This is a genomic window from Acidobacteriota bacterium, assembly GCA_030697165.1.
In the GTDB taxonomy this organism is placed as follows: Bacteria; Acidobacteriota; Vicinamibacteria; order Vicinamibacterales; family UBA2999; genus 12-FULL-67-14b.
On sequence record JAUYQQ010000023.1, the window covers coordinates 1 to 57,671 of the forward strand.

43 protein-coding genes (1 of these 43 running past the window's edge) are annotated in these 57,671 nt (G+C 66.2%); 18 read left to right on the forward strand and 25 right to left on the reverse strand.

Features of this window, described 5'->3' with window-relative positions; genetic code table 11:
- The first annotated feature begins 162 nt into the window (after window positions 1-162).
- On the forward strand, window positions 163-585 hold the full coding sequence (locus tag Q8T13_22200) for a GxxExxY protein (protein ID MDP3720483.1): 423 nt from the start codon (window positions 163-165) through the stop codon (window positions 583-585).
- 171 nt (window positions 586-756) lie between these two features.
- On the opposite strand, the gene Q8T13_22205 is transcribed toward Q8T13_22200, so the two are convergent.
- The 3 genes from Q8T13_22205 to Q8T13_22215 form a co-directional block, all read right to left on the reverse strand.
- A complete protein-coding gene (locus Q8T13_22205; GenBank protein ID MDP3720484.1) occupies window positions 757-2,010 on the reverse strand; it encodes a PQQ-binding-like beta-propeller repeat protein in 1,254 nt (417 codons plus the stop codon).
- Window positions 2,007-3,260: a serine hydrolase domain-containing protein gene (locus Q8T13_22210; protein ID MDP3720485.1), complete on the reverse strand. Its 1,254-nt coding sequence runs from the start codon at window positions 3,258-3,260 to the stop codon at window positions 2,007-2,009. The genes Q8T13_22205 and Q8T13_22210 overlap by 4 nt, the downstream gene beginning before the upstream one ends.
- A gap of 66 nt (window positions 3,261-3,326) precedes the next feature.
- The gene (locus Q8T13_22215) at window positions 3,327-4,346 is read right to left on the reverse strand and encodes a peptidyl-alpha-hydroxyglycine alpha-amidating lyase family protein (protein ID MDP3720486.1); all 1,020 of its coding nucleotides are present in this window, start codon (window positions 4,344-4,346) and stop codon (window positions 3,327-3,329) included.
- Between the two features lie 32 nt (window positions 4,347-4,378).
- Here Q8T13_22215 and Q8T13_22220 point away from each other — a divergent pair, with 32 nt between their 5' ends.
- Window positions 4,379-5,173 (forward strand): GNAT family N-acetyltransferase, encoded by a 795-nt coding sequence (locus tag Q8T13_22220; GenBank protein ID MDP3720487.1) that lies wholly within the window; start codon window positions 4,379-4,381, stop codon window positions 5,171-5,173.
- Here the strand turns inward: Q8T13_22220 and Q8T13_22225 are convergent.
- From Q8T13_22225 to Q8T13_22235, 3 genes are all read right to left on the reverse strand, one after another.
- Window positions 5,153-5,740 (reverse strand): Uma2 family endonuclease, encoded by a 588-nt coding sequence (locus Q8T13_22225; GenBank protein ID MDP3720488.1) that lies wholly within the window; start codon window positions 5,738-5,740, stop codon window positions 5,153-5,155. The genes Q8T13_22220 and Q8T13_22225 overlap by 21 nt on opposite strands.
- A gap of 170 nt (window positions 5,741-5,910) precedes the next feature.
- A complete protein-coding gene (locus Q8T13_22230) occupies window positions 5,911-7,209 on the reverse strand; it encodes a DEAD/DEAH box helicase (protein ID MDP3720489.1) in 1,299 nt (432 codons plus the stop codon).
- Window positions 7,210-7,493: 284 nt separating this feature from the next.
- Window positions 7,494-9,488: an alkyl sulfatase dimerization domain-containing protein gene (locus Q8T13_22235; protein MDP3720490.1), complete on the reverse strand. Its 1,995-nt coding sequence runs from the start codon at window positions 9,486-9,488 to the stop codon at window positions 7,494-7,496.
- 173 nt (window positions 9,489-9,661) lie between these two features.
- On the opposite strand from Q8T13_22235, the gene Q8T13_22240 reads away from it, so the two are divergent.
- Window positions 9,662-10,039: a four helix bundle protein gene (locus Q8T13_22240; GenBank protein ID MDP3720491.1), complete on the forward strand. Its 378-nt coding sequence runs from the start codon at window positions 9,662-9,664 to the stop codon at window positions 10,037-10,039.
- 84 nt (window positions 10,040-10,123) lie between these two features.
- Here Q8T13_22240 and Q8T13_22245 read toward each other — a convergent pair whose 3' ends face one another.
- Window positions 10,124-10,624 (reverse strand): nuclear transport factor 2 family protein, encoded by a 501-nt coding sequence (locus Q8T13_22245; protein ID MDP3720492.1) that lies wholly within the window; start codon window positions 10,622-10,624, stop codon window positions 10,124-10,126.
- 10 nt (window positions 10,625-10,634) lie between these two features.
- Window positions 10,635-13,940: a PDZ domain-containing protein gene (locus Q8T13_22250; GenBank protein ID MDP3720493.1), complete on the reverse strand. Its 3,306-nt coding sequence runs from the start codon at window positions 13,938-13,940 to the stop codon at window positions 10,635-10,637.
- Between the two features lie 88 nt (window positions 13,941-14,028).
- Here Q8T13_22250 and Q8T13_22255 point away from each other — a divergent pair, with 88 nt between their 5' ends.
- Window positions 14,029-16,950: a TonB-dependent receptor gene (locus Q8T13_22255; GenBank protein ID MDP3720494.1), complete on the forward strand. Its 2,922-nt coding sequence runs from the start codon at window positions 14,029-14,031 to the stop codon at window positions 16,948-16,950.
- Between the two features lie 4 nt (window positions 16,951-16,954).
- Here the strand turns inward: Q8T13_22255 and Q8T13_22260 are convergent, their stop codons facing one another.
- Window positions 16,955-19,669, reverse strand: a complete 2,715-nt coding sequence (locus Q8T13_22260; protein MDP3720495.1) for a protein kinase — start codon at window positions 19,667-19,669, stop codon at window positions 16,955-16,957.
- 51 nt (window positions 19,670-19,720) lie between these two features.
- On the opposite strand from Q8T13_22260, the gene Q8T13_22265 reads away from it, so the two are divergent.
- Genes Q8T13_22265 through Q8T13_22275 form a run of 3 tightly spaced genes read left to right on the forward strand, consistent with a single transcriptional unit; the run spans window position 19,721 to window position 22,721 of the window.
- The gene (locus Q8T13_22265) at window positions 19,721-20,809 is read left to right on the forward strand and encodes an MBL fold metallo-hydrolase (protein ID MDP3720496.1); all 1,089 of its coding nucleotides are present in this window, start codon (window positions 19,721-19,723) and stop codon (window positions 20,807-20,809) included.
- Window positions 20,809-22,092: a hypothetical protein gene (locus Q8T13_22270; GenBank protein MDP3720497.1), complete on the forward strand. Its 1,284-nt coding sequence runs from the start codon at window positions 20,809-20,811 to the stop codon at window positions 22,090-22,092. The genes Q8T13_22265 and Q8T13_22270 overlap by 1 nt, the downstream gene beginning before the upstream one ends.
- 8 nt (window positions 22,093-22,100) lie before the next feature.
- Window positions 22,101-22,721: a hypothetical protein gene (locus Q8T13_22275; GenBank protein MDP3720498.1), complete on the forward strand. Its 621-nt coding sequence runs from the start codon at window positions 22,101-22,103 to the stop codon at window positions 22,719-22,721.
- Between the two features lie 49 nt (window positions 22,722-22,770).
- Here Q8T13_22275 and Q8T13_22280 read toward each other — a convergent pair whose 3' ends face one another.
- Window positions 22,771-23,217 (reverse strand): hypothetical protein, encoded by a 447-nt coding sequence (locus tag Q8T13_22280; GenBank protein ID MDP3720499.1) that lies wholly within the window; start codon window positions 23,215-23,217, stop codon window positions 22,771-22,773.
- 20 nt (window positions 23,218-23,237) lie between these two features.
- Complete coding sequence (locus Q8T13_22285) at window positions 23,238-23,672, reverse strand: hypothetical protein (GenBank protein MDP3720500.1); 435 nt, start codon at window positions 23,670-23,672, stop codon at window positions 23,238-23,240.
- 113 nt (window positions 23,673-23,785) lie between these two features.
- Between Q8T13_22285 and Q8T13_22290 the strand changes: the two genes are divergently transcribed.
- On the forward strand, window positions 23,786-25,996 hold the full coding sequence (locus tag Q8T13_22290; protein MDP3720501.1) for a protein kinase: 2,211 nt from the start codon (window positions 23,786-23,788) through the stop codon (window positions 25,994-25,996).
- A 9-nt stretch (window positions 25,997-26,005) separates the two neighbouring features.
- Here Q8T13_22290 and Q8T13_22295 read toward each other — a convergent pair whose 3' ends face one another.
- Window positions 26,006-27,154, reverse strand: a complete 1,149-nt coding sequence (locus Q8T13_22295; protein ID MDP3720502.1) for a beta-eliminating lyase-related protein — start codon at window positions 27,152-27,154, stop codon at window positions 26,006-26,008.
- A 20-nt stretch (window positions 27,155-27,174) separates the two neighbouring features.
- On the opposite strand from Q8T13_22295, the gene Q8T13_22300 reads away from it, so the two are divergent.
- The 4 genes from Q8T13_22300 to Q8T13_22315 all read left to right on the forward strand — a co-directional run bounded on the left by Q8T13_22300 (window position 27,175) and on the right by Q8T13_22315 (window position 34,967).
- The gene (locus Q8T13_22300) at window positions 27,175-28,398 is read left to right on the forward strand and encodes a YkgJ family cysteine cluster protein (protein MDP3720503.1); all 1,224 of its coding nucleotides are present in this window, start codon (window positions 27,175-27,177) and stop codon (window positions 28,396-28,398) included.
- Between the two features lie 320 nt (window positions 28,399-28,718).
- Window positions 28,719-30,353, forward strand: coding sequence for an NAD(P)-binding protein (locus tag Q8T13_22305; protein ID MDP3720504.1), 1,635 nt, complete (start codon window positions 28,719-28,721; stop codon window positions 30,351-30,353).
- A gap of 8 nt (window positions 30,354-30,361) precedes the next feature.
- Entirely contained in the window at window positions 30,362-33,952 is a 3,591-nt protein-coding gene (gene nifJ / locus Q8T13_22310) for a pyruvate:ferredoxin (flavodoxin) oxidoreductase (GenBank protein MDP3720505.1), read from the forward strand.
- A 4-nt stretch (window positions 33,953-33,956) separates the two neighbouring features.
- A complete protein-coding gene (locus Q8T13_22315) occupies window positions 33,957-34,967 on the forward strand; it encodes a dihydroorotate dehydrogenase-like protein (GenBank protein MDP3720506.1) in 1,011 nt (336 codons plus the stop codon).
- On the opposite strand, the gene Q8T13_22320 is transcribed toward Q8T13_22315, so the two are convergent.
- Genes Q8T13_22320 through Q8T13_22330 form a run of 3 tightly spaced genes read right to left on the reverse strand, consistent with a single transcriptional unit; the run spans window position 34,968 to window position 38,214 of the window.
- Window positions 34,968-35,696: a GDSL-type esterase/lipase family protein gene (locus Q8T13_22320; protein MDP3720507.1), complete on the reverse strand. Its 729-nt coding sequence runs from the start codon at window positions 35,694-35,696 to the stop codon at window positions 34,968-34,970.
- A 2-nt stretch (window positions 35,697-35,698) separates the two neighbouring features.
- Entirely contained in the window at window positions 35,699-37,216 is a 1,518-nt protein-coding gene (ahcY, locus tag Q8T13_22325; protein ID MDP3720508.1) for an adenosylhomocysteinase, read from the reverse strand.
- 53 nt (window positions 37,217-37,269) lie between these two features.
- Window positions 37,270-38,214 carry a metalloregulator ArsR/SmtB family transcription factor gene (locus tag Q8T13_22330; GenBank protein ID MDP3720509.1) on the reverse strand — a complete coding sequence of 315 codons (945 nt, stop codon included), beginning with the start codon at window positions 38,212-38,214 and terminating at the stop codon, window positions 37,270-37,272.
- Between the two features lie 76 nt (window positions 38,215-38,290).
- On the opposite strand from Q8T13_22330, the gene Q8T13_22335 reads away from it, so the two are divergent.
- From Q8T13_22335 to Q8T13_22350, 4 genes are all read left to right on the forward strand, one after another.
- Window positions 38,291-39,601 (forward strand): PQQ-binding-like beta-propeller repeat protein, encoded by a 1,311-nt coding sequence (locus Q8T13_22335; GenBank protein MDP3720510.1) that lies wholly within the window; start codon window positions 38,291-38,293, stop codon window positions 39,599-39,601.
- Between the two features lie 134 nt (window positions 39,602-39,735).
- A complete protein-coding gene (locus tag Q8T13_22340; protein MDP3720511.1) occupies window positions 39,736-40,350 on the forward strand; it encodes a transposase in 615 nt (204 codons plus the stop codon).
- A 111-nt stretch (window positions 40,351-40,461) separates the two neighbouring features.
- Window positions 40,462-40,821, forward strand: a complete 360-nt coding sequence (locus Q8T13_22345) for a PadR family transcriptional regulator (protein ID MDP3720512.1) — start codon at window positions 40,462-40,464, stop codon at window positions 40,819-40,821.
- The gene (locus Q8T13_22350) at window positions 40,818-43,544 is read left to right on the forward strand and encodes an ABC transporter permease (protein ID MDP3720513.1); all 2,727 of its coding nucleotides are present in this window, start codon (window positions 40,818-40,820) and stop codon (window positions 43,542-43,544) included. Before Q8T13_22345 ends, Q8T13_22350 begins: the two co-directional genes overlap by 4 nt.
- Here Q8T13_22350 and pepF read toward each other — a convergent pair.
- The 4 genes from pepF to Q8T13_22370 form a co-directional block, all read right to left on the reverse strand.
- Complete coding sequence (pepF, locus tag Q8T13_22355; GenBank protein ID MDP3720514.1) at window positions 43,541-45,379, reverse strand: oligoendopeptidase F; 1,839 nt, start codon at window positions 45,377-45,379, stop codon at window positions 43,541-43,543. The two genes, Q8T13_22350 and pepF, sit on opposite strands and share 4 nt — an antisense overlap.
- 7 nt (window positions 45,380-45,386) lie before the next feature.
- Window positions 45,387-46,769, reverse strand: coding sequence for a threonine synthase (gene thrC, locus Q8T13_22360; GenBank protein ID MDP3720515.1), 1,383 nt, complete (start codon window positions 46,767-46,769; stop codon window positions 45,387-45,389).
- On the reverse strand, window positions 46,766-47,692 hold the full coding sequence (locus tag Q8T13_22365; protein ID MDP3720516.1) for a homoserine kinase: 927 nt from the start codon (window positions 47,690-47,692) through the stop codon (window positions 46,766-46,768). Before Q8T13_22365 ends, thrC begins: the two co-directional genes overlap by 4 nt.
- A gap of 67 nt (window positions 47,693-47,759) precedes the next feature.
- A complete protein-coding gene (locus Q8T13_22370; GenBank protein ID MDP3720517.1) occupies window positions 47,760-48,137 on the reverse strand; it encodes a hotdog domain-containing protein in 378 nt (125 codons plus the stop codon).
- A 107-nt stretch (window positions 48,138-48,244) separates the two neighbouring features.
- Between Q8T13_22370 and speA the strand changes: the two genes are divergently transcribed.
- The gene (gene speA, locus Q8T13_22375) at window positions 48,245-50,212 is read left to right on the forward strand and encodes a biosynthetic arginine decarboxylase (protein ID MDP3720518.1); all 1,968 of its coding nucleotides are present in this window, start codon (window positions 48,245-48,247) and stop codon (window positions 50,210-50,212) included.
- 42 nt (window positions 50,213-50,254) lie between these two features.
- On the opposite strand, the gene Q8T13_22380 is transcribed toward speA, so the two are convergent.
- The 6 genes from Q8T13_22380 to Q8T13_22405 all read right to left on the reverse strand — a co-directional run bounded on the left by Q8T13_22380 (window position 50,255) and on the right by Q8T13_22405 (window position 57,249).
- Complete coding sequence (locus Q8T13_22380; protein ID MDP3720519.1) at window positions 50,255-52,771, reverse strand: Npt1/Npt2 family nucleotide transporter; 2,517 nt, start codon at window positions 52,769-52,771, stop codon at window positions 50,255-50,257.
- A 176-nt stretch (window positions 52,772-52,947) separates the two neighbouring features.
- Window positions 52,948-53,571, reverse strand: a complete 624-nt coding sequence (locus tag Q8T13_22385) for a YeeE/YedE thiosulfate transporter family protein (protein ID MDP3720520.1) — start codon at window positions 53,569-53,571, stop codon at window positions 52,948-52,950.
- Window positions 53,572-53,580: 9 nt separating this feature from the next.
- Window positions 53,581-54,177, reverse strand: a complete 597-nt coding sequence (locus Q8T13_22390; protein ID MDP3720521.1) for a YeeE/YedE thiosulfate transporter family protein — start codon at window positions 54,175-54,177, stop codon at window positions 53,581-53,583.
- A gap of 22 nt (window positions 54,178-54,199) precedes the next feature.
- Complete coding sequence (locus Q8T13_22395; GenBank protein ID MDP3720522.1) at window positions 54,200-55,588, reverse strand: MBL fold metallo-hydrolase; 1,389 nt, start codon at window positions 55,586-55,588, stop codon at window positions 54,200-54,202.
- A gap of 122 nt (window positions 55,589-55,710) precedes the next feature.
- Complete coding sequence (locus Q8T13_22400) at window positions 55,711-56,571, reverse strand: peptidoglycan DD-metalloendopeptidase family protein (protein MDP3720523.1); 861 nt, start codon at window positions 56,569-56,571, stop codon at window positions 55,711-55,713.
- 81 nt (window positions 56,572-56,652) lie between these two features.
- On the reverse strand, window positions 56,653-57,249 hold the full coding sequence (locus tag Q8T13_22405) for a GNAT family protein (protein MDP3720524.1): 597 nt from the start codon (window positions 57,247-57,249) through the stop codon (window positions 56,653-56,655).
- 56 nt (window positions 57,250-57,305) lie between these two features.
- On the opposite strand from Q8T13_22405, the gene Q8T13_22410 reads away from it, so the two are divergent.
- Window positions 57,306-57,671 carry the 5' portion of an ATP-binding protein gene (locus Q8T13_22410; GenBank protein ID MDP3720525.1) on the forward strand. It continues 1,131 nt past the right edge of the window, so 366 of the gene's 1,497 nt are visible here — the first part of the coding sequence; it begins with the start codon at window positions 57,306-57,308; its stop codon lies beyond the right edge, outside the window.

Consider the following 57,671-nt stretch of genomic DNA (forward strand, 5'->3'; position numbering starts at 1 on the left):
CGGTCACCATCTCGCCTTCGACCACCGGTACCTCCGCACTCGGAGATACCAGAACTCCTTGCTCCTGCTCCATTCGAACCCTCCTCCTGGAGGGGGTCAGAATTAGTGTCGCAAGGGGGTCAATATCACTGTCGCTCTACAGGGACATCCAATCGTGCGTCGGTGGCACGCCGATTGGATGTTGTGGGTGGCATGAACACTCCACAACCCGGATACGACGAGCGAACATTCGCAATCATTGGTGCGGCGATGGAGGTCCACCGGGTCCTGCGCAGGGGGTTTCTCGAAGCGATCTACTACGAAGCCTTAGGCCTTGAGTTCACGCGCAGGAAGATTCCCTATGTGACCCAGGTGCCTTGCTCGGTCGAGTACAAAGGGCAACGACTCCACGGCTTCTACAAGCTGGACTTCGTTTGTTTCGGCAGCGTGATCGTGGAAGTCAAGGCCAGTTCAGCCACGGCGCCAGCCGATTACGCGCAGGTCCTGAACTATCTGGCACTCAGCGGCCACCAGATCGCGTTGTTGCTTAACTTCGGACGTCCATCTCTGGAGTACCGCCGCTTCGCGCTGAGCGAGGAGGCCTGAATCGGCGTCTATCGCATGCGGGATTTGCGGCTGGCGTGATCGGCAAATCTGCGGCTGCCGTAGTCGGTAATCTGTGGCTATCGTGATGGACAAATCTGCGGCTGCCGTGATCGGTAATCTGCGGCTGTGGTGATCTTAAATCTGCGGCTGTTGCCACCCGCATCGCCGGCTCTAGTCGATCGTCCACAGCGTCAGCGCCGTCAGCGCCTTCACGAACAGCCGGTTACCAGAAATCGACGGCGCGGCCCAGGTCGCCGAGTCTGACAGTTGATACCGGCCCAGCGGCGTGAACGCCTTCGGATTGCTCCCATCCGCCACCACCAACTCGCCATCGTCTTTCAGCGCGAACAGGATGTTGCCGGCGCGGGCGATCGCCGCGTTCTCGGCGGTGCGGGGCTCGCCCTTCCACAGCACCTCGCCGGTCTTCGCATCGAGATACATGAACATCCCGCCGCTCTTGCCTGACAGCGCGAAGTACGCATCGCCGACGATGACCGCGTTGCTGAACCGGCTGTACTGCTCGTCGTTTTTCCAGGCGTTGTCGGTGCCCCACTTGCCATCGCGCTTGTTCACCCGGATGGCGGTGATCCCGCTCTCGAAGGCCGTGACGATGATGGTGTCGTGGTAGACGAGTGGCGTGATGGCCTGCACGTCGCGGGCGGAGTGAAATGGGCGGCTCCACAGCAGCTCGCCCGTCGCGGCCGACACTCCCACCAGCATGTTTTCGGTAAAGGTGATCACCTGCCGGGTCCCCGCCAACTCCACGACGATGGGCGAGCCGTAAGCGGGACCATCGCCGGTCCACTCCCAGTTCACCGCGCCGGTGGCCGGGTTGAACGAGGTCAGGGCGCCCTTGCCGTATCCGCCGACGTGCACGATCACCTGGCCGTTCTCGAACAATGGCGATTGCGAGGTGCTGTAGGTCGGCGCCGCCGGCGGTGCCGGCTTGTGCCACAGCCGTCGCCCGGTCTCGGCCGCGAACGCCGACAGGATGCCGCTGATGCCGAGCGTGAAGATGCGGCCCTCCACGAACAGCGGTGTCGACTTGGGACCCTGTCCATGGTCGATGGCCAGGCGATTCGGCGTGTACGGCGCCGGGTATCCCGTGGCCCACAGTTCCTCGCCGGTGGCCGCGTCGAAAGCGGCGAGCACCTCGTTGTCGCCGCGGCGGCTGAACATGAAGATGCGATTGCCCACCAGGAGCGGTGTCGCATGGCCGGTGCCGACCTCGGCCGTCCATCGGCGCGTCAGTTGCTCCGGCCACTTCGCGGGCGCCACGAAGTGCGGGACGACCCCGTCTCGTTTGGGACCGCGCCACTGCGTCCAGTCGCCGGACCGCACCTGCGCCTCCGCCACGGCCGCCGCGGTCAGCAGAATGGCGGCGATGACTCCTCTCAGCACCTTTGGCACCTTTGGCACTTTCATTTCTTGGGATCCACCAGTGCCTCGTATACCAGTCGGCGTGAGAGCGGTCGCACCTGAGGCGAGCCGCCAGTGGGTGTGCTACCGGCCAGGTTCTGCATCATGCCCACCGCGATCAGATCGTTGACCGGATCGATCCAGAACCACGTACCGAATGCACCACCCCAGTAGAACGAGTTCTTGCCTTCCGGGGTGTTCGCCTTGGCCGGATCCAGGATGATCGCGAAGTCGAGGCCGAAGCCGATGCCCCCAACGTTGACATTCGGGCCATAGAGATCGACCGTCACGCCGTCGGCCAGCACGTTGGTCCGCATCAACTCGACGGTGGACGCCTTCAGCAGGCGTTTGCCGTTGCCCTGGCCGCCGTCGAGCAGCATCTGCGCAAATCTCCGATAGTCGTCCGTCGTCGACAGCAACCCCCCACTGCCGGATAGAAACACCGGCTTCGAGGTGGGATCACCCTGTGTCGGCGCGGTCATGATTCGTTTGTCCGGACCGTAGGTGAATATCTTCGTCACCCGATCCGCCTTGGAGGGCTCGACCCAGAACCCGGTGTCCTTCATGCCGAGCGGCTCGAAGAGCTTCGTCCGCAGGAACACGTCCAGTGGCTGGCCCGACAGCTTCTCGACGAGGTAGCCCTGGATGTCGACGCTCGGACCGTAACGCCAATCGGTGCCGGGCTGCGCGGCAAGCGGCAGCTTGGCCAGCTTGTCGATCATGGCCTGCAGCGGTTGACTGCGATCGCTAATCGGGCGCTTGCTGTATCCGCCACTCACGTCGAAGCCCGCTGTGTGGCTCATCAACTGGCGCATCGTCATCGGCGTCGCTTGCGCGACCTCACCGGCTGGGGTGGCCACCTTCAGGTTGGCAAACTCGGGAATGTGCTTCGCGACCGGGTCCTCGAGCGACCACTTGCCTTCTTCCCACAGCATCATCATGGCGACGCCGGCGATGGGCTTGGTCATCGAGGCAATTCGGAAGATGGTGTCCTTGGTGACAGGCTTCTTCGTTTCCAGATCCTGCACACCATACGCGTCGAACTGGACCACCTTGCCGTGACGGGCCACCAGCGTGGTGACACCGGCGAGCTTGCCCTCGTCCACCAGAGCACGCATGGCCTGCTGGTAGGCCTTCAGCCCGTTGGCCGAGAAGCCAACCGACTCGGGGGACGTCAATGGATCGTCCGCGCGCAGTCCTACGAGGCCGGCCACCGCGACCGCCGCCACCGCCAGAACTGCCTGTCGAGTAATCACGCGCATAGGACCTCCCAGGTCGCGCCGAGCATAACCGATGTCCGGCACCCCGTTACGGGGCGCTACCTACTTCTTTACGTGCCGTTCCAGCATGCGTCGCCGGACGACCCCGCCGTAGACGTGGCCGGCGGCATCGACACCGACGCCTTCGGCGCCCGCGTGATCCGCTGCGGTCGACTCCTGATCTTCGATGAACGCTGTGACCTGGCCATCGCGCGCGCTGCCGATGCGGATGCCCTTCTTGACGCCGGGCAGTTCGCGCGCGCCGGTGTCGGTGCCCCACGACTCGGAATCGGCGACATAGATGGTGTCGTCGCTCGTGATCACGATCCCGCTCGGCCGGCCGAACTGCCGCCACTCGTCCAGCACCTGTCCGTCCTGGTTGTAGATGACAATGCGGTTGTTCTCGCGATCGCCGACGAACAAGCGACCTCGGGAGTCCATGGCAATGGTGTGGGGTTCGCTCAGTTCGCCACGGCCCTGCCCCTTGCGCCCCCACTGCTTGATGAACTTGCCGTCCCTGGTGAAGTGCATCACGCGGTTGTTCTTGCCGTTGCGATGGCTGTCAGTGATGAAGAGATCGCCGTTCGGCGCCACCACTACGTCGGTCGGCTGGTCGAACAGGTCTGGGCCCGAGCCGCTGACGCCGGCCTTGCCGAGCGTCATCAGGATCTTCCCGTCGGGACTGAACTTTATGGCTTGATGGCCCTTGCCGGGCGCGCTGCCGGCGTCGGTCATCCACAAGTTGCCCTCGCGATCGACGGTGCCGCCGTGCGGAAAGATCAGTTGCCCCTGGCCGAAGCTGGCCAGCAGCTTGCCGGCGGCGTTGTACTTGAGGATGGGCGCCTCGGTTCGTCCCGCGCACGAGTTTTCGAAACACCGGTGGACGACGTAGATCGTGCCATCGGGCGCGGGTTCGATCGCGGTCACCGCGGCCCATTTCACGCCAGGCGGCAACTCACCCCACGTACGAGTGGTGGTGTAGGGCTGCGGCAGATCGTTGCGCGGCTGGCCGCCCTGCTGTGCAAGGAGTGGCGCCGAGAGCAACGCCGCAGTGGCGAAGGCAAGCATTCGAAGTGGCTGCATGATGGCTCCTTTATACTGGAAGCGCCTTCCCGATGCCGTTGCTCACTGACAAGACAGCGATCCGCGCGATTCTGCGCCGCGACCCGGTCTGGGGGGTCTACGCCCTGGGCGATTTGGCGCCGCGGATGTTTCCGAAGACACAGTGGTTTTCTCCGGGGTTTTCTCCGGGATTCGGGCCGGACCTCGCGCTCGTGCTGCACGACTTCGACACCAGCATTCTCTTCGCCATCGGCACGGGCGCCGTGCGCGAGGCCCTCGGCCATGTGCGGTGGCCAGTCCATCTGCAGGTGCAGCAGGACGCTCTGGACGAGGTGGCGCGATACGCCGTGATCGAGAGCCAGTGCCACATGTGGCGCATGGGGTGGAATGGTCCGCCTGAAGGCGGACGCCACATTGACCAGGGACAAAACCGGACCGCAACGTCCGCGCGACGTCTCGGTGCGGCTGATGTGCCCGCGTTACTGAAGCTGTATGCGGATGGCGAGGCGACCGGAGAGTCGCCCGACTTCTTCTATCCGTCGATGGTGACCGATGGTGTGTTCTTCGGTGTCTACGACGGCGGCGTGCTGGTCGCGGCCGCCGGCACGCACCTGTTTGCTCCTGAAGAACACGCTGTGGCAATTGGCAACATCTATACGATGCGCGATCGCCGCGGCCGTGGACTGGGCGCCACGGTCACTCGCGCCGTGCTCGACGAGGTGAAGGATGGCGGCACCGTCGGCCTGAATGTCCGGGCCGGCAACCACGCAGCCCTCCACCTCTACGAATCGCTGGGCTTCGTCCGCCACTGCCTGTTTGTCGAGGGGCTAGCCACGGTCCGGAAGTAACGGAGCAAACAGCTTCGCGAGCGGCAGTTCGAACCCGGGCAGCAACGGCGTCGCCAGCACCGACCCATCGACGGCTTTCAAGGACCCAAGCGGCACCAGGCGGCTGGCGGCGTCACGGCGATAAATCGCCACGTCTTCGGCCTTAGAATCCACCACCCAGTACTCACGAACGCCGCCACGCTCGAACAGCGCTCGCTTGATGCCCAGGTCGCGCTTGCGCGTGCCGGGCGAGAGAATCTCGACGACCAGGGCCGGCGCACCTTGCACGTTGGCGTGGGTCAGGATCTCAAGCTGATCCGCAGCGATGAACAGCAGGTCAGGCTCGACGACATCCCACCGGGAGAAAATGACGTCGAACGGCGCATAGAACACGTGACCGGCTTCGGGATGCGCTTCAAGATAGATCCCGATGGCCAGGTGCAGCCGGCCCGACAACTGCTGGTGCCGCGTGGCCGGAGACGGGGTCACGTAGTGCACCCCATCGATGAGCTCGTGCCGCAGCCCATCGTCCGGGAACCGAACGAAGTCGTCGTACGTAAGTCGCGTCTCGCGCTCGGTTGTGGGCATCGCCTTTTCCCCGTCCACGATCGGATATTACACCCGGCCATGCGGATCGATCCTGCGAAGGGTGTGCCGTACGAAAACACGCCCGAATCGTCAGATTGACGATCCGGGCGTTAAAGAAACTGCCGCGACATTCGCGTGGCGGTATCGAAGAAAGTGCGTACTCGGTTGGACTACGAGCGGGCGCCGAAGCGTCCCGCTCGAGCCGACGGACGGCGTCCGGGTCCACCGGACCCCTGACGCGCCCCCGAACGGGGTCCATTGCTGGACCCACGGTTGTTCCGGCTACCCTGGTGACGCCGGCCTGCTTCGGGCAGTGCCTCGTGCGACCCCGCGGTAGTCGGGAAGGCTTCCACCACCACGTGCTCGACGGGAGTGGGCAGCAAGCGCTGGATATCGCGCAGCAGATCGCGATCCGCCGGCGACACCAGTGAAATGGCGCGGCCGGACAGGCCGGCGCGGCCGGTCCGGCCGGCGCGGTGGATGTAGTCCTCGGCCACCATCGGCAGGTCGAAGTTCACCACCAGCGGCAACTGGACGATGTCGAGCCCGCGCGCGGCGATGTCGGTGGCCACGAGCACGTTGACGTGCCCGGCCTTGAAGTCGCTGAGTGCCTTGGTGCGCGCGCCCTGGCTCTTGTTGCCGTGGATCACGGCGGCCTTGACGCCGGCGCGCTCGAGGTACTGGCCCACGCGGTTCGAGCCGTGCTTGGTCCTGCAGAACACCAGGGCCTGGCCCGTCGGCTTCTGCACCAGGATGTGCGTGAGCAAGTCACCCTTCCGCTGATCCGACACCGGATGCACCACGTGCGTCACCGTCTGCGCCATCACCTGGCCCTCGGACACGTCCACGCGCTGCGGGTCGCGGGTGAAGTCGGCGGACAGGCGAACGACTTCCGGCGAGATCGTCGCCGAAAACAGCAGCGTCTGGCGATCACGCGGCAGCACCTTGAGAATGCGCTTCAGCGGCGGCAGAAAGCCCATGTCGAGCATGCGGTCGGCCTCGTCCAGGCAGAGAATCTCCACGCCCGACAGGTCAACGGTGCGCTGCTCCATGTGATCGAGCAGGCGGCCGGGCGTCGCGACAATGATGTCGACGCCGCGCTGCAGGTCGCGCTTCTGCGGGACGATCGAGACGCCGCCGAAGATCGCGGTGACGCGCATGTTCGCGGGCACGCCGTAGGTGCTGAGCGACTTGTGCACCTGGAGCGCGAGCTCACGGGTGGGCACCAGGACCAGCGCCCTCGGCTTGCGCGTGCCGGCAGGTGCGCCGCCGGGAATCTGCAGCCGCTGGATCATCGGCAGGCCGAACGCGGCGGTCTTGCCGGTGCCGGTCTGCGCGCGAGCGAGCAGGTCCTTGCCCGTGAGGACGACCGGGATGGACTTGAGCTGCACCGGCGTGGGCGAGGTATAGCCCAGCTTGGCCAGCGGATTACAAAGAGCGGGCGTGAGCCCGAGAGACACGAACGGCATAGCGAAGCGCTCCTGATAGTGCCTGAGCGTTCCCTAACCGCACGCAGCAAGCCGACAATTTCTAGCGAAACGGCGCCGGATTGGCGCGCTCGGTAGGACGCCCCTCAGCGGGACGCTGTACATCTGAGCTAACAAATACCGAAGGGTGGTAGTCCCGAGGAGTTCTGAGGACGGAAGCGCAGTGACTCAGGCAGTATAGCACAGGGATCAGGGATCAGGGATCAGGGATCAGGGATCAGGGATCAGGGATCAGGGATCAGGGATCAGGGATCAGGGATCGGGGATCAGGGACGGCGCGGTTCGACGATGGCAAACCCTGCATCAAACCGGTCGAGTAACTCAAAGAGCATTGTCGCGGCAGCGAGGTCGCCCTCGACCCTGGCCGCTCCCAGCTTCACTACCTCAGCTAGCGACCGTCGTCCAAGCACGATGGCGTCGAACGTCTCGCGCGACAGCGTTACTGAGGCGCCGGCGTTTGCCGCCCGCGCACCCGCCACATAGGTAAGGGCACCGTTGCGCAAGGTAACCGCCACCTCTTCCGCCCGGCCGGTCAGGGTCCAGTTGACAACCACCTCACGCGACCACGCGCGCGGGCCGTTCACGTGGGTACCCAGCACGTCGAAGACCTCGGTGGCCCGCATCGCCCGCACCATCTCGGGATCCAAGACCGCGGTCCGCGGCGCCAGCGGACCCTGGCGCAGCTCCTGGGCCCCCACCAGATACGCGTTCCGCCAGGTCGCCGCTTCCGAGGCGTAGCCCAGTTGCTCGAACGCATCGGCCGCCAGGTGACGCGCCTCAGTGTTCGAGGGGTCGGCATACACCACGTGGCGCATGACCTCGACTACCCAGCGATACTCCCCTTTCGCATAGTCGGATCGCGCCTTCCCCATCACGGACGCGACACTACCGAAATACTCGACGTACTTCTTGGACGCCTCCCGTTCCGGCAGTGGATTCAAGTTGGCGGGATTCGCGTCGTACCAGCCGAGATACTTCTGATACACCGCCTTGGCGTTGTGCGACAGCGTGCCGTAGTAGCCACGCGCGGCCCAGTCGTTGGCCAGGCCCGGCGGCAACACGAGCTCCTCGGAGATCTCTGCCGGCGTATAGCCGTGGTTCATCAGCCGCACGCTCTGATCGTGGATGTACTTGTAGAGGTCCCGCTGGTTCGCAAGGGCGCGCGCGACCCGCTCTTTCCCCCACGTCGGCCAGTGGTGCTGCGCGATCAGGATGTCGGTGTCGGGACCGAACCGGTCGAGCGCGGCGCCCAGGTACTTCGACCAGGCGCTGGAATCCCTGACCTCGGTGCCGCGAAACGGCAGCAGGTTGTGCATGGTCTTAGTGGCGTTCTCGGCCAGGTTCAGGACGCGATGCCTGGGGAAGAACAGGTGCATCTCGGCCGGCGCTTCGGTCGCCGGCGTCAGCTGGAACACGATCGGCACGCCGTCGATCGTGTGCGTCTCGATCGGCTGCACGATCGACATCGTCGGCGCCATGACCGACCGTCCCACTGCGCCGACGCCGTCGATCTTGCCCAGTCCCGCATCCACCGATCCGCGCTCACCGCGCGGCAAAGACGTGCCGAACTGATAGGTCGCGCGCCGGGCCATGGCGTTGCCGGCGACCACGCTCTCGGCGATCACCGCGTTCATGAAACCCGCCGGGGCAACGATCGCCGTGCGTCCCGCCGTCACCTCGGCTTCGTCCGCCACGCCGCGGACACCGCCGTAGTGATCGCTGTGGCTGTGGGTGTAGATCACAGCGGCGATGGGCCGCGTGGGCCGGTGGGCGAAATACAAGTCGAGCGAGGCGCGGGCCGCACCCACCGAGCCCAGCGGATCGACGATGATCACGCCCGTCGCGCCTTCGATGAAGGTGACGTTCGCGAGCGCGAGCCCGCGCACCTGGTAGATGCCCGGCACGACCTCAAACAGGCCGTTGATGGCGTTCAGCCGCGCCAGCCGCCACAGGCTGGGGTGCACGGTGTCGGGGACCTTCTCGTCGGCGAGGAAGCCGTAGCGGCGCGTGTCCTGCCCCGCCGGCAGCGTGGCGATGAACCCGCGACGCGCGTCAGCGAAGTCCTGCTGATCGGTGAAAGGCAGATCGCGAAGCGCCGCCTCATAGACCGCTCGCACCGCGGGCGCGGCGGCGTTGGGCGTCGGGGGCGGCGAGGGCGATTGCGCGTGAGCCGATCCGCCACCGACCGCGATGACGACACCTACCAGAACCGCACGAACTCCAATGCTCGACACGCCCATGCCCACCTCGGGGCGCAGCATAGCATTCGGGGATCAGGGATCGGGGATCAGGGATCAGGGATCAGGGATCAGGGGGGTTGCAGAAAGCGAGTCCCCAGTGTCCTCGGACGTGTGCACTTTTTGCGCGTTTGGCATGCCTCACAACGCATTTGGGCCCGGATCTTCGGGGATCGATTCATGCTCCAGACACGGGCATGTCCATCGAATCACACCGAGACTTGCTGGTCTGGCAACTGGCCATGCGGCTAGCGGCGGACGTCGAGACCATCGCCGCCCGTCTTCCCGTTCACGAGCGCTACGGCCTCGCGTCTCAACTTCGCCGGGCCGCCACTTCTATTCCCTTAAACATCGCCGAGGGCTGGGCACGCCCCACGCGCGTGTACATCAACCACCTCAGCATCGCCCTTGGGTCAGAAGCTGAACTGAAGACCCAACTGGAACTTGCGGTGAAGATGAAACTGCTGTCGGCCAGCGAAGCCGAACCACTGCTGGCAACGGCGAGCGAAGTCGGTCGAATGCTGAATGGATTGACGAAGGGTCTCCGAGCTCACCTTTCGCGACCGCACCCCTGATCCCCGATCCCCGATCCCCGATCCCTGATCCCTGATCCCTGATCCCTGATCCCTGATCCCTGATCCCTGATCCCTGAATCCCTGCTAAGGCCGCTTCGCGCAGTACGCCGAGCCGCGGCAGTGTGTGGGCACGAACAGCTCGGCCTGGATCAGCCAGACGCCATCCACCCTGCGCCATTGGGCCAGGTAGGTACCGCCGATCTCAACAACACCATCCGGCTCAGTCCAGCGGCCCGTCCACTCCCCTCGTTCCGACGCCACAGTCCAGGGTGCGAACACGTCTACCGTCGCTGGCGTGCGAACCCAGACGGTGTCGGGCCGTCGCGCGAAGGTTTCCGCCATCCGCTTCGCGTAGGCCTCGCGGCCAGAGGCCTGGGCGCTCGTCGAGGTCACAACGTGGAAGTCCAGCATCCAGTGCGCGGCAATCGCGGCGACATCGTGCTTGGCAATGGCCGCGTTCGATCGCTCTCGCGCGGCACGAATCCTGGTCTCGTCGTCCGACACCTGGCTAGCCTTCGCACCAGCACCAATACACATCAGCACCAACATGGCACCGGCACGCATCCCCCAAGGCACCTTAGGCACCTTAGGCACCCTATTCCTCCCCACCCGGCCGCCGCCCCCACGTCGGAGGCTCGGGCTCCGTCGTCCGGCGATCAACCGGCTTCTCCTTGAGCAACCGCAGCGCTTCGTCCACTGCCCGTTCGAGCTGCGGATCGCGGCCGGCGATCACATCCTTGGGCCAGTTCTCGACGTCGATGTCGGGGCCGGTGCCTTCGTTCTCCACCGCCCACTTGCCCTCGCGGGTGAAGAAGCCGCCGCGCGGCGCGATCATCGTTCCGCCGTCGATGAGGCCCGGGGTGTCGGCGGTGTGGACGAGGCCGCCCCACGTGCGCTTGCCGACCAGCGGGCCGATCTTGCGGTGACGGAACATCCACGGCATCAGGTCGCCGCCCGACCCGGCCATCTCGTTGATGATCATCACCTTGGGTCCCCAGATGCCGGCTGACGGGCTGGTGAACGGACGGCGATCGCCGGCGACGTTGTTGAAGTAGCCGTCGAAGTCGCGCTGCAGCACGTCGATGATGTAGTCGGCCGCGGAACCGCCGCCGTTGTAGCGTTCGTCGATCACCGCGCCCTGCTTGTCCTGCTGCGCGAAGTAGTAGCGGTTGAAGCTCTCGTAACCGCCCTGCCCGGTGTTCGGCACGTAGACGTAGGCGAGCTGGCCGTTGGAACGCCGGTCAACGAAGCGCCGATTCTCTTCCACCCACGCGCGCGTGCGCAGGCCCTGCTCGTTGGCCACGGGCACGACAGTGACCTGGCGCGCGCCTTGCGGCGTCGGCTGTGCGTTCACCGTCAGTACGGTCTGTCGATTGGCCGAACCATCGAGCAGGCGATAGATGTTGTCTGGCGCCAGGAGGTCGATGCCATCAATCGCGATGACGTAGTCACCGGCCGACACGTTGATGCCCGGTTCGGCGAGCGGCGCCCGCAACTCGGGATTCCAGCTTTCGCCGTCGTAGATCTTCGTGATCCGGTAGCGGCCATTCTCAATCGCGAAGTCGGCGCCGAGCAGGCCGCCAGGCGAGGCGGGCACTTCGGGCATGGCGCCGCCGCGGACGTACGAGTGGCCGATCGCGATCTCGGCGCCCATGTTGTCGAGCAGGTAGTTGAGATCGGCGCGGTGCGCGATGTGCGGGAGCATGGCGCCGTACATCTCCTTCATGCGCGGCCAGTTCGTGCCCTGCATGTTCGGCACATAGAGATAGTCGCGCTGCAGGCGCCAGCCCTCGTTGAAGATCTGCGCGAACTCCGCCTTCGGGTCGAGATGCATGCGCAGGTTCACGTCGATGCGGCCCTGCCCCGCCGCCGGCACAGCCTTGTCGGCATCCAGGAGATACACCGGCTGACTCTGACCAGTGGCGGCAGGCGCAGCGGGCCCGCCACCGGGGGCCGGCGTTCGGTAGACCAGCTTCTTACCGTCGGCGCTCACGGCGTAGCCGGCCACGCTCGACCGGAAGACCTCGGCCTTGCGGTCGCTCAAGCGGTAGCGATGCAGCGTGTTGCCGCGCCCGCCAGGGCCGGCGGGCGCTTCGAGGAAGAACACCGTGCCGGTGGTGCCGGCCTTCACATCCAGGTACGGGCGCGACGGCACGCCGGGCACGGCCAGGATGCGCTGCTGGATGCGGTCGAAGTCGATCTGCACGGTGACCGCCGGCACTGCCCCACCCGCCCCACCCGCCCCACCAGCCCCACCCGGCTCTTCATCACTTTCCGCCAGCAGGGGGCTCGAGTCCGTGTTCTTCAGGACCGCGACATACAGCGCGAACGTCGGCTGCCGCCCGTACGACGTCATGTCGAGCCACTGCGACGAGAGGCCAAAGTCGGTCGAGGCGAGGAACCACAGGTACTTGCCGTTCGCGTCCCAGACGGGATACATCGCGTCGGCCAGGCCATCGGTGACCTGGGTCTTCACGCCGGTTTCGACGTTGGCGACGACGATGGCGCGGTAGAGGGTGTTGAGGCGCGACGCGAAGGCGACCCATTTCGAGTCGGGGCTCCACGTCGGCGCCAGCGTGCGCTGAGGCACCATCCACGGATCGTTACCGACAATTTTTGCCTGCCCGGTCGCGATGTCCATGACCCACACGTTCAGGTTGGTGTCGGTGTACAGGAGCCTTTTCGAATCGGGCGACCACACTGGCGTGTAGTAGAACGCGGGCTTCTCGAAGGCGATCTCGCGCGGCGGCGCGATGCCATCCTGCGCTTCGATCACCAGCTGGTACTCGCCCGACTTGTCGCTGAAGTACGAGATCCACTTGCCGTCGGGCGACCACGCCGGCTGGCGCTCGGCCGAGCCGCTGGAGTTGGTGATGTTGCGGACGTCGCCCTTCTCGGCGGGAATGGTGAAGATCTCGCCGCGGGCCTCGACCACCACGCGCTTGCCGGTGGCCGAGATGCCCAGGTTGGTCATCCGGCTCGTGACGTCCTCGAACCGCGGCATCATCCACGGGAAGTCGCCGGCCGCGGTGATGGTCAACTGCTTCGCCTGGCCGCTCTTCGGGTCGAGCGTGTGGAGGTACCCGGCCTGCTCGAAGACCACGGCGCCGCCGCCGGCGTCGAGGGTCTTCACGTCGTAGTCGATAAACTTGGTGCGCTGCGTCAGCGCCTTGCTGGCCGTGTCGTACGACCAGACGTTGGCCATGCCGTCACGATCGGAGATGAAGAACACGGTGTCGCCGAGCCACACCGGATCGACGTCCTTGGAATCGGTCCAGGGTGGGGAGACCAGGTCGAACGTCTTGAGGTCCACGATCCAGACGGGCCGGTTCTGGCCGCCGCGATAGTTGCGGCGCTCTTCATCCCACGAGTTGTTCATGCGGTAGGCGACGCGCCTGCCATCCGCGGAGATCTTGCCCTGGTAGGCGCGCGGCAGCGGTAATGGCACTTCGACGCCGCCCTTGGCCGGTACCGTCCAGAAGCGCGGGGTGGCATTTGGCGCGGAGGTCGCCCGTGCCGACGCGAACAGCACGCTCGCACCATCGGCGGTCCAGCCTTGCACGGTGTCGGCTCCGGGATGCCAGGTGAGCCGCTTCGGCTCGCCGCCTTCGGCGGGCACGGTGTAGACGTCAACGTTGCCGCCGTAGTCGCCACTGAAGGCGATGGTCGTGCCGTCGGGCGAAAACTTGGGGTTGATGGTCTGGCCCTGGAAGCTGGTGAGACGCCGCGCGCTGCCGCCGGCGCGCTCGACCACCCAGATGTTGTTGGCGTAGACGAACGCGACCTGTGTCGCGCTAATCGACGGCGACCGCAGCATCCGGGTGGGACTACTGGCGGCCAACTCCACCGAAACTGGGACGAACAGCAGGATCAGCAGCGCACAGCCCAGCAATCGCTTCATAAGCGGGATGCTAGCACGCGCGCCCGGCGCCGGCCCGGCTGCGCGGTGCTACGATGGATGAATTCGTTCTCTTTCCTGGAGGACCGCCATGGTCTCAATTACTCGCGGCGTCATCGCCGCTTTCATACTGTTTGCTTTGCTCGGCTCGGCTTTTGCCCAGGGTAATCCCACGGGCGGGGTCGACGGCCGTGTCACCGACCAGGACGGCCTGGCGCTGCCGGGTGTGCTCGTGACCGTCGCCTCTCCGGCCCTGCAGGGTGTGCGCACGGCCATCACGGCCGCCAACGGCGACTACATCATCCCGTTTCTGCCGCCGGGCGCCTACGCGGTCACCTTCGAGTTAGCGGGGTTCCGGGTGGCGCGCCGCGAGAACGTGGCGGTGGTGATTGCCGAAACGCTCCGGGTGGATATGTCACTCGGCGTGGCGGGTGTCAGCGAAACCGTCGTCGTCAGCGCCAGTTCGGGTTCTGCGGAGATCGCGCCCAACCTGACGGTCGCCAGTACCTACAAGTCGGCGACCCTCGAACTGCTGCCGATCGGCCGGACGCTCAACTCGGCCGTGCTGCTGGCCCCCAACGTCACCGACAACGGCCCGGGCGGGAACATCATGATCGCCGGCGCGATGTCGTATGAAAATCTGTTCCTGATCAACGGCGTCGTCGTCAACGAGAACCTGCGCGGCCAGGCGCGCAACGTGTTCATTGAAGACGCCATCCAGGAAACCAAGGTTTCCACCGGCAGCATCTCGGCCGAGTACGGCCGCTTCCAGGGCGGCGTGGTCAACATGGTGACCAAGTCGGGCAGCAACGACTTCGCGGGCACCTTCCGCACTTCGTTCGTCAACGACGCGTGGGGCGCGCTCACGCCGTTCCCGGGCGACGAGAACATCGACCAGGTGGTGCCGACCTATGAGGTCACGGCCGGCGGACCGATCCTGCGCAACAAGCTGTGGTACTTCGGCGCCGGCCGTTTCGAGAAGAACACCGACAACCGCACCACCGATTACACCGCCTTCAACTACGAGCGCATCGACGACGAGAAACGCTACGAGGCCAAGGGCACCTGGACCCTGAACCCCAAGAACACGTTCCGGGGCGCCTACACCAAGCGGCACGCCGACATCTTCAACAACAACTTCGGCACCATCATGGACGCGCGCTCGCTCTATGACAGCGCCAACGACGAGGACTTGTATTCCGCGAACTTCACCAGCGTGTTGACCAACACGTGGTTCGTCGAAGCGCAGTATTCGCGGCGCGAGCTGGACTTCATCGGCACCGGCGGCTCGAAGACCGACCTGCCCAACGGCACGCCGATCTGGGATCGCTCGCGCGGCCAGGCGCGCTTCAACGCGCCGACGTTCTGCCGCGTCTGCGGCAGTGGCCTCGAGATCCGGAACAATTGGAACAGCGCGGTGAAAGCCAACTACTACCTGTCCACCGACCGCACCGGCTCGCACAACATCGTGGCGGGGCTCGATTTCTACCAGGAAACGCGGAAGAACGACAACTTCCAGTCGGGCAGTTCGTACCGCATCCAGGCCACGCGCTCGGTGATTCAGGGCCTGGACATCTACCCGGTGTTCCTGGGCGACAACACCACCTACGTTGAGTACCTCCCGCTCGTGGCACCGAGCGTGGGCAACGACATTCGAACGCAGTCGTTCTTTGCCAACGACACCTGGCGGCTGAACGACACGCTCAGCCTCAGCCTCGGCCTGCGCTACGACCGGAATCGGTCGAAAGACCAGGCCGGCGCCCAGGTCGTCGAGGACAGCGCGTGGAGCCCGCGACTCGGGGCCACCTGGGATCTGTTCGGTGACGGCAAGTGGATCGCCAATGCCGGATACGCCCGTTACGTCACCGGCATCAGTACCGCGATTGTCGATGCCGGCTCCGCCGGTGGACGGACCGCCACGTTCAGCTATTTCTATCAGGGCCCGGCCGTGAACAGCGACCCGACGCGGCCGTTGCTGACCGCCGAACAGGCGTTGCCGATCTTGTTTGATTGGTTCTTCGCCAACGGCGGCACGTCGCGCGCGACGCGAAATGCGCCGAGCATCCCCGGGGTCACGGTGAGTGTCGGCGAGGGCTTGAAGGCCCCCAACTCGAACGAATGGATGGCCGGCCTGTCGCGGCAAATCGGCAACGTCGGCAGCGTGCGGCTCGACTACGTGCACCGGTCGTACGCCGATTTCTACGGCGACTTCCGTGACCCCTCCACCGGCAAGGTCACCGACCCGACCGGGCGGGTCTACGACCTGACCATCGTGCGCAACACCGACCTCGCCAACCGCACCTACAGGGGTGTCGTGACCCAGGCCAACTACCGCCTGGGCACCGATTGGCAGTTCGGCGGCAACTACACGCTGTCGTGGCAACGCGGTAACTTCACCGGCGAAGACGCGGGCAGCGGGCCGATCCGGTTCGGCGGCAACGACCAGCCCGAGTACAAGCAGGAGTCCTGGAGCTTCCCGACCGGCTACAACCCTGGCGATCAGCGGCACAAGATGCGCGGCTGGATCCAGTACCGCCTGCCCGCGCCGGCGGCGGCCGGGCGCTTCGACCTCGGCGTGCTCGAGCGTTGGGATTCCTCGGACGCGTCGAGCGCCGATGGCACCATCGACCCGCGCAGCTTCGTCACTAACCCCGGCTATCAGTCGGTCCCGTCCACCGTGACCTACTACTTCGAGCCCCGTGGCGACCAGCGCTACGACGACCTGTGGCGGACCGACCTGTCGCTGTCGTGGACGCTGCGCGCCGCCGGGCGCGTGGATGTGTTCTTCCGTGGCGTGTTGCTCAACCTGTTCAACCAGTCCGCCCAGCTGGCCGGCAACGAGACCATCCTGACGCGCACCAACAACACGCAGTACGCACTGTTCAACCCGTTCACCACCACGCCGACACTGGGCACCCACTACGCGTTCGGGCCCAACTACGGCCAGCCGACCGGCACCGGCGATTACCAGGCGCCGCGCGAGTTCAACTTCTCGGTCGGTATCAGGTTCTAGCTGCTTAGCGCGCGGCGGTGGCTCCCAGCTGCCGCCGCAGCGCGTCGAGCCAGTGCTGCACCACGACGATGCGCTGGCGGGTGGCGGTGGGAGCGCCGGTACTGCTCGCGGTCGTCACGATCAGGAATCGGCCGTCAGGGGCCACGTCGTACCCACGCACACTTGACGACATCTGGCCAATCGGGACGGCGGTTCCGGTAGTGAAGGACGTGCCGGCGATGACCGGCACAGCCGTAAGGGTCGCTCGCAGCGTCGCGCCAGCCGACTCCACAGCCAGGAAATACAGCTCACGGCCATCTCTCGACCAGCGTGGCACCGCGCCGCCAGATGCCGATACTTGCCACCGGGCTTGAGCGACCTCCGGAAACGGGCGGACGTAGATCTCGTCACCGCCCGATTCGTTGGATTGGTACGCCAGCCATCGTCCGTCTGGCGACAACACCGCCAGGCCTTCATCAGCTGACGTCGCCAACAGCGGCTTCGGCTCGAACGGCGACCGGTTCGGAGTGGCCCAGATGTCGAAGCCCCCGGTCTGTCCGCTCATGCTCAGCAGAAGCCAATCGCCCTTGCGCGAGAACTCGGCGACGGTGCTCAGCCGGTCGAGCTGAAACAGGCTCGCGGACGGAGCACTGCCGTCGGAGGGCTGGCAGCGCACATCATAGGGACTTTCCCGGTAACACACCCGGCTGCCATCGGCGGTCCATTGCGGATCGGTCGCCGTGCCGCTGGACGTCAACCGCGTGAACGTGCCACGCCCGATGTCGCCGATCCAGACGTCGGTCTGCGATCGAGACGTACCCATCAGGCGGATGGCCACCCGTTTGCCATCCGGGGATAGGGCGAACGAGCGCTGCCCCTGAAACTGCGGCCGCGCCGGTAATGCGGTTGGCTCGAGGCCGCCCTGCCGTGTCATCCACGTCAACGTGCTGTCTGCCGCCATGTCGTCCACGGCATAGGCCAGGCTGCCGGACGGCGACCAGGTCATTTGTGAGGCGCCGGTGAATCCGCCCACCGACGGGAGTACGCCACGCTCCAGCGGTACCGTCGGGCCTGACGTTTCGCGTTTGCGCGAATCGAACGCGACGGCAAACAGCGCATTCTCGCGCGCGTAGATCAGCAGCCCGCCGGGCAGTGCGCGGCCGTCGGTGCCCCCTTGGACCAGCGTCGTAAGCGTCCCGCTCGCCAGGTCCTGCACCACGATGTTCGATCCGCTCCAGTCGCGCTCGTTAATCCGCTGCGTGAACAGAACCGCGCGACCGTCATCCACCAGTTGCGGGGTCTGGATCCATTCGCCGGCGGTCTTGTCGATCGTCATCAGCGTCCGGACCGTGCCGCCGTCGGCCGGCACCTGGAGGACGGCACGCGCCTGGCCGACCACGATCTGGTCGCCGGTCCACGTCAGTCCGAGCGGATTGTCGATCTCGGCGAGTTGGATGGCGCTGCCGCCGCTGACCGGGATCTTCTTCAGCGCGCCATTCGACCAGAAGGCAATCCAGGCGCCGTCGGGCGAGAACACGGGTTCTGAAGGGTCCGCATTCGCGGTACCGCCGATCAGCGCCGGCGTCAATTCGCTGAACGAATGCAGGTACAGCGCGCGATTGGCGACATAGACCAGGTGCGTGCCGTCGGGCGACAGCGCCAGCACGTGGCGACCGGCGCGGGTGAACACCTGATCGGCCGGCAGATCGATCGCAAACCTGGTGCTCGGCGGCGCGACCGGTGGGGCTGGCCACCAGCCCCAGGCGACCAGGCCAGCCACTAGCGCTCCGACGACCGCGCCAGCCAGCACCGGCCCTGGTCCTCGCGACTTCTGCAACGGCGCCGGTGCGACTACCGTCTCGCGTGGCGGGTCGATCGCGTCGTCACATTCCAGGCGTGCCACCGCCGCATCGGGCATCCGCTTGCGACGGTCCTTTTCCAAGCACCGCCGCAACAGCTTCCGGACCGGTGCCGGCGTGTCAGGGGGCAGCGCCGACCAATCAGGCTCGTCCTTCAACACCGACGCGATCACGTGCGACACGGTCTCGCCGTCGAATACGCGCTTGCCGGTCAGCATCTCCAGCAGGACAACTCCAAACGCCCACATGTCCGTGCGCCGATCGACAGGCTTGCCGGCCGCCTGCTCCGGGCTCATGTAGGCGGCGGTGCCGAGGATCATTCCGGCACCGGTCATCAGCGTTGGTGAGGTGATCGTTGGAGAATGGTCGGCGGGACTAAAGTCCCCTCCTGACGCGGGATCCATGGCCTTGGCGAGGCCGAAGTCGAGGACCTTGACCGTCCCGTCCGGGCGCAGCTTGATGTTCGCCGGCTTCAAGTCACGGTGGATGATGTTCTGGTCGTGCGCCGCTTCGAGCGCCTCGGCAATCTGCCGCGCAACCGCCAGTGCTTCATCGAGGGGCACCGGTCCTTGCGCAATGCGGTCGGCCAGCGTGGGACCTTCGACCAGTTCCATGACCAGCGCCTTCACGCCGCCACTTTCTTCGAGTCCGTAGATCCCCGCGATGTTCGGGTGATTGAGCGAGGCGAGCACTTCCGCCTCGCGCTGGAAGCGCGCCAGGCGATCAGGATCGGCCGTCACTGCCACCGGCAATACCTTGAGGGCCACCTGTCGCTTCAGGCGCGAGTCGGTGGCTCGATACACCTCGCCCATCCCGCCTTCGCCAATGGAACCAAGAACGTCGTAGGGACCGAGACGGGTGCCTGAGGTGAGCGCTGGCATCGGGAGAGTTCGGTGAGTATAGCCGAAGGGTTCAGGTAGAATCCCGACACCATGATCCGCCAGCGACCGCTCCTGCTCCTGACCATTGCCGCCTTCGGCGTCATGGCCCTGGCCTTCGGGCCGGTGGCCGCCCGGCAGGGCTCACCGGCCGAGACGCGCCCGCCCGGCACCAACTACAAGGGGACGGCGTGGACCATCAACAAGGTCACTGACGGCGTCTATCACGCCGTCGGCACCGGCAGCCTGGTGGTGATGTCCAACGCCACCATCATCGAAGGCGACCGGGACGTGCTGGTCGTTGACACGCAGGTATCGCCGGGCGGCGCGTGGGCGCTGCGCGAAGAGCTGAAGGCGATCACGCCCAAGCCCATTCGCTGGGTGGTCAACTCGCACTACCATTTCGATCACTCGCACGGGAACCAGATCTACGGCCCCGAGGTGCAGATCATCGGCCACGAGTTCGCGCGGCAGCAGATGGTCGCCGGCAAGTCGCAGGACTCCCCTGCCCGCGAGTTCTATGTCGGCGGCGTGCCGGCCGCGATCCAGGGACTCGAGGCGCGCCTGGCCGCCGCCACCGACGACAAGACGCGCGCCACCATCCAGAACCAGATCGACATCCAGCGGAATCATCTCGAAGGCACCAACGGGGTGAAGCCGACGCCGCCGACGTTGACACTGACCGAGACCATGACGCTGCACCTCGGCGCGCGCGAGGTCCGCATCATGTTCCTCGGCCGCGCCCACACCGCCGGCGACGTCGTCGTCTACCTGCCGAAGGAGCGCATGGTCGCCACCGGCGACCTGCTGGTCAATGGCACGTCGTACATGGGCGATGCGTTCATCCCGGAGTGGATCGACACGATCGAGGCCCTCAAGAAACTTGACCTCGGCACCGTGCTGCCGGGGCACGGCGCCGCGTTTACCGACATGGCGAAGCTGGATCACTGGCAGGCGTACATGCGCGACTTCTGGGCACAGGCGCAGAAATTTCACAAGGCGGGCACGCCGTGGGAAGAGGCGGCGAAGCAGGTGGACCTGCGCGGCAACGCCGTCAACTACCCGATGATCCGGACGACCGGCCTGACACCGAACCACGGGATGCGGCGGGCATACGAGATCCTCGAGGGCAAAGTCCGCTAGTGGCGCTGCATCCGCTGGTCCTGGCCGTCGTCCTCAGCGTGATCCTGCCGGCAGGCGGCACCGCCGGACAAGGGCTCCCGGCCATTCAGCCGCTCGATCGGCCCCTGCGGGTCTTCCTGGACTGCCGCGCCGGCGGTTGCGACCAGGAGTTCTTCCGGACCGAGCTGGCGTGGGTGGACCATGTCCGCGACCAGAAAGACGCTGACGTGCATGTGCTGGTCACCGGGCAGGGCACCGGCGGCGGCGGCACGGAGTACACGGTCCGGTTCATCGGCCATGGTCAATGGGTGGGACAGGAAGACACCCTGCGGCGCCACAGCGAGGCGGCCGAGACCGACGATGGCCGCCGACGCATCCTGACGCAGGTTTTTGCGTTGGGCCTGGCACGGTTTGCGGCCGCGACACCGATCGGGACGACCCTGAGCGTGGCCGCGGCCTCAGCCGCGTTACCGGGGCGTCAGACCACCCCCGCCGCCGACCCGTGGAACTACTGGGTCTTCCGCACCAACTTCAACCTCAACCTGAACGGCGAAGCCACCAGCGATTTCCAGAACCTCAACGCCCACCAATCGGCGAACCGCACCACCGCGGAGTGGAAACTCAACTTCAACGCGGGTGTCAGCTACAACGAAAGCTCGTACGAGCTGAGCGACGGCGAGACGTTTCGCTCGTTTCGCCGCGGGTGGAACGTCAATGGCCTGGCTGTGAGGAGCCTGGGGGATCACTGGTCGGTTGCCGGCAAGCTCGGCACATCACGCAGCAGCTTCAACAACCAGAAGCTGAACCTGCGGGCGGCGCCTGGTGTCGAGTACAACGTCTTTCCTTACAGCGACTCCACCAATCGTCAACTGACCGTGCAGTGGACCACCGGTCTCAACCGTTTTGTCTACGACGAGGTCACGATTTACGGCAAGACCGAGGAGACCAAGTGGGACCAGACGGTGATGACGTATTTGAACCTCAGGCAGCCCTTCGGCACGGTCAGCGTCACGGTCGAGGGCGCCTACTACGTCGGCGATGCCGACAAGTATCGCCTGGCCCTGTTTGCCGACAACGAATTGCGAATTACACGCGGACTCTCGCTGCGTCTTGATGGCAGTTACCAGATCCTGCACGACCAGTTCTACTTGAGACGCAACGAAGCCACCGACGAGGAAATCATCGCGCGCCAGCGCCAGCTCGCGACGTCGTATCGCTTCTTCATGTCGGTGGGCTTCACCTACCGCTTCGGGTCGATCAACAACAACGTCGTCAACCCACGTTTCGGCGGTGGCGGAGGATAGAATTGGCTATGCCCATTTTGCGTCAGGTCTGGCTCGTGCTGGTCGCCACCCTCCTTGCCGGTTGCGCCGGCCCCCAATCGGCACCCGCACCGGCCGCGGCCGCGGCGACGCCCGCGGCGGCCGAGTTCCTGGCGCGCCTCGCGACCGTGTGCGGTCAGGCGTACGCCGGGCGGGTGGTGACGAATCAGCCACCGCAGCCCAACGATGCCTTCGAGGGCCGCAACCTCATCATGCACGTGCGCACCTGCGAGCCGGGCCGGGTGCTGGTGCCGTTTCATGTCGGCGAGGATCGCTCGCGGACGTTTGTCCTGACGCTCGTCGGCGACCGGCTTCGCCTGAAGCACGACCACCGGCACGAGGACGGCACGAGCGATGTGCTGACGATGTACGGCGGACAGTCCACCGCTCCCGGCACGGCGACCCGCCAGGAGTTTCCGGTGGACGAAGACTCGCAGGCGCTGTTCACGCGTGAGAAGCGTGAGGTGTCGAACACCAACACGTGGGCCATGGAGCTGCACCCGGGCCAGCTGTTCGCCTACGAGCTGACGCGCCCGGGCGGCCGCAAGTTCCGCGTCGAGTTCGACCTGACCACGGCCGTGCCAACGCCGCCGCCGGCCTGGGGACAGTAGCGCGCCTCCGAGATCCTGGACGGCAAGATCACTCAGGCGCGGGATACGGCTAGTTGCTGGTGTCGAACTCCGGATCTTCCGACCACTGGATGGGCGGCGACGCAGCGTTATTGGACGCGACAAACGTCACCTCGTAGCTACCCGGCAACCCGCCGCCGTACACCATGGGCGGAAAGGCATACACCGTGAGGTCGCCAAGCACGGCGCCGGTCGCTTCCTGCGACGACAGGCAGAGGAAATTGCCGTTCGCCCCACCTCTCACGAATGGCGTTGCGGTGGTCTGGTTCGTCAAGGCTAGTTGCGACTCGGTAAACACGGTCGTACCTGTCAGCGTCAGCGGCGACCCGCTCGCGGCCGGATACGCAACCGTGATCGCGATGCTATCGCCGCTCTGAAGGACCGGTGCACGACCATTGTCGAATCCGCCATCCAGCTTGCCACCGGTTGCGACCGATCCCGCGGGAATGGTGAAGTTGCAAGAGTATTGCTGTGGCATGTTCGTCACTCCTCAGGGGGCTAGTTACTGGTGTCGAACTCGGGATCCGCGGACCATTGCGTCGGTGTTGGCGTGTTGGTCCCGGCCTCGGCAACGAAGGTCAGCTCGTACTTGCCCGCCTGGCCACCGAAGTAAATCAGTCCGGCAAAGTTGTAGGTCGCGCCGCCATTACCGGGCGACGAGTTCGCCACCTGGGTCAAGAGGCAGCGATAATTGTTGCCGTCCTTGAACGGCGACGGCGCGGACTGACCGGGATCGGCGCCCGCCGCCGGCGAGATCACGAAGTACCCCGTGAGGCTTGCGGGCGCGCTGCTGGGCGTGCCGGCCCACCGGAGTGACACCTGCAGGACATCCCTGGCACCCAGAACGGGCGCCGAAGCCCCGAGGCCGTTGCCGGTCAATCGCCCGCCGCGGCCGGCGCCGGGAATGACGTACGAGCACGTGTAAGTGGCCATGCCTCTCCTTGTAGAATGCAACGCGCCGGGAACGCTGGCGTGTCGAACCCGCAGAGTCTACACTCAGCTCAGCCGTAGGGGGAAGCGAAAGGCGTCCCGAGACTTCACACAGCATGATCGGCAGAACCCTCCGCCAGTACCTCATTACAGGCCGCCTTGGGCAGGGCGGCATGGGAGAGGTCTGGCTGGCGCGGGACACCATCCTCGAGCGCGACGTGGCGCTCAAGGTGTTGCCGGCCGGCGACACCGACGCGGTGCTGCGCAAGGAACGCTTCTTTCGCGAGGCCCGCGCGGCCTCGGCGCTGAACCACCCGAACATCATCACCATTTACGAAATCAATTCCGACCAGGGCATCGACTTCATCGCCATGGAGTACGTCGAGGGCCGCACCCTCGGCGGACTGCTCCAGCAACGCACGATGGCAATCGACCTGGTGCAACGCTACGCGTTGCAGATCGCCGAAGCGGTTGGGCGGGCGCACCGCGCCGGCATCGTTCACCGCGACCTCAAACCCGGCAACATCATGGTCACCAACGATGGCCTGGTGAAGGTCCTCGACTTTGGCCTGGCCAAGGTCAGCCATCCGTCGGATGCCTCGGCCGCCACCGACATGGCGACCCAGATGGCGCTGACGCGCGCGGGCACCACGCTGGGCACGCTCGGCTACATGTCGCCCGAGCAGGCCATCGGCGACCATGTCGATGCGCGGTCGGACGTCTTTTCGTTCGGCGTCATCCTGTACGAGATGCTCTCGGGAAGGTTGCCGTTCGCGGGCAAGACGCTGTCTGAGGTCCTGCACCAGCTGCATTTCTCGGAACCGCCGCAACTCGAGGCGCTGCGACCCGATACCCCGCCGGCGCTGCGGGCGATTTCCGCGCGGGCGCTCGAAAAGAAACCGGAGAACCGGTTTCCCAACATGACCGAGGTTGCCATAGTGCTCGCTGGCGGCACAGCCGACAGCGCGGCGACGGTGGCCAACTCGTCACCACCGGCGCCGATCGCTCCGGCAGGACGCAGCCGGCGCTGGCTGGCCATCGCCGTCCTCGTGACCGCGACGATTGCGGGCGGCGCGGTGGCCTGGCGATCGCGTGCGGCCGGGAGCGCCGGCAGCGCCACCTCGGCAACGGAGGTCGCCAATGAACCCGTCGGCGCCGTCGAGCTCACGCGGAGCGCCGGTGCCTTGCTGGCGCGACCCGATCGTGATGGCAACGCCGATCGCGCGATCACGCAACTGGAGCGAGTGCTCACCGAAGACCCCACGTCGGCAATCGCGCATGCACACCTGGCCTCCGCGTATCTCCGCAAGCAACAGACCAATCCCGATCCTCAGTGGATGAAGCTCGCGCGCGAGAACGCCCAGCGCGCCATCGCCTTGAATTCCGACCTCGCAGCCGGGCACGTCGCCATGGGCTTTGTCCTGCTCGAAGCCGCTGAGCGACCTGAAGCCGCGAACGCGTTCCGCCGGGCCGCCGACCTCGACCCGGTCAACCCGTTCCCGCATCTTGGGCTCGCACTGAACTCCGCGGCTCAAAATTTGGACCGGGAGGCCGAAGCGTCGTTCCTCCGGGCCATCCAACTCGGACCACAGGAGTGGCGTCCGCAAGGCGAGTTCGCGCAGTTTCATTTCAGGCGCGCGCGATACGCCGAGGCGGTCACGCATTGGGAGGCCGCGCTGAAACTGACGCCGGACAACGCGGTGGTGATGCGCAACCTGGGCGGTGCGTACTTCCTGACCGGCCGTCCTGACGAGGCTGCCTCAATTCTGCAACGGGCCCTCGAGATCCGTCCGGCGGCGGCGACCTACACCAATCTCGGCACCATTCGGTTCTTCCAGGGCCGTTACACCGACGCCGTGGCGGCCTTCGAAAAGGCCGTCGAGCTCAGCGCCAACAGCCACCTGTACTGGGGCAATCTTGGCGACGGCTATCGCTGGGCGCCAGGCCGGCGCCCCGACGCGCCGGCGGCCTATCGGCGCGCGAGCGAACTGATTCAGCAGCAGATGGCCAAGAAGCAAGGCGACGCTGACCTTGAAAGCCGGCACGCCGTCTATCTCGTGAAGTTGGGAGACACGTCAGGCGCACTCAAAACGGTCGCAGGAGTCGTCGCCCGACCGAACCTGACGGCGCAGGTGCTGTTTCGGACGACGGTGGTTTTTGAATTGGGGGGCGCGCGCGACCTCGCACTCACAAGCCTTCGCCGCGCGTTGGAGGCTGGTTACGCCGTGGCCGACGTCGCCAGCGACCCGGAATTGACGGCCCTCCGCACGGATGCGCGCTATCACCGCCTGATCGACTCGGTGGCCCACCCGCCCGCCAAGCCCTAACCTCGGCGCTTAGCCGAGCGCCTGCTCGAAGGCGCGGATCAGGTCCGCAGCCGGCAGGCGGTGCCACGTTTCGTTGACGGCGAACGTCAGCGTCGCGGGGCCCTGCGGCGCTGACATGGCGATGCCGCGTTCGGCCAGCCGCTTGGCCACGTCGGCGGCATTCACGTTCTTGAAGGTGACACGGGCCAGGTTGGTGCCGTTCGGGATGCGCTCGATGGCAAGGCGCGGATGGTTCGCCATCGCCGCATAAAACGCCTCGGAGGTCTGGACAGCGCTCCTCAAACGCCCGTCGAATCCGTCCATGAAATGCCGGCAGACCAACGCCGCATTCCATCCGACTGCCAGGTTGCCACCAAACATCCGGCGGACGTGAAACATCCCGTCGAGTACGCGTTTCGGACCGGCCAGGATCGCGCCAATCCCGCAGTTGAAATACTTCCACAGCGAGACGTACACGGTATCGAAGTGGGCGGCGTACTCGGCGGGCGAAATTCCCGTGTACGCGGACGCGATGAACAGCCGGGCGCCATCGAGGTGCATCCCGATACCCTTCTCGCGCGCAAATGCGGAGATGCGCTTCGCCTCCTCCCAGTCGAACATCTGTCCTGTCAGGCGGCGTATCGGGCTCTCGATCACAATCGCACCAACATCGGTGGCGACCCGGCCGCCGGCCGTGCGCGCGAGGACACCCTCGACATCAGCCCGCGTAAACGTGGCTTGGCCCACCGCGAGTGGCATGAGCGTCTGCCCCGACAAGGTCTGACACGCATCGCCCGTGTCGTTATAGATGTGGCTCACCTCGGGAACAATGACGCGGCGGTTCGGTCCGGCGAGCACCCGCAACGCCAGCTGATTGGCCAGGGTGCCCGAAGGCATGAACACGGCGGCTTCCTTGCCCAGCAGCGTCGCCCAGTGTTGCTCGAACGCGGCGACCTCACCGCCGAGCAGGTAGTTGTCGTCCACGACCTCCCTGGCCTGGCACAGTCGATCCAGCAGTGCGGCGTACTCGCGCGGCGAGATGCCAATGCCATCGCCAGAGGTATGAACCATGCGATCGGGTTGAACCGCGGGACTGGCGAAGACCGGGAGGTACGGCAGGCACCCGAGCCCGGCGGTGGCGCCTAGCGTGCCAACGAAGCTTCGTCGAGTCGGATTCATTCGCCGAATATACTTCAGCGTTGGCGATTTCCCTTCGCGTCGATCCCGAGCAACGCTTCTCCTGCGCGAGTTGCGCGCGTTGCTGCCGGCGGTGGGAGATCCTGGTCTCGCCCGCCGAAGTCGCCGCGTTCGCGGAGCGGAATGCGGCGCAGTGGTTTCGCCTCGACGCCGCGGAAGGCAGCGATGGCGATCCGTTCGAGCCGATCGCCGGCTGGCGCGGTTACCAGCGCATCCGCCGGCGCCCCGACGGAGCCTGTGGCTTCCTGTCCGAAGCCAACCGGTGCCGCTTGCACGAGGAACTGGGTGAGCGCCGCAAGCCGCTGACCTGCCGGATGTTCCCATTCGAATTCCACTCGGCACCGGAGGCCGTTGTCGTCACCACCAGCTTCGGGTGTCCGACCGTCGTAGCCAACCGGGGCGCCCGCATCGCCGACGCGGCTCCGCTCGCCACCATCAAGGCGCTCCGCACGGAATCGCTGATGCAGCATCACCAGGCCGCGCCTCCCCGAATGCTGGTCGCCGGGCGCGTGATCGAGGCCCGCTCGCTTGCGATCCTGCGCGAGGGGCTGTTGATGATCCTGGACCGGGAGGACGCAGGTGTGCGCGACCTGAGGCGCAACGTGCGACGCATGGCCGCGGTGCTGGACGACCTGACGCGCTCGCGCGTCACTCGTCTCGCCGACGCCGATTTCGCCGAGTACATCCGGCTGACGGTGCCCTACGCCGCCGCCGACCAGAAGGCCGTCGCGCCCAGACGGGCAAGCGCCATTGGCCGACTGCTGCAACGCGGGTTTCTATTCGTGGTCGCGGCCATGCGGCTCAAGCTCGACCACCCCGCGATGTCACGAATCACGCTCCGCCTGAAGACGTTCTGGCTGCTCGCTCACCTGCATGGGCTCGCGCCGAAGGTGGACCGCGTCGATGTCTCGGCGCTGGCGCTTCGGCCCGTGGATTTGAATGCACCTGGCGTACAGCCAATCGCCTACCACTACCTGCGGGCGAGCCTGGAATCCCTGGGCGCCCGTGAGCGGCTCGTGTTGGACGACCTTGCGATCGCGGTGTCCGCTCTCAATGCCGCCTGCGCGCTGGCGGCGATGAACGGCGAGGCCGGAACCTTCGCCGAGGCGCTGATGGAAGCAGTGGACGTGTCGCACGCCGGCGACCGCGGATTGCTCGGACGGGTCGTCGGGAGGCTGGCCGGCGGTACCGAGGCGCTGTACACTCTGACTAGCGCCGGTCCGTAAAGATGTATCGAATCCTCGAGGGCTGCCCCCGCTGCGGTCATTTCCCCGTCAACGGATCACACGTGCGCGGGCCCATCGAATGGCTGCGTCGCCGGTTGACGAAGAAGCGAGCGTTCCGGTGCCCGGTGTGCCAGTGGCGCGGTTGGGCCGACCAGAGTTGGGATCGCCGCCAGCGACTCGATCCGCATGGGGCGCGTCAGGGCCGCCGCGCCGAAGATCCGAAACCGCCTCATCCGACGGAGACAAACACTGACGATCGCCGCCGATTGCGCTAGACCCCACCTCATCCAGTGTGCCTAAGATGAGTTCAGAGGGCACCAATGAGCGAACGCTCGCCCGATCTCACGCGCCTCCCGGATCTCCATCGCAAGCCCGAGCACGGCCCCGTGCGCAGTCGGCGGCCGATCTACCAGGATCTCCTGCCCCCGTGTAACCACGCCTGCCCCGCAGGCGAGTCGATCCAGGGCTGGCTGGCACTGGCACGCGCGGGTCAACACCGGGAGGCGTGGGAACTGCTGGTCCAGGCCAACCCGTTCCCGGCGATCCACGGCCGCGTCTGCTATCACCCATGCGAATCGTCGTGTAATCGCGACCGCCTCGACGGGTCGGTCAGCATTCACTCCGTCGAGCGCTTCCTCGGCGACCTTGCCATCGGACAGGGCTGGCCCCTGCCGCCAGGGGCACCGGCATCGGGCCACCAGGTGCTGGTCATCGGTGCGGGGCCGAGCGGCCTGTCGGCGGCGTATCACCTGCGGCGCCTGGGGCACCAGGTGCTGGTCCGCGATGCCGGTCCCGTAGCCGGCGGCATGATGCACTTCGGCATCCCCGCCTATCGGCTGCCGCGCGCGATCCTCGACGCCGAGGTCGCGCGCCTGGTCACCATGGGCGTGGCGTTCGAGTTCAACCACCGGGTCGAGCAACTCGACGCCGAATGGCGCGACGGCGGTTTCGGCGCGGTGTTCGCGGCGGTCGGCGCGCATCTGTCGAAGCGGGCGGCCCTGCCGGCCTGTGATGCCGGCCGCATGCTCGACGCCGTGTCGTTCCTGCGGGACGTCGAAGCCGGGACGCCACCGCGTCTCGGCCGTCGCGTCGCGGTCTACGGCGGCGGCAACACGGCCATGGACGCGGCCCGCACCGCGCTCAGGCTCGGGCACGAACCGCTCATCATCTATCGGCGCGACCGCGAGCACATGCCCGCGCACGACTTCGAGGCCACCGAGGCCCTCGAGGAAGGCGTGCAGATCCACTGGCTCCGCTCGATCGCCGGTCTGTCCGACGGCACGGTCACCGTCGAGGTGATGGCGCTTGACGCGAGCGGCCGCGCCGTCGGCACCGGCGAGTTCGAGACCATTGACGCCGACCACCTGATCATGGCCCTGGGCCAGGACAGCGACACCGGCTTCCTCCGCGGCGTCGAAGGCGTGGTGTTCACGGACGAAGGCGCGGTGACGGTGGATGCCGGCATGATGACCGGCCGGCCCGGCCTGTTCGCCGGCGGCGACATGGTGCCGGCCGAGCGCAGCGTGACCTACGCGGTGGGTCACGGCGCCACCGCCGCCCGCCACATCGACGCGTTCCTGCGGCAACACACCGCCGTGGCCGCTGGCGCGCCGCCGCTCGCGACCTACGAGAAGCTCCACCTGTGGTTCTACACGGATGTCGCCCACCGGCCGCAGGGCCGCGCCCCGATCGATGAGCGCCGCAGCACGTTTGGCGAGGTGGTCCAGGGCTGGGATGAGCCGGCGGCCCGCTTCGAGGCGTCGCGCTGCCTGTCGTGCGGCACCTGCTTCGAGTGCGACGGTTGCTATGCTGCCTGCCCCGAAGACGCGGTGATCAAGCTTGGCCCCGGCCGCCGCTACGAGATCGACTACGGCAAGTGCACCGGCTGCGCGATCTGCTTCGAGCAGTGCCCCTGCCACGCCATTTCCATGGTGCGCGAACCGAGCGTCCCCTGAGGCCCGACATGCCGCTAGCATCCGATGCACCTGCTGCACCCGACGCACCTGACGCACCTGCTGCGCCCGCCCTGGCGACGGTTGACGGTAACGAAGCCTGCGCCAGCGTCGCCTATCGCCTGAACGAAGTCTGCGCGATCTACCCGATCACCCCCTCGTCCACCATGGCCGAACTGGCTGACCAGTGGTCGGGCGAGCGCCGCCCGAACATCTGGGGCGACGTCCCGACGGTGATCGAGATGCAGAGTGAAGGCGGCGCCGCCGGCGCGGCCCACGGCTCGCTGCAGGCCGGCGCCCTGACCACCACCTTCACGGCCTCGCAGGGCCTGCTGTTGATGATCCCCAACATGTACAAGATTGCCGGCGAACTGACGCCGGCGGTTTTTCATGTCGCGGCCCGGGCGATTGCCTCGCACGCACTGTCGATCTTCGGCGATCACCAGGATGTGATGGCCGTGAGGACCACCGGCTTCGCGCAACTGTCGTCGGCTTCGGTGCAGGAGGCCCACGACCTGGCCGCCATCGCGCAGATGGCGACGCTCGAGTCGCGCGTGCCGTTCATCCACTTCTTCGATGGCTTCCGCACGTCGCACGAGATCAACCGCATCCGCCTGCTGTCGGACGAAGACCTGCGCGCGCTCATCGACGAGCACCTGGTCGCGGCGCACCGGCAGCGATCGCTCAATCCCGATCGTCCGTTCATCCGCGGCACCGCCCAGAATCCCGACGTGTACTTCCAGATGCGCGAGGCCGCCAACCGCTACTACCAGCGCGTGCCGGAGGTGGTGGCGGCGGCGATGGCCCGCTTCGCCGCCCGCACCGGGCGCCACTACGGCCTGTTCGAGTACACCGGCGCGCCCGACGCCGAGCGCGTGATCGTGCTGATGGGCTCGGGCGCCGGCGCGGCCGGCGAGGTCGTGGACCACCTGGTGGCGCGTCACGAACGCGTCGGGCTGTTGCAGGTGCGGCTGTTCCGCCCCTTCTCGCCGTCCCACCTGCTGGCGGCGCTGCCGGCGTCGATACGGGCCGTGGCCGTGCTGGATCGCACCAAGGAGCCTGGTGCCACCGGCGAGCCGCTGTATCTCGACCTTGTGGCGGCGCTCGCCGAGCGCGCCGCGGCCGGCGGGCCGCCCGTGCCGCGCGTGGTGGGCGGGCGCTATGGCCTGTCGTCGAAAGAGTTCACGCCGGCCATGGCCAAGGCGGTCTTCGATGAACTGGCGTCGGCCGCCCCGCGCAACCACTTCACGGTCGGCATCACGGACGATGTCTCGGAGACGAGCCTTCCCGTGGACCGCTCGTTCGCCACCGAATCGGACCGCGTCTTCCGCGCGGTGTTCTACGGCCTCGGCTCCGACGGCACGGTCGGCGCCAACAAGAACAGCATCAAGATCATCGGCGACGACCCGGCCGTGCACGTGCAGGCGTATTTCGTCTACGACTCGAAGAAGTCGGGGTCGCAAACCGTCTCGCACCTGCGCTTTGGCCCCGATCCCATCCGCTCGACCTATCTCGTCAGCGCCGCGCAGTTCATCGGCTGCCACCAGTTCGCGTTCATCGAGAAGCTCGACCTGCTGGGCATCGCGGCCCAGGGCGCCACGCTGCTGCTCAACTGTCCATGGGCGCCGGCGGCAGTGTGGGACCGGCTGCCGCGAACCGCGCAGGACGCCATCATCGCCAAGGGCCTGAAGGTGTGGACGATTGACGCCGACCGCGTGGCCGGCGACGCCGGTCTCGGCTCGCGCGCCAACACGGTGCTGCAAACCTGCTTCTTCGCGGTCTCCGGCGTGCTGCCGCGCGAGGAGGCCATGGCCAAGATTAAGACGTCGATCAAGAAGACCTACCAGGCCAAGGGCACCGAGGTCGTGCGCAAGAACTTCGAGGCGGTCGACCGCACGCTGGCGGCCCTGGCCGCAGTGCCGGTGCCGACGACCGCGACCGGCACGCGCCGGCTCCTGCCGATCGTGGCCGCTGGCGCGCCCGCGTTCGTCCGCGACGTCGTCGCCGTGATGCTCGCCGGGCGCGGCGACGAGTTGCCGGTGAGCGCCTTCCCGGTGGACGGCACCTTCCCGAGCGCCACCTCGCGGTGGGAGAAGCGCGGCATCTCTGACGCAGTGCCGGCGTGGGATGCGGGCATCTGCATCCAGTGCGGGAACTGCTCGTTCGTGTGCCCGCATGCGGTGATTCGCGCCAAGGTCTATGGCGCACGCCACCTGGACCAGGCGCCCACGGGTTTTGCCTCGGCGCCGATCGAGGCGCGCGGATTTCCCGACACGCGCTACACGCTGCAGGTCTACGAGGAAGACTGCACCGGCTGCGGACTTTGCGTCGAGGTGTGCCCGGTCAGGCATCCGTCGGTCAGCGGCCAGCGGGCCATCAACATGACCACGCGCGACGCTGACCTCGCTCCGGTCCGCGCCCGTACCGCCTTCTTCGAGACGCTGCCACTCACCGAGCGCGGCCACGTGGATTTCTCCACGGTGCGTGGCACGCAACTGCTGGAACCGCTGTTCGAGTTCCCGGGCGCCTGCGCCGGCTGTGGCGAGACGCCCTACCTGAAGCTGGTCTCGCAGCTGTTCGGCGATCGCATGGTGGTGGCCAACGCCACGGGCTGTTCGTCGATCTATGGCGGCAACCTGCCGACGACACCGTGGGCGGTCAACCGCGAGGGCCGCGGCCCGGCGTGGGCCAACTCGCTGTTTGAAGACAACGCCGAGTTCGGCCTCGGCATGCGGCTCGCCGCCGACCACCAGCTGGCCGCCGCGCGGCGGCTGCTCGATCGGCTGCGCGGCGCCGTGGGCGACGAACTGGTCGCTGCGTTACAGTCGGCGCCGCAGCGCACGGAGTACGACATTCGCCAGCAACGCGCGCGGGTCGCCGCACTCGAGTCGCGGCTGGCCGCCATCGACGATCCGCTGGCGCGCCAACTGGCCGTCATCGCGGGCCAGCTGGTGCGGCGCAGCGTGTGGATCATCGGCGGCGACGGTTGGGCCTACGACATCGGATCAGGCGGCCTCGATCACGTCCTGGCCAGCGGCCGCGACGTCAATGTCCTGGTCCTCGATACCGAGGTCTACTCCAACACCGGCGGCCAGGCGTCCAAGGCCACGCCGCTTGGCGCGGTGGCCAAGTTTGCCAGCGCCGGCAAGACGACGGAAAAGAAGGACCTGGCCCTGCAGGCCATGGCCTACGGCAGTGTCTACGTGGCCCGCATCGCCATGGGCGCCAACCCGCAGCAGACGCTCGACGCGATCCGCGAAGCCGAAGCCTACGAGGGGCCGTCGCTGATCCTCGCCTACTCGCACTGCATCGCGCACGGCATCGACATGCGGCACGGCCTCGATCAGCAGTCACGCGCCGTGCACAGCGGCTACTGGCCGCTCGTTCGCTACAACCCGGAGCTGCGCGCCGGCGGCGAGCCGCCGTTCACGCTCGATTCGGTGCGCCCGACCATGCCGTTCCGCAGCTATGCCGAGCAGGAACTGCGCTACCGGATGCTGCTGCTGAGCGATCCGCCGCGCGGCGAAGCCCTGCTGCGATCGGCGCAAGCCGCGGTCGATCGCAAGTGGAAACAGTACGAAGATTTGGCTCACCTGAGGTAACCCCATGCCCGACTTGCGCACGACCTATCTTGGCTTGCCCCTCGCCCACCCCGTGGTGGCGTCGGCCGGGCCCTTGTCCCACGATCTCGACGGCATTCGCCGGCTCGAAGACGGCGGCGCGTCGGCGATTGTCTTGTTCTCGCTGTTCGAGGAGCAGATTGAACGGGAGAACACGGCGATCGAGCGGTTGACCGCCGCCGGCGCCGAGAGTACCGCCGAGGCGGAGTCGTACTTCCCGGCCATGGGCGACTTCGCGGCCGGTCCCGGGGCTTACTTCGACCTGGTCCGCCGCGCGCGGAAGGCGGTTGGCGTGCCGGTGATTGCCAGTCTCAATGGCCTGACCGATACCGGCTGGGTCGACTATGCCCAGTTGATGCACGAGGCCGGCGCCAGCGCCATCGAACTGAACCTCTTCCACATTCCCGCGGATCCGCTGGCCACGGGCCGCGACGTGGAACGGCGCTACGAAGAGACCGTGGCGGCCGTGTGCGGTGCCGTGCCGATTCCCGTCGCCGTGAAGTTGAGCCCGTTCTTCTCGGCCACGGGCGAGATGGCGCGCCGGTTCGTGGCAGCCGGCGCCCGCGGGCTGGTGCTGTTCAACCGCTTCTACCAGCCGGACTTCGATCTCGACCAGCTCGAGGTCATGCCCACCGCGGAACTGAGTTCGCCGGCCGAGATCCGGCTGCCCCTGTTGTGGCTGGCCATTCTGCACGGCCGCGTGGAGGCCTCACTGGCGGCGACCACCGGGGTGCACACGGCCACGGAAGTGGCGAAGTACCTGCTCGCCGGCGCCGACGTGACCATGACCACGTCGGCGCTGCTCAAGCACGGGCCGTCGCACGCCAGCACGCTCGTGGCCGGACTGGCCGCCTGGCTCGATCGCAAGGGCTTCACCTCGGTGGCGCAGATCAAAGGGTCGATGAGCCAGCAGCGGGTCGCCGATCCCGCCGCGTTCGAGCGGGCAAACTACATGAAGGTGCTCCAGAGCTGGGAGCCACAGCAGCGAGGACGCTGACTACTTCACTTCCAGGTTTGCCTGGATCGCAGCGAAGAACACGTCGGCCATGCGCTTGTAGCCCGCCTCGGTCGGGTGCAAGCCATCGGCGCCGATCACCGTATTGGCTTCAGGCAACAGGGTATTGTAAAGATCCACATACACGGCCTGCTCGGCGAGCGCCATTTGCTGCAACCTGGTGTTATAGACAACGAGTTCCGCGGGAAGCTTGGACCGCGGCCGGCCGGTAATCGTCGGCAGCGTCGAGGCGACGAATACGCGAGCGCCACCGGCCTTGGCAACGTGCACCATGCTCCGAATGAAGTCGGTCGAGAAGTCGGGCCCGGCTATGTCCAGCCCGTTTACACCCTCCATCAACAACACCGCCTCGGCCCGGCTCTCGGCAAAGACACCGGGAAACCGCACGGCGCCCTCCTGTGCCGTCTCGAGGGACTTGCCCGCGTTGATTACCGACAACGAAGCCGCTTGGAGGACGTAGCGTTCTTGCAGCAGCGAGAGCAAGCGCGAGGGATACGACGCGGCCGGCACCAGGACCATCGGGTGATGGGACGAGGTGCCACCGACGCCGCCAACGGGATTAGTCACCTCTCCGGACGTCATGCTGTCGCCGAACGCGAGGAATCGCGTTCGGGACAAAGTCGGCGAGGTCGACGGGCCGGTCGGGGTGGACCCGCCGCACGCGGTCAGCACCGCGCAGCAACAGGCCACCCACACCCACGGCTGTCTCATGGCTAGTAGCGGTAGTGCGCCGACTTGTAGGGGCCTTCGACCGCGACCCCGATGTAGTCGGCCTGTTCCTTGCTCAGCGTCGTGAGCTTGACGCCCAGCTTGCCGAGGTGCAGGCGCGCCACTTCTTCATCCAGCTTCTTCGGCAGGATGTAGACGCGGTTGGCGTCGTAGTGGGTGCCCGACAGCGTCGGCTTGCCGTTCATGCTCAGGTGCAGGTCGATCTGCGCCAACACCTGATTGGTGAATGACGAAGACATCACGAACGAGGGGTGGCCGGTGGCGCAGCCCAGGTTCAGCAGGCGGCCTTCGGCCAGCACCAGGATGCTGTGCTCGGGACGCTTGCCTTCGGCCGGGAAGATCCACTCGTCGTACTGCGGCTTGATCTGCACGCGCTTGGCGCCGCCCTTGGCGAGGCCGGCCATGTCGATCTCGTTGTCGAAGTGGCCGATGTTGCCGACGATGGCCTTGTCCTTCATGCGCTTCATCAGCTCAACGGTCAGGATGTTCTTGTTGCCCGTCGCCGTAATGAAGATGTCGGCGGTTTCGACCACCTCCTCGATGGTCGTGACCTGGTAGCCTTCCATCGCCGCCTGCAGCGCGCAGATCGGATCGATTTCGGTCACGATCACGCGGCAGCCCTGGCCCTTGAGCGCCTGGGCGCAGCCCTTGCCGACGTCGCCATAGCCGAACACCACCGCGACCTTCGCCGACAGCATCACGTCGCTGGCGCGGTTGAGGCCGTCGCTCAGCGAGTGGCGGCAGCCGTAGAGGTTGTCGAACTTGCTCTTGGTCGCCGAGTCGTTGACGTTGATGGCCGGGAACAACAGCGTGTTGGCGGCGGTCATCTCATACAGGCGGTGCACGCCGGTGGTGGTCTCTTCGCTGACACCCTTGATGCCGAGGGCGATCTTCGACCACACGCCCGGACGCGCCTTCAGTTCCTTGGTGAGCGTCTCGAGAATCACGCCCCACTCTTCGGGATCCTGGTCGGGATTGAACGCCGGGATCTTGCCGGCCTTCTCGTACTCGAGCGCCTTGTGCACGAACAGGGTCGCGTCGCCGCCGTCGTCGAGAATCATGGTCGGGCCGCTGCCATCGGGCCACATCAGGGCCTCGACCGTGCACCACCAGTATTCGGCGAGCGTCTCGCCCTTCCACGCAAACACCGGGGTGCCGCGCGGGTTGGCGACGCTGCCACCGGACTCGGGACGGCCGACGGCCACCGCGGCGGCGGCGCTGTCCTGCGTCGAGAAGATGTTGCAGCTCACCCAGCGCACGTCGGCGCCGAGCGCGGTCAGCGTTTCGATCAGCACGGCGGTCTGCACGGTCATGTGCAACGAGCCCATGATCTTGGCGCCGGCCAGCGGCGTCTGGCCGGCATAGCGCGTGCGCAGCGCCATCAGCCCGGGCATCTCGTGCTCGGCGAGGCGAATCTCGTTGCGGCCAAACTCGGCCAGGCCAAGGTCGCGCACCTTGAAGGGTTCACGGCCGGCCTTCTTGGCCAGGTCAAACGCGTGCATTTCGTTCACTGCAGTTGCCATAACTTCTGTCTCCTTGTTGCGTTCGTTACTCGCTATTCGTTCTTTGAAGTCTTCTTCGCCGTTGCGACAAACAAACTGGGGCCCTTGGCGGCCGCTTCGGTCGGCAGCAGCGCGATGACAGGCTTCTCGAAGCCGGCCGCTTCGAGATGTTTCTTGATGGTCTTCTCAGAGAAGCCGAGCCAGACGTGTCCCATCTGGTGCTGATATTCCTCGCGGTCGTGGGGCAGCATGTCGACAATCAGCACGCGCCCTCCCGGCTTGAGCACGCGGCTGACTTCGGCCAGGGCGCGGATGGGCTCGGGCACGTGATGCAGCACCAGCGCGAGGATTCCGACATCCAGCTGGCCATCATCGATCGGCAGCGCGGCCAGGTCGCCGCGGCGGACGTCAACATGGGTGGCGCCCTTCAAGCGCTTGCGGGCGGCCTGCACCATGTCGGTGGAGCCGTCGACGGCGATCACCTTCGCCACATGCGGCGCGACCAGCTCGCTCACCTGTCCGGTACCACAGCCCAGGTCGCCAACCGTCAGCGTCGGCTCAATCAGCGCCAGCATGGCGTAGAGGTGAAAGTTGTCGCCGAACAGCTCGGCGCGAAGGTGGTCCCACTGCCCTGAGGCCGAGGCAAAGAACTCCTCCGACTTCGTCCGGCGCCGCGACAACACGCTCTTCAGCCGCCGCTCGTCCTGCTCGGCGCCATTGGTGGCCGAGACCTGTTCACGAATGAGCGGCCACAGCCGCTGAGCGCCGGAGTCGAGGACCTCCAGCGTCATGCCATAGAAGCGGCTCGTGCCGTCACGGCGCGACACCACCCACCCATCGTCAGCCAGCGTTTTCAGGTGACGGCTGACGGTGGACTGGGGCAGCTGGAGCACCGAGCAGATCTCGTTGACCGTCAGTTCGTGCCGTTCGAGAGGCAGAAGCATCCGGCAGCGAATCGGGTCGGCCAGCGCGGCCATGTGGTCAAGGATTTGCGTCATTTATCCGTTAATCCGGATGAACGAGATAATACCCCGTGACGTAAGCGCTCGTCAAGCCATGGCAGTATTTCGCACCATGCGAACACGATTGGCCGTGCTGGCTGCCCTCCTCGCCCTCCCACTGGTAGTGCTTCACGGCTCGGCGAGCGACGAGCGGTATTGGGCGCAGTGGCGGGGGCCGTCGATGACGGGCGTCTCGAAGTCGGCGAAGCCGCCTGTGGAGTGGAGCGAAACCAAGAACATCAAGTGGAAGGTCGAAATTCCGGGCCGCGGTTCGGCGTCGCCGGTGGTGTGGGGCGACCGGCTCTACGTACTGACCGCGGTTCCCGCCGGCATCACCGGCCCGGCCCAGCACGAACCGCGTGGCGCCCTGCCGCAGCGCGGCGTCCATCAATACAAGGTGATGGCGATCGATCGCGCCACCGGCAAGACGGTGTGGGAGCGGATCGCTCGCGAAGAAGAGCCCCACGAGGCGGCGCACCAGGACAACGGGTCCTGGGCCTCCAGCTCCGCAGTGACCGACGGCACGCACCTCTTCGCCTACTTCGAGTCGCGCGGGCTCTATGCCTACGATCTGCAGGGCAAGCTCCTGTGGCAGACCGATTTCGGCGACAAGCAGATGCGCAACCAGTTCGGCGAGGGGTCGACGCCGGCGCTCCACGGCAAGTACCTGGTGGTCGTCTGGGATCACATTCCCGGCCCGTCGTTCATCGTCGCGCTCGACAAGGCCACCGGCAAGGAACTGTGGCGCACTTCGCGCGATGAAATGGACACGTGGGCGACACCGCTGGTCGTTGAGCACGCCGGCCGTCAGCAGGTGATCGTCAACGCGATGAACCGCGTGCGGAGTTACGACCTCGAGACCGGCAAGATCGTGTGGGAGGGTCCGGGCACGACGATGAACGTGATCCCGTCACCGGTCTTCGGCCACGGCATGGTGTTCGTCATGAGCGGCTTTCGCGGCAACAACCTCAAAGCCATCAAGCTGAACGACGCCAAAGGCGATATCAGCACGACCGGCGCGATCGCCTGGCAGTTGGATCGCGACACGCCGTACGTGCCATCGCCCTTGCTCTACGACAACATCCTGTACTTCCTGAAATCCAACAACGGCCTGCTGTCGGCGTTTGACGCGGTCAGCGGCAAGCCCCACTACCAGTCGCTGCGCATGGCGAAAGCGCCCGAAGTGTTTGCCTCGCCCGTCGGCGCTGATGGCCGCGTCTACATCGTCAGCCGCGACGGCGTGACCACGGTCATCAAGCACGGAACCACCTACGAGGTGCTTGCGGAGAATACGCTCGACGACGGGTTCGATGCGTCGCCGGCGCTGGTGGACCACGAGCTGTACCTCCGAGGATTTCGCTACCTGTACCGGATCGGCATGTAGGGGCCTGGCACGGTTACACGCTGTTTTGTTGCATTTGCTGCAACCCCTCAACTTCGAAACGCGCACTTTCTGCGCTTTGGTTGGGCTCCCTGTGGATGGCCTCGAGTTTGCGAGCGTCACGGCCGGAGGTCCCCATGCCGCGAGCCACTCGATACTCGCCACCCGGCAGTGTTCATCACGTCATCAATCGCGGTAACGATCGCCGCTGCTTGTTCGCATCGCCCAGCGACTTCGGCGAGTTCCTCGACCTGATTGCATGGGCGAAGGGCCAATGCCCCATCCGCGTCGTGTCCTACTGCCTGATGCCCAATCACTGGCATTTTGTGTTGTGGCCGGAGGAGCCCAACGCGATGGCCGCATTCCTCCATCGGCTTGGCACCACCCATTCCATCCGCTGGCGGAAGTCGACGGGTACGGTCGGGCAAGGCCACGTTTACCAACACCGGTACCACGCGTTTCTGATCGAGTCGGAAGCCTACTATTTTCGAGCCCTGAAGTACGTAGAGGCGAACCCGGCGCGCGCCGGCTTGGTCACCTCCGCTAGTCAGTGGGAATGGTCCAGTCTCGCCGAGCGGCTCGGGACCGAACGGGGAATCTTGGACCCGGGCCCCCTCCCGCTACCCGACAATTGGCTGGAGCAAGTCGACGAGGTCATGAAGCCGGCGGACCTTGAGGACATCCACAACCGACTCCGGAAATGGTCACCGATTGCGATCCGGCGAGAGCGGCGGCGCGCAGGAACCGCGTAAGAACGGGGCGTAACCGTGCCAGGCCCCGAGACAATTACGCGGATGTTCGTCCCTGCAACCTTATTGGCAGTTCGACCGTCTATGTGCTTTGAGCGTATAGTCTCAGAGCGTATGGACAAATTCAGGGCCGAAAGCTTTCTACCGCTAACTCCAGTCGCCTTCGAGATCCTGCTGGCCCTCGCCGATGGCGAGCGGCATGGCTACAGCATTCTGCAGGAAGTCGAGACCCGCTCGGGCGACGCGGTGTCGCTGCACGCCGGAACGCTCTACCGGGCGCTGGCGCGGCTGCTCGAAAGTGACCTGATCGAAGAACTGCGCGATCCGCCGGCCCCATCGAGCGGCGATGAGCGGCGGCGCTATTACCGGCTGACCGCCCGAGGCGTCGCGGTGGCGCGAGCGGAAGTGGGACGGCTCGAGGGCCAGTTGACGGCGGCCCGCACCCGTCGCCTGCTGAAGGGCGCACGGCCGTGAGTACCCCAAAGCGGTCGCTGATCGCGGAATTCCTGTTCAACCTCGCACTGCTGGCCTATCCACGCGCGTTTCGGCGACGGTTCGGCGTCGAGATGCGCGACGACTTTCGGCGTCGTGGTCTCGCCTTGCCGGCGCTGGTGGCCAACGGAATCGGCGAGCGCTGGGCGGCCGCCGTGCGCTGGACGATGTTCCCGAACGCCACTCCACATCTTTACGAGCCCGCAGGGAGACACTTCATGCTCTGGGATACCCTTCGCGCCGACATCCGTCACACTCTCCGGCTGGCGATCAAGACCCCGGTGTTCAGCGCGCTGACGGTGCTGGCGCTGGCGCTCGGTATCGGCGCCACCAGCGCGATCTTCGCGGTGGTCAACGGCGTGTTGCTGCAGTCGCTGCCCTATCGCGATGACGGGCGGCTGGTGAACCTGTGGAGCCACAACACCACCGAAGACCGGCCGCGTAACCCCCTGTCGCCGGCCAACTTCCTCGACTTCCAAAGGCTGAACACGACACTCGACGGCCTCGAGGGCTACTTCACGTTCGTGACGCCGACGCAGCTTGTCACCGACAGCGGCACCGAAGTCGCTTACTCGGTCTTCGTCACGTCGAACATGTTCAACATGCTCGGGCGTACCGCTGCGCTTGGCCGCACGTTCACGATGGGCGAAGAATCAGACGTCGTCGTATTGAGCGACGGCTACTGGCGCCGCCGCTTTGGCGGCGACCCGAACATCGTCGGCCAGGTGCTGTCGGTCTCGGGCCAGTCGCTGGAAGTGCTCGGGGTCATGCCGCCGGACTTCGTCTTCCCCTACAGCGGCATGCTCGGCCCCAGCGGCTTCACGAGGGTCACCGGCGTCGACATGTGGCTGCCCATTGCCTTCTCGGGCCCGATGGCCGTGAACAACCGCATGCTGAATCAGTCGGGCCAGATCGTACGCAACGTGCACTGGCTGGGCGCGATCGGGCGGCTCAAGGCCGGCGTCTCCGAACAGCAGGCCGCGGCCGATGCGCGGACGATCGCGTCGCAGCTCGAACAGAGCTATCCCGAGACGAACAAGGGCTGGAGCGCGACGGTGGTCTCGTCGATTGATCAGTCGGTGGGCACGATCCGTCCGGCGCTGATGATCCTGCTGGCCGGCATCGGCTTCGTGCTGCTGATGGCCTCGGTCAACGTCGCCAACCTCCTGCTCGCCAGAAGCATCGCGCGCGAGAAGGAACTCGCGACCCGGGCCGCGCTCGGCGCCGGCCGGGCGCGCCTCGCCAGGCAGTTGCTCACCGAGAGCGCTCTCTTCGCCCTCGCCGGCGGACTGGTCGGCATGGTCGTGATGTGGTGGACGCTCCGGGGCCTGGTCGCCCTGGCTCCGGCCAACCTGCCCCGCATGAACGAAGTGAGCGTGAACTGGGAAGTGCTGCTCGCGGCCGGACTGACGACGATACTGACCGGCATTCTGGTCGGCGTGCTGCCGGCCCTCAGCTCGGCCAGCGTCAATCCGCAGGCCAGCCTGCAGGACTCCAGCCGCGGTACCGTCGGCGGCGCGCTGCGCCGGCGCACCCGGGCCGGGCTGGTGGTCGCCGAGGTCGCGCTCGCCGTGGCCATCACCACCGGTGCCGGCCTGCTGCTGCGCAGCTTCCTCTCCGTGACGAACGTCGATCCAGGCTTCGAAACGGCGCAGCTGCTGACCTGGCAGATGAACCTGCCGCCACGCCTCGCCACCAGCCCCGATCGTCTGGCCTTCTACCGCGACTTCTTCGCTCGCATGGAGGCCCTGCCCGGGGTGGTGTCGGCAGGCGGCACCACCCGCGTGCCGCTTGGCAGCACGTCGGTCACCACCTCGATCCAGATCGACGGACGCCCGGTCCCGAGCTCTGAACTCCCCGAGGTGCAGTTCCGCCGCGCCATGCACGACTATTTCGAGACCATGGGCATCCCCATCCGCCGGGGACGCAACTTCAATCCCACTGACGTCGCCACCGCGCCGCCGGTGGCCGTCATCAACGAGACCATGGCCCGTCGCCTGTTCCCCTACCAGGAGGCGGTCGGCCAGCGCGTCAGAATGGGCCCCAGTCCGGCCGGTGCGTGGACGACCATCGTCGGCGTCATTGGCGACATCCGCCACGGCGGCCTCGAGGAAGAACCGCAGCCCGAGCTATACATCAGCTACTTGCAGGGAGGGGGACCACCGGTGGCGCCGTTCATCGTGCTTCGCACGGCCGGTGATCCGGCGACACTGGCTGAGACGGTGCGCGCCGAAGTGCGCCAGATCGACAAGAACCTGCCGCTCTACGACATGCGCACCATGTCGGCTCTGCGTGCCGAGGCGGTGGCGACGCGGCGCTTCATCCTGTTGATCGTCGGCGCCTTCGGCGCCCTGGCGCTGGGCCTGGCGGCGATTGGCGTCTACGGCGTGATGTCGTTGATTGTGAGCGAGCGCACGCGCGAGGTGGGTGTGCGCCTGGCACTGGGCGCGCAGCCGTCGGAACTGCTGGGCATGATCGTGGGCCAGGCCGCGAGGCTTGCCGGCATCGGCGTCGCGCTCGGCCTGGCAGTTTCTTTGCCGCTCGCACCACTGCTCGACAGCCAGTTGTACGGCATCGAGTCGTTCGACCCACTGACCTTCGTGGTGGTGCCGGTCACGCTGTTGCTGATTGCCACGCTCGCGGCGGTGGTGCCGGCCCGTCGCGCGATGCGGATCGATCCGCTGGCTGCGCTGCGGATCGATTAGGGCGCGAGCTCCGCTTCCAGGCGAGTCACCAACCCGTCGAGCTGGGCGACGACGGCTCGCACCGTGTCGGGCTGCGACAGGTCCACGCCAGCCTTCTTCAGCAGCGTCATCGGGTGATCCGAGCCACCCGACCGCAGCAGGTCCAGGTAACGCGTCACGACCTCGGCGCGGGCCGCGCCGCGGGCGCCGCCGATCTCCTCCATCAGCCGCGCGGTCGACGCAAAGCAGGTCGCGTACTGGTAAACGTAGTACGGCGACTGGAAGAAGTGCGGAATGCGTGCCCACGTGTGTTGGGCCCTCGTATCGGCCGACAGCGCGTCGCCCCAATACTCGCCCAGCAACCGCGCGTAGATGGCGCTCAGGGTTTCGGCGGTAATCGGCTGATCGGCCTCGACCAGCCGGTGCGCCTCGAGCTCGAAGTCGGCAAACAACACCTGGTTGTAGAAGGTGCCGACGATGTTGTCGATGGCGTGTTGCAGCAGCACCGCCCGTTCTTCGCGCGTCTTGGCGCGCGCCAGCATCAGCTCGAGCAGCAGCGCCTCGTTGAGGGTCGAGGGCACTTCGGCGACAAAGATGGTGTAGCCGGAATAGACAAACGGCTGGGTTTCCTGCGCCAGCAGCGTGTGCATCGAGTGGCCCAGCTCGTGGGCCAGCGTGAACACGGCGTCGAGCGTGTCGTTGTAGTTCAGCAGCATGTACGGGTTGGCGCCGTAGACCGGCGCCGAGTACGCGCCGCTGCGCTTGCCCTGGTTCTCGTAGACGTCGATCCAGCGTTCGGCAAACGCCTTGCGCACCCGTGCCTGATACTCGGCGCCAAGCGGCTCGACCGCTTCGATGATCCAGTCAAGGACTTCGTCATAGCGGTAACGCTCGTTCGAATCGACCAGCGGCACGAAGGCGTCGAAGACGTAATAGTCCTGAAGCCCGAGCACGCGCTTGCGCAGCTGGTGGTAGCGCCGGAACGGCGCCACGCCGTGCTTGGCCTCGCGAATCAGGTTCTCCACGACGCTGGTGGGAATGGCGTTGCCAAACAGCGCCGCGTCGAGCGTGGTCCGGTAGCCGCGGGCGCGGGCCTCGAACCAGTCGCTCTGCATGACGCCGTTGTAGAGCGTGGCGTAGGTGTTGATGGTGCCGAGGTAGGTGTCGTACAACGCTTCGTACGCCAGCTTGCGGTCGGCCTGGGCGCGGCAGGTCGCCAGCAACTTGCGGTACTGCCCGTAGCTGACCTCGACCGATTCACCGTTCGACAGGGTGATGGTCGGAAAGCGCGCATCGGCCGTCGACAGCGCCGCGTACGAATCTTTGGGCACGCCGCCGAGGCGTCCCGACAGCGACAGCAGCTTCTCGCCCTGCTCGTTCAACACGTGCGCCTGCAGCCGGAACACCTCCTCGACGGCAAAGCGGTAGAGGCCGAGCGCCGGCGATTCCGCCATCCACTCGCGCACCGCCTCGATCGGCAGCTGCAACAGCTCCGGCTGGAACCACGAGATCGCCTGCTGCCACTTGGCAAACAGCAACTGGACACGCTGCCGCTTGGCGTTGACGGTGTTGTTGCGCTGGTCTTCGTCGTACTGCAGCGCGGGGTAATACCACACGCGGTAGCTCAACTGGTCGAGGTCGTCGCGGTCCTTCAAGGCCCGCAGCAGCTGATCGGCGCCCTGCGCGAGAGTCCCTTGATACTGCCTGTAGGCCTCGATCCCGGCGTCGAGGTCCGCGAACGCCGCCTCCCATGCCTCCCAGTTCGGGAAGATCGACGTCAGATCCCAGGTGTAGCGGGGATCGAGAGACTCGCGCGTGGGAACCTGGGTCGACGGCGCCGAGGCGGGCGAAGGCATCCGGCGATCATAACAATTTCGCGAGCTGTCCCAGCGTGGGACTGATGCGCTCGACCAAGCGTGGGCGCGCCAGCGCCGCGGCCAACGGACCGGGCAACGGCACGGCCTGGCCAATGGCCGGCTCCACCACTTCCCTGAATTTGGCAGGGTGCGCGGTGCTCAAGAACAGGTGCCACGGTGCCAGGGTGCCAGGGCCCGCCGTCGCGGCCGGAGGCCGCTTCGGCGCGGTCTCGCCGTAGCTCGCCCGATTGTCCGCGAGCGGAGGCGGATGCCAGGGTGCTTTCGTGCCAAGGTAGGCAATAGCCGTGTGGGGATCGGCGACGTATCCGTACTGCCCGTGCAGCTCAGCGATTGCACGCTTCACGTCGGCGTCGGTATGCGCGTTCGCGGTGATCAGGTCGCTCATGGCGCCGCGATCGCCGCCGAACAGCCAGGCCAGGCGCTCGAAGTTGCTGGGCGCGCCAACATCCATGGCGTTGGCCACGGTCGCGATCGAAGGTCGAGGTTCGTAGCGGCCAGTCTGCAGGTACCGCGGGACCGTGTCGTTGACGTTGGTGGCGGCGACAAAGCCGCTGATCGGCGCGCCCATTCGCCAGGCCATGACGCCCGCCACCAGGTTGCCGAAGTTGCCGCTCGGCACCGAAACCACGACCCGCGCGCCGGGGGGCGCGTTCAGCGCGGCATACGCGTAGTAGAACATCTGCGGCACCAGCCGCCCCAGGCTGATCGAGTTGGCCGAGGTCAACCGCACACGCTGCCGCAGCCCCTCGTCCGCGAACGCCTGCTTCGCCAGGCCCTGACAATCGTCGAACGAGCCGGCCACGGCCACCGCCATGACGTTGCCGCCGAGCGTCGTGAACTGCGCCTCCTGCACGGTACTGATCTGGCCTTCGGGATAGAGCACCACCACGCGGGTGCGCGGCACGCCCCAGAACGCCTGGGCCACGGCGCTGCCGGTGTCGCCGCTGGTCGCCACCAGGACCGTCAGCTCTGTCACCTTCGCGCGAGGCGCATCGGTGGACAGGTCGAGATGCGAGAGGAATCGGGCCAGTGTGCGCGCGCCGAAGTCCTTGAACGCGAACGTCGGGCCGTGAAAGAGCTCAACGACCCGCAACGACTCATCGAAGCGGACAATCGGCACGGGAAAGTTGAGCGCGTCGCGAATCAGCGCGGCCAACTCGGCCTCGTCGAACTCGTCGCCCAGCAACGACTGAGCCATCGCCACGGCCACCTCGGGGAACGGCGCCAGGCGAAGCCGGTCCCACCACTCCACAGGCCGGCGCTCGAGCGTGGCGGGCACATACAGCCCGCCGTCTGGGGCGATGCCGGCCACGACCGCTTCGCGGAAAGGCACGGCCGGGGCCTTGCCTCGCGTGCTGATGCAAATCACGAGATCACCCGCGCCCCCTGACGGCCGACCAGCGACACCCACAAGTCGGCGCCGACGCCGCTCTCGGCGTTGAACGCGCGCTGCATCGCCTCGCCGGCGTGCCTCGCCACCGCCAGTGAACTGGCGAGAGCGAACACGCTCGGTCCCGATCCCGACAGGCTGCAGCCGAGCGCGCCGGCCGCCAGCGCGGCGGCCTTCACGGCGTGGAAGCCCGGCACCAGCGAGGCGCGCCTGGGCTCGGCAATCACATCCTCGAGCGACCGCGACAGCAGCGCCTGGTCGCCGTTGAACAACGACGCCACGAGCGCCCCCAGATTGCCCCACTGGCGGACCGCGTCGCGCAGGCTGACCTGGTCGCCGAGCAGCGCTCGCGCGGCGCCGGTCTGCACCTCCACGTGGGGATGCAAGACCGCACAGGCCAGCCCATCGGGTACCGGCAGCCGGACGATGTCGGGAGGGTTGGCGCTGCGGGCCAGGATGAATCCGCCGTACAGCGAAGGCGCCACGTTGTCGGGATGCGAGGCACCGCACCCCGCCTGCTCGCCGGCCATGGCGCACGCCAGCAGCAGCTCGAGGGTCGCCGGCCGGCCCAGGAGTTCGTTGACGGCGACGACCGCCGCCACCGCGCTGGCGCCGCTGCTGCCAATGCCGCTGGCGAGCGGCAGGCCCTTGTGGATGGTGAGCGAGACGCCCCGGGTGGTTTCGAGCCGCTGCAGCAAGGCCTGGACTGCTGCCCCGGCGGTGTTTCGGGCAGGATCAGTCGGCAACCGGCCGCCATCGCCTTCAATGCCGGCGATCGTGACCCCGGCGCCGTCCTTTTGCGCGGCAATGACGATGTCGCCGGGTTCGTCGAGGGCGAAGCCGAGCACGTCGAAGCCACAAGCGACGTTAGAGACCGAACCTGGGGCGTATGCAGCAATCATCTGTGGCTAATCTGTGTCGAATCTGTGGCTGGTGTCGAATCTGTGGCCTGTGTCGAATCTGTGGCCGTCATTCGGAGCGGATCGGGATGGGCACGCCGTCGGCGCCAACGGCCACCAGCACCACTTCCGCCTCGGTCACCTTGACCCGCTCGCCGTGACCGGCGCCCCACCGTTCAGCTTCGACCAGCACCTTGACGGTGATGGAGGTGCGGCCGACCCGGGTCGTTTCCGTAAAGAAATTGACCAGGTCGCCCACGAAGACCGGCGCGTGAAACTCGACGGCGTTCATGGCCTTGGTCACGTAGCGATGAGGCGCGGTCTTGCGCGCCTCGACGGCCGACGCCAGGTCCACATGGGCGAGGATGACGCCGCCGAAGATGGTGCCGAGCGCGTTGGTGTCTTTCGGCAGCAACAGCACCTTGATGGCGGGAATCCGGTCAGACATGACCAAGAGCTTAACGCTCCGGCTGAAGCAGGAGCCGACAGTTTTCTGCGCAACCGAAAAAAACTGAGTCGGTCAGGTTTTTTCCGTTTATTCTGTTTATCCAGAAGATGAGCAAAGTTGCAGGCGGAAGCCTGAACGCGGGCACCAGCCCCGGAAGCACCCCTTGGTCGGCCACCGAAGCCGCCGAGTTATACGACGTCCCCCGCTGGGGCCAGGGTTACTTCTCGGTGGGCGAACAAGGCCACCTGCAAGTCCACCCCAACAAGGATCCGCTACGCGGCGTCGATCTCAAACGGTTGATCGATCGGCTGCAGTTGCGCGGCCTCGCGGTGCCGATCCTGCTCCGCTTCACCGACATCCTCAAGCACCGGCTGGGCGAGATTCACGGCGCGTTCCAGAGCGCCATCAACCAGAACCAGTACCAGGGCAAGTACGTCTGCGTCTACCCGATCAAGGTGAACCAGCAGCGTCAGGTCGTGGAAGAGGTGCTCAACTTCGGCGCCCAGTACGGCTTCGGCCTCGAAGCCGGCAGCAAACCGGAACTGCTGGCCGTGTCGGCCATGGCCAATAACGACACGCCGATCATCTGCAACGGCTTCAAGGACTACGAGTTCATCGAGATGGCGATGCTGGCCCAGAAGATGGGACGGCAGATCATCCCGGTGGTCGAGAAGTACACCGAGCTCGACCTGGTGCTGGAGTACGCGGAGAAGGTCGGCGTGCGCCCGAACATCGGGATGCGCGTCAAGCTGGCCGCCCGCGGCTCGGGGCGCTGGCAATCGTCTGGCGGCTTCCGTTCCAAGTTCGGCCTGACGGTCACCGAGATCCTGCGCGGCTTCGAAGAACTGAAGAAGCGCGGCATGGAAGACTGCCTGAAGCTGCTGCACTTCCACCTCGGCAGCCAGATCACGCACATCCGCATCATCAAGGGCGCCCTCAACGAAGCAGCCCGGGTCTACTGCGAGCTGGCCAAGCAGGGCGCCGGACTGGAATTCCTCGACGTCGGCGGCGGCCTGGGTGTGGACTACGACGGCTCGCAGACCAACTTCGAGTCGTCCATGAACTACACGCTCCAGGAATACGCCAACGACGTCGTCTATCACATCCAGACGGTGTGCGACGAAGCCGGCGTCAAGCACCCGACGATCATCTCCGAGAGCGGGCGCGCGATTTCCGCGTATCACAGCATGTTGATCTTCAACGTGCTCGGCACGCTCAACTTCGGCGACGAGACGATCCCGACCGAGGTCAAGGACGACTTCGAGCGGCCGCTGGTGGACCTGATCGAGGCATATCACGGTGTCACCGGGCGCAATGCGACCGAGACCTATCACGACGCGCAGCAGGCGCTCGACATGGCCATGAACCTGTTCAGCGGCGGTTACCTGTCGCTCGAACAGCGCTCGCACGCCGAGAACCTGTACTGGGCGATCTGCGACAAGATCAACAAGCTGTGCAAGGACATGCCGGACGTGCCGGAAGAGCTGAAGGCGCTCGAAGAGCTGCTCTCAGACACCTACTTCTGCAACTTCTCGCTGTTCCAGTCGATCCCCGACAGCTGGGCGATCAAGCAGCTGTTCCCGGTCATGCCGATCCACCGCCTCAACGAGCGGCCGACCGAACACGCCGTGCTGAGCGACATCACCTGCGACTCGGACGGCAAGATCGATTCGTTCATCGATCGCCGCGACGTCAAGAAGACGATCATGCTCCACCGCTTCAACGGGGAGCCCTACTACCTTGGCGTCTTCCTCGTCGGCGCCTACCAGGAGATCCTGGGCGACCTCCACAACCTGTTCGGCGACACCCATGCGGTGCACATCTCGCTCGGCGAGAACGGCATTGACCACACCGAAGGCGCGCGCGTCGAGCACATCATCAAGGGCGATACCGTCCGCGAGGTGTTGAAGTACGTGGAGTTCGAACCGGAAATGCTGATGAGCAAACTGCGCCGCGACGTGGAACAGGCGGTGAATGGCGGCCGCATGGAAGACCCGCAGGCCGGCCGGCTGCTGCGCTTCTACGAAGAGGCGCTGCAGGGCTACACCTACCTCGAAGATCCCAACGCTGATTAGTCCGCCTGAAGGCGGACTCCACATTTCATGCAGTGTCCGGCTTCAGCCGGACCGATTTGATGTGGTGTCCGGCTTTAGCCGGACCGGCGACGCGCCATCAAGACCCAGCACTTCATTCGCAAGCCGGCTCCGTTCGGCGACGCTCACCGTGCTGTCCACGAGCGGCACCACCAGCCGGCGGATCTCCGTCTCCAGCACGTTGTCGAGGAATTCGAGCGCGTTGTCGTGCACGACCTGGTTGTCGGACTGCACGCCGTAGTACGCGCTGTGCAGGTCGACATCCGGATGCAGCAGCGCCAGCAGCCGGAAGATCCGCTCCACCTCCTGCGGCATTGATTCCCGCAGTCCCGTCACGGCCGGATCCGCCACGTCAGCACCATCGACCATCGTCCCCAGCAACTGGTAGGAGCGATAGTGGCCGAGGATCTCTGCCGACAACACCGTCTCGATCAGCGACCGGTCGCGCGGCAGTTCGGGATGCGTCTGGTGCAGCTTGTTGAGCGCCGCAATTACCAGGAACCGCAGCGCGGTGTCGCCCTCCAGCACCGCGTCGTTGAGCGCCTTCGCGGCGGCCGGTGTCCCCATCCGCGCGAGCACCTCGGCCGCGTCCTGCGCGAGGTCGGGGTGTTTCAGGAGGTCGAGCAAGCACGGCAAGAGGTCCGAGTGCGGATGGCGGGACACCGCGCGCAGCGCTTCGCGAGCCACGCCGGCGTCGTCATCGGCGAGCAGTTGCGCGTGCAGGGCGGCCACCGGATCCGGTGGGTCCGCGATGTGCGCCAGTAGTCGCGCCGCTTCGAGCCGCGCGCGCCGGCCCTCGGTCCCGGCCTCGCCTCCGAGCGCCACGAGCATCAGGTGCGCGGCCTCCAGATTCTGCGCCCGGCCCGGCCGCGCGAGGTAGGCGACGACCGCCGACCGGATCGCGTAGTCGGCGAAGGCGCCGGGCTCTCCAACGCGCGTGAGGGGATCCAGATTCGCATGTCGGGCCAGGTATCGCATCGCCTCGACCCGCACGTCCAGGTCCTCATCTGTGAGCAGCGCGTCGATGCGCCGCACGACGGTGGTGTCGGAGGCATCGTTCAGCAAGGACACAGCCCTGGCCCGCGCCTCGGCCGCCGGATGATCGAGCAGCGCCTGGATGGCCGGGTTCGTCGTTCGCTGCCGTCCCACCGCGAAGAGATTCAATGCATAGACGACCTCTCGCGGGTCGGAGGACGTCAGCCGGACGGCCAGGAGGTCGGTCATCGATCGGTCCAGGACCGCCGCCGACGCCCGTTCGGCATCGAGACGATGCTCGTGGATGCTGGCGCGGAGCGTGTCCACGTAGAGGCGGCGGGCGATGATCGCCGCGGCGATCCATCCGGCGACCAGTACCAGGACGACCCAGCTGACCCGCGCCGGGGCCCAGCCCATCCCCTTGCCGAACGCCAGCACGGCGATCGCCGATAATCCATCGCCGAACCGCCATACCACCGTGTCGATGAACGACTTCACCTGGTTCTTGATCCCGGCCGGGACCGGCAGGTACAGGAGCTCGACGCTCGGCTTGTCCACGGAGTACTGCAGCACGTTGATGCACGAACGCAGCGCGATCGCCGCCCAGATCGTGACCGATCCCCACAGGAGCACGCCGGTCGATCCGAAGACGAACGCCACCGGCACGACCAGCAGCGCAGGCCCCAGGCCGAACCGGCGCAGCAACCGTCCGGTCACCGCCAACTGCACCAGAAAGCCGAGGATCCCGGCGTAGAAGTAGAAATCGCCGAAGAAGGCCGCCAGCAGGTCCTTCTGCGGGATGAAGGACTTGGCGAGCGCCTTGAACTGCCATCCGGCAAGGCTCGTGGTGATGTTGGCCACCAGGATCAGGAGGGCGATCGCGCGCAGGTACGGGATGTCAGCGATCTTTCTAAGGCTATCGACGACGTTGACCCGAGCTGCCTCGGCCGGCGCCGTTGCGCGCATCCCGTCCCGGCGCCGCCAGATGAGCGGCACCAGCCCCGCGCAGACCACCATGGCGAGCGCGACCGCAAGCAGCAGGCTCTCGGCGCCGAACAGCCGCGCCAGCAGGCCGCTGAGCTTGGCGCCGACGACCGCGCCAAGAATCGCGCCGCTGCCGATCAGGCCGAACACCCGCTTCGCTTCGCGCGTCGTCAGCACGTAGCTCGCGAGCGTCCATACCTGCACCGGCGCGAGCGCGCCAAAGAGGCTGACCCAGATGTAGATGACCGGAGAGAGCCAGGGCGGATCGTGAACCGTGGCGACATACCACAGCGCGACGAGGTTGGTCGTGTAGACCAGCAGGCTGCCCGCCAGGAGCATCGGCAGCGTCAGGTGCCGCCCGACCGACAGGTAGCCGGCTACGACGGCGCCGATGAGTCCCGCGCTCGCGAGATCGACGTAGGCGAGATCGACCGCGAGGTAGTCGTCCAGGAACAATGCGTCACGCGCGATCCGCGCCGCCATGTAGCTGGACATGACGAGGAACAGGTACGCGAACAGGAGGAGCCCGCGGGTGGTGTCGCCCGGCTGCAGGTTCAGGAGGCGCTCAAGTGGTCGGGCCATGAGGCGTGAGGCCGATAGTGGTCGGTCGGGCCGTCCGAGTCAACCACGCCGGCAGTTCCTGGTCAGATCGCTGTCGCAGCTATTTCGCGGCGCTCGGCTATGGGCGGCGTCACGAACGCCGGATCGACCGTCAGGCGGCAGGCATCGCCGTCTGTGGATGCGGCGACCTCCCGGGCTTATCGGGCTGTGAACCTGTCGATGGCCACGAGGCCGGCGGTCAGGAGCGGTATGAGGATCAGCATGAACGTCGACAGGCGGAGGCCGACCAGTTCGGGCAGCATCAGCTTGCCTCGATCCCCGACCTTCATTAGCGTCTTGCCGAGCCAGCCAGAGGCTTCGGCAAATAAGTACGAACCGAGCATGAGTCCGGCGACACCGGCAATCGCATCCCAGTTTCCCTGACCGAGGGCCGCCGCACCCGTGCCGGGACAATACCCGATCAGCGCGAATCCGACACCAAAGAGCAGTCCCCCGCTGATGTTGGCGGCGTAGCGGGTTGGCTTGATGTGCAGCTTGACCAGGCCGAGCGCGTAGAGACTGAAGACGCCGATGCTGCCGACGATAATCGCCGACAGCATGACCTTGACCACGGTGAAATCTTCCAGCAGCAAGACACCCAGCAGAATGTGGTACTTGGCGACGCCGCCCTTTTGCAGCAGGAACCCGAAGATCAAGCCGAACAGCAAGCCCAACACCAGTTGCCTGGTGGAGAACTCTTTTCCCCCAGCTGTATCTTTCTCGGGCCCGCCTCTCTCGACGGGCAGACCGTGTGATTTCTGGACTGTGGTGGCAACGGACATGGTGGGCACTTAAAGGCGAAACATCAACATGGCGGTGGCGATGCCGCCCATGAAGAAACAGATCAACGACACCCAGGAACCGACGGACAGCTGCAACGCACCGCTGATGCCGTGGCCGCTGGTGCAGCCACCGGCCAGTCGCGCACCAAAGGCCATGAACACGCCTCCGATCGAGGCGGTGGCCGTTCGCAGCGCGTAGCTGCCCTCACCAAAACGTGCTTCCCACATGGGCGGCAACCATTCGCCAGTCAGCTCGTTCCCATGCCAGGCGGCCAGAAACGCGCCGCCGATCGCTCCGACGACGAGCATGACTTCCCAGTCCACTTTTGGCTTATTGGCCTGGTAGAACTTGAGCGACTCGGTATGCCTGGGCGCGACCATCTTGCCCAATAGCCCTGCGACGCGGGCGTACGCCTTCGAAGCACCGAGGGGTGCGTCCGATACGTAAAAGGTCAGCATCGTCAGGAGTCCAATCAACGCGCCGACCAGGTAGGGCGACCACGCAGGTCCCGAGTATTGCAGCGGGTCCGTACCAACCTGCTGCGCCGCGGCGATCGCCGGCAGCAGGAGAAGGGCGAGCGGGGTCGCGAGGGTTGGCCAGCTCATGATGGGGTGCCTGTGATGTGGGTTACTTTTCAACTGGGAACTTCGCGCTCTTCCAGGCTTGCCAGCTTCCGGGGACGTTGTGAACGTGAAAGCCCTCCTGCTGGAGAATGCTGGTGCCCAGGCTGGCCCGGTAGCCGCTGTCGCAGTAGATGACGACGGGCTTCTCCTTCTGGAGTTCATCAGCGCGTTGTTCCAATTCAGGCAAGAAGATGTGGAGCGCGCCGGGGATGTGCCCCTCTTTCCATTCGTCGGGGGAACGAACATCCACAATCTGCAGTTCGTCCGCGCGGTCCTTCAGCTCGTGAACCGTCATCTGACGCACGTCCAGAAGGGGCAGGCTGGCGTTGTTCCAGGCCTTCATGCCGCCGACCAGGTAACCGGCGAACCGGGTGTAGCCGGTTCGCACGAAAAGCGGCACGACATTATCCACGTCCTGATCGCTCTCCAGAACCAACAAGATGGTCCGCGCGGGATCGATCAGCCAGCCGGCCCAGATCGACAGCTCAGGCGAGCCGGCGATGTTCAGGGCATTCTTGATGTGGCCGCCCCCGAACGCCAACATGCTGCGAGTATCCACCAGCACCGAGTCGCCGCTCTTGACGGCCGCCGCAAAGGCCGTGGGTGGGAGACCCGGCACGAACGGGAGAGTTCCGATCACCTCCGGCCCCTGCGCGTTGAGTTTCTTCATCCGCTTGTAGTAGGCCGGCTCGGGCGGCGCGGTGGATAAGACAAACTCCTTGAACTCGTCGCGATTGGGGCGCTGCAAGTACGGATTGAATTTCCGCTCGTAGCCGATGGTGCTGGTCAGCCGGTCGCCGATCGACGCTCCGCACGGCGAACCGCTCCCGTGCGCTGGATAGATGATGACATCGTCGTTGAGCTGCAGGTAATACGAGTAGAGGGTGTCGTACAGTTCCCCGGCAAGTTCCTCAGATTGATCGCTGCCCATGAGGTCCGGACGGCCGGCGGAGTTGACGAAGAGTGAATCGCCGGTGAACACGCCCCACGGTCTGGGCGCCCGCTTCTTCTCGGCCGCCTCGTAGGACATATGTTCCGGCGTGTGCCCAGGCGTGTGGCGGGCGGTCAGGACCAGATCGCCGAACTCAAAGGTGTCGCCATCCTTCACGAGCTGGTGCTCAAAGCCGTACTGCGCCTCTCCTTCTTCGCTCACACAAATGCTGGCGGTTTGCGTGCGGTCGGCAAGTTCTCGCGCACCGCTGACGAGGTCTGCATGAATGTGCGTCTCGAAGACATGCGTGATCGAGACCTTGCGCTTGCGTGCCAGTTCCACATAGATCGCGACGTCGGCTCGCGGGTCAATCACGGCCGCCGTGCCGGTCTTATCGTCGCCGATGAGGTACGACAACTCGGCAATGCCTTCGGTTTGGACCGATTCGAAGATTATGGACACGTCTGGCTTCTACCTCGATTTTATCGAGTGCAAGAAGGACGCCAGCGGAGGCGTGGCTTGCCGGCGGGGCGCTGCCCTCAACTGAGCCTGCGCCCCGGCCTTTAGTCTCCAGGATGGATACCTTAACCAGCGGAGCGTGGCTGCCCGAGCACCGCCAGCAGCGACAACGGATCGACGCGCGCCTCGCCGGCGCGCACGGCCCAGTGCAGGTGAGCACCGGTGACCCGCCCGGTGGCGCCAACCAGGCCGACGCGTTGGCCCGGCGTGACCATCGCCCCCTCCTCGACGTCGATCCTCGACAAGTGCGCGAGCGTCGAGAACAGGCCGAGCCCGTGGTCGATGATCACGGTGCCGCCCGAAAAGTACAGGCTGCGCGCCACCGCGATGCGTCCGGCGTTTGGCGCGCGGATCGGAGTGCCGGCCGGACTCAGAAAATCCGCACCACCATGCGAGTTGCGCGGCTGCCCGTTGAAGATGCTGCGCGTGCCGAACGCGCTGTTCGCGACGTGCGGCACCGGCCGAATGAACGCCGTCGTCCACAGCCGGTTGGGGGCTGACGATTGCCAGGTCGCGGCGAGCAACGCTGACTCACGCTCGATCCGCGGCTGCTCGGCGACTGGCGGCGTTACGAACGCCGGATCGACCGTCAGGCGGCGGGTGCGGAACGTCCGCGGCACGATGCGAAGATCGTGGGTTCCCCGCGCCACTGCCTCTGCGCTCGCGCTCTCAACCGTGACCTGATACGTGCCCGGCTCGACGTCGAGATCCACGCCAACGATGGCGCGCCAGGTGTCGCCGTCCTGGTATGCGGCGACTTCCCGATCGAAAGCCAGCACGCGCATGGCGTCGGTTGCGATTGGCGGCACGATGGCGAGGACGACGACCTCTCCGGGGCGCAGCGACCGCGCCCGTGCCGAGATCTGAATCGGCTCAACCGCCAGCGCCAGCGACGCCGCGAGAGCGACAAGCGCGACAGTAGACATTGGTTGCACACCCACCTCGCAGGCCCTAACGCTGACGAGTCCGCCTGACGGCGGACTCCACATTGATGTGGTGTCCGGCTTTTAGCCGGACCGACGAGCCAACCTCAACTCCAGGTGGCGCTTCACGTCCGGCCACTCGCCGGCGAGGATGCTGTACAGCACGCTGTCGCGCACGGTGCCATCGGCACGGGCCTGGTGGTGGCGCAACACGCCGTCCTTCTTCGCGCCGATCCCCTCGATCGCCTTCTGTGACACGAAGTTGAAGTTGTCGGTGCGCAGGCCGACCACCCTGCAGCCAAGTGTGTCGAACGCGTGCGACAGCAGCAGAAGCTTGCAGGTGGTGTTGACGTGGCTCTTCTGGCAGCGTGCCGCGTACCAGGTGTAGCCAATCTCGACGCGATCGATCGCCGGGACGATGTCGTGGTAGCGCGTGCTGCCGACGATGTCCCCCGACACGAGGTCGCGGACGGCCCACGGCAACATGTGGCCGTCGGCCTGCCCCTTCAGGGCAGCGGCGATGTAGGGCGCGGTGCCGGCCGCGTCGGGCACCGAGGTATACCAGAGCTTCCACAGCTCGCCGTCGGCAGCGGCGGCGGCGAGGCCCTCGCGATGCTGAGGCCCGAGCGGTTCGAGACGGATGCCGTTCTGTTCGAGCGTGGTGGGGCCTGGGGCCATCATTTCGCAATTCTATCGAAGGAAGGGGCCGCGAAGTGCTGTGACATAATACGGCCGCCGTGGGTGCGAAGCTGTTGGCCGCCGGAATCGACGCGCTCGGCTGGGCGCTCGAGTCGACTCCCAATGTCGTCTTCGCCGCCAGCGCCGATGGCCGTGTGACCTTTGCCAACGCCGCGGCGCGAGCGCACTGGGGCGATGCGGTCAAGGAAGGCGCACCAGCCGCCGGCCTTTTCGCTGACGAGGCGCGCGGGCGCCTCGCCGCCGTTGCGGCCCGGGCGCTCACGAGCGGGGAGACCGGCGCCTTCGAGGCCAGCGAACTCGACCGTAGCGGGGTCCGCACGTGGGCGCGCTATGCCCTCTCTCCCCTGCGCGAGCGCGAAACCATCACCGGTTACCTCTGCATCGCCACCGACGAGACGGCGCTC

What these genes read in the sequence shown, in the direction of transcription:
- Q8T13_22205 (MDP3720484.1), bottom strand. Translation starts at nt 2,010, where the DNA reads ATGAAAGTGCCAAAGGTGCCAAAGGTGCTGAGAGGAGTCATCGCCGCC.
- Q8T13_22215 (MDP3720486.1), bottom strand. Translation starts at nt 4,346, where the DNA reads ATGCAGCCACTTCGAATGCTTGCCTTCGCCACTGCGGCGTTGCTCTCG.
- Q8T13_22220 (MDP3720487.1), top strand. Translation starts at nt 4,379, where the DNA reads ATGCCGTTGCTCACTGACAAGACAGCGATCCGCGCGATTCTGCGCCGC.
- Q8T13_22225 (MDP3720488.1), bottom strand. Translation starts at nt 5,740, where the DNA reads ATGCCCACAACCGAGCGCGAGACGCGACTTACGTACGACGACTTCGTT.
- Q8T13_22230 (MDP3720489.1), bottom strand. Translation starts at nt 7,209, where the DNA reads ATGCCGTTCGTGTCTCTCGGGCTCACGCCCGCTCTTTGTAATCCGCTG.
- Q8T13_22235 (MDP3720490.1), bottom strand. Translation starts at nt 9,488, where the DNA reads ATGCTGCGCCCCGAGGTGGGCATGGGCGTGTCGAGCATTGGAGTTCGT.
- Q8T13_22240 (MDP3720491.1), top strand. Translation starts at nt 9,662, where the DNA reads ATGTCCATCGAATCACACCGAGACTTGCTGGTCTGGCAACTGGCCATG.
- Q8T13_22250 (MDP3720493.1), bottom strand. Translation starts at nt 13,940, where the DNA reads ATGAAGCGATTGCTGGGCTGTGCGCTGCTGATCCTGCTGTTCGTCCCA.
- Q8T13_22255 (MDP3720494.1), top strand. Translation starts at nt 14,029, where the DNA reads ATGGTCTCAATTACTCGCGGCGTCATCGCCGCTTTCATACTGTTTGCT.
- Q8T13_22260 (MDP3720495.1), bottom strand. Translation starts at nt 19,669, where the DNA reads ATGCCAGCGCTCACCTCAGGCACCCGTCTCGGTCCCTACGACGTTCTT.
- Q8T13_22265 (MDP3720496.1), top strand. Translation starts at nt 19,721, where the DNA reads ATGATCCGCCAGCGACCGCTCCTGCTCCTGACCATTGCCGCCTTCGGC.
- Q8T13_22275 (MDP3720498.1), top strand. Translation starts at nt 22,101, where the DNA reads ATGCCCATTTTGCGTCAGGTCTGGCTCGTGCTGGTCGCCACCCTCCTT.
- Q8T13_22280 (MDP3720499.1), bottom strand. Translation starts at nt 23,217, where the DNA reads ATGCCACAGCAATACTCTTGCAACTTCACCATTCCCGCGGGATCGGTC.
- Q8T13_22285 (MDP3720500.1), bottom strand. Translation starts at nt 23,672, where the DNA reads ATGGCCACTTACACGTGCTCGTACGTCATTCCCGGCGCCGGCCGCGGC.
- Q8T13_22290 (MDP3720501.1), top strand. Translation starts at nt 23,786, where the DNA reads ATGATCGGCAGAACCCTCCGCCAGTACCTCATTACAGGCCGCCTTGGG.
- Q8T13_22295 (MDP3720502.1), bottom strand. Translation starts at nt 27,154, where the DNA reads ATGAATCCGACTCGACGAAGCTTCGTTGGCACGCTAGGCGCCACCGCC.
- Q8T13_22305 (MDP3720504.1), top strand. Translation starts at nt 28,719, where the DNA reads ATGAGCGAACGCTCGCCCGATCTCACGCGCCTCCCGGATCTCCATCGC.
- nifJ (MDP3720505.1), top strand. Translation starts at nt 30,362, where the DNA reads ATGCCGCTAGCATCCGATGCACCTGCTGCACCCGACGCACCTGACGCA.
- Q8T13_22315 (MDP3720506.1), top strand. Translation starts at nt 33,957, where the DNA reads ATGCCCGACTTGCGCACGACCTATCTTGGCTTGCCCCTCGCCCACCCC.
- Q8T13_22320 (MDP3720507.1), bottom strand. Translation starts at nt 35,696, where the DNA reads ATGAGACAGCCGTGGGTGTGGGTGGCCTGTTGCTGCGCGGTGCTGACC.
- ahcY (MDP3720508.1), bottom strand. Translation starts at nt 37,216, where the DNA reads ATGCACGCGTTTGACCTGGCCAAGAAGGCCGGCCGTGAACCCTTCAAG.
- Q8T13_22330 (MDP3720509.1), bottom strand. Translation starts at nt 38,214, where the DNA reads ATGACGCAAATCCTTGACCACATGGCCGCGCTGGCCGACCCGATTCGC.
- Q8T13_22335 (MDP3720510.1), top strand. Translation starts at nt 38,291, where the DNA reads ATGCGAACACGATTGGCCGTGCTGGCTGCCCTCCTCGCCCTCCCACTG.
- Q8T13_22340 (MDP3720511.1), top strand. Translation starts at nt 39,736, where the DNA reads ATGCCGCGAGCCACTCGATACTCGCCACCCGGCAGTGTTCATCACGTC.
- Q8T13_22345 (MDP3720512.1), top strand. Translation starts at nt 40,462, where the DNA reads ATGGACAAATTCAGGGCCGAAAGCTTTCTACCGCTAACTCCAGTCGCC.
- pepF (MDP3720514.1), bottom strand. Translation starts at nt 45,379, where the DNA reads ATGCCTTCGCCCGCCTCGGCGCCGTCGACCCAGGTTCCCACGCGCGAG.
- Q8T13_22365 (MDP3720516.1), bottom strand. Translation starts at nt 47,692, where the DNA reads ATGATTGCTGCATACGCCCCAGGTTCGGTCTCTAACGTCGCTTGTGGC.
- Q8T13_22370 (MDP3720517.1), bottom strand. Translation starts at nt 48,137, where the DNA reads ATGTCTGACCGGATTCCCGCCATCAAGGTGCTGTTGCTGCCGAAAGAC.
- speA (MDP3720518.1), top strand. Translation starts at nt 48,245, where the DNA reads ATGAGCAAAGTTGCAGGCGGAAGCCTGAACGCGGGCACCAGCCCCGGA.
- Q8T13_22380 (MDP3720519.1), bottom strand. Translation starts at nt 52,771, where the DNA reads ATGGCCCGACCACTTGAGCGCCTCCTGAACCTGCAGCCGGGCGACACC.
- Q8T13_22385 (MDP3720520.1), bottom strand. Translation starts at nt 53,571, where the DNA reads ATGTCCGTTGCCACCACAGTCCAGAAATCACACGGTCTGCCCGTCGAG.
- Q8T13_22390 (MDP3720521.1), bottom strand. Translation starts at nt 54,177, where the DNA reads ATGAGCTGGCCAACCCTCGCGACCCCGCTCGCCCTTCTCCTGCTGCCG.
- Q8T13_22400 (MDP3720523.1), bottom strand. Translation starts at nt 56,571, where the DNA reads ATGTCTACTGTCGCGCTTGTCGCTCTCGCGGCGTCGCTGGCGCTGGCG.
- Q8T13_22405 (MDP3720524.1), bottom strand. Translation starts at nt 57,249, where the DNA reads ATGATGGCCCCAGGCCCCACCACGCTCGAACAGAACGGCATCCGTCTC.